Here is a 57,671-nt window from a genome sequence, read left to right on the forward strand (position 1 = left end):
TTTCTGCTATGAAGATAAGAAAACTTGCAGATTTAGCAAAGATATTCGCAAACTAATTTGCTGAATATCAGAGATTAAAAAGAATTTTAAGGGACGACTCATTAGTATTTTTACGGGACTGCAAACTCTTTTGCTCTCCCCAGATGGATAGGAATGCAGGCCTCTGTTTGAGTGCTAGAGCCAACTTTAGGGTCTTCTTTCGCGAGTGTTTTTGGATATATGCAGGGATAGCTAAAAACTTCATCCGAATTGTTTTGAGCATCTGTTGCTTGGGTGAATTGATAACCACCAGACGCAATAAACTCATCAGATTATAGGCCATAATGGCCATATTGATCATCGCCTCTGTAGCCCAAAAGTCTTGCTGCACAATGCTGTCCATCGCAAAATCATACTTGAGCTCTTTGATCCTGTTTTCAGCTTCTGCTCGGCCTCGATAGCTACTCCAGACAATGGATGCAGGCAAATCTAAATCTGTGATATAGCAACTGTAACGATATTGGTCTGCATCATATTATTCGGGGAAGAGTACGCCACGTTGAATTAACTTACCAACCGCCTTTTTACGCTTGCTAGAATCCTGACGAACGATAATCAGACGCTCGGCCTTAGCCCAACTATCAGCTTGGTAAGTCGTCTCTGCGACCTCAATCCCATCTGTAACGACCAGCCAGGTCTTGTGACGAATGATGTTGTACTTGACTGTTGAGGTTAAGCGGGCTGCAATGATATAATGAATCTTTTGCTTTTGCAGCACTTCAATAACTGGCTTGTAACAAAAGCCACTGTCGGCACGAACTAGTCCAACTTTTTTACCCTCAAGCTTATGGAGTGTATCTTCAAGAAACGCTAAAAAGTTGTTGCAGGCAGAGGTATTACCAGGCCGCAACCAACAATTGGCAACCATCTTGTGATCTGAAAGAAAGGACATCAGCGGATGGTGGATGACACGACTTGGCTTAGTCGAATTATACCCCTTAGCTGTCCCCTCTTGATCTCCATATATAGTCATGACTGTGGAATCAAAGTCTAGAGTTAAGTTATCGAAGTTAAACCGCTTAAAGAACCATTGATACAAGGCTGAAAAGCAGTCTTGATTCTCTCTCTGACTGAACTTCTTAAAGTAGCGACTGTAAGCCTTGTGGCCGGGCATCTGATTGAAGTTAAAGATTTCAGCCAGTGTTCGATCCTGACGCAGTAGTTCTGTATGACATATGGCAGACGCTCCACACCACAGCGAAATCCAATACCCCAAAATGAGCTGCTCGGGAGGGTACCCTCGATTGGAACCCTGCTCAGGCAAGCCAATGCTCTGTAATACTTGACGCATATTCATTCGATCAAGCATTTCCGCTAAGAGCTTGAGTCCTCCCCAAGGACTCATATGTTTATCGACAAACTCTATTTCCATCGCATAACCAAAATGGTGATCCTAAAAGAAGGTTCGTTAATCAAGTGTATAAGAACCTAAATTAATGAAATAAAGCAAATTCCAAGTCGAAATATCTAATGACCGCCATTAGAAACTCATCCTAATGACAATTCTGGGTTGAATGTACTAGAGTCCCAAATTATAGAAGAAAAAGGCCAAGGATACAGTATAAACTTTCAAATGCGATAGCCCTGCCTATACAGAACACCAGGGATAATTATGTCTCCTCATTAGGATAAGGCATAATCCCCCTTGCGGAGCTCGTTCATGTAGCTCCGCAAGGGGGATTGACAAGCCCTTTTACTCCTTCTTCCACCCAAATTCTTCGCTCCTTGTAGCCGAAGAATGCCTCTTTCCTACATCTCCTTATTTTTCAATGGTCTCATCAGATATATTACGGTTCGAGAACGATGGAGGCTGCCCGCTCTACCGGGTAGCCTCTTCTTTTTTATTACAGCAAAGAAAACCTTGCCTTATGGAGATTGGACATACAGCATTGCCATACAGTATACATTAATAACCCAAAGAATACCGACTCCTCTGTCCGTGCTTTCTGAATCGTCATTTCCATCAAAAATCGGAGAATCAGCCCAATTTTTTCGTCTGATATTTGGTTAATCCAAACAAGTAAGCTATGTTTGCGGTGCACTATCAGACTAATACACATCATCAATTATTAATAAAACGCTGATTATTAGTCAATAAAAGATAGAATCAGACGAAAGGAGACATAGAAAAAAAGAAGACAAACGACAAAAAAAGTATCGCAAAACAAGGAAATACGGGCAAAAAAGTCTCGCCAATATGCACTTGATCTGTAGCATACACGGAAAGAGATAGAATGATATAAAGAGTAAAAAACAGAATACAAACAAAAAAACAGAATAAAACAATGATCAACGCTAGCAACATCAGATTCAGCTATCCGCGACAAAGGTCGCTCTTCGAAGGCTTAAACCTCGAACTACCTAAAGGCAGTATTACGGGACTGCTCGGACGAAACGGCGAGGGAAAAACCACTCTGCTCAAACTCCTATGCGGCCAATTACTCCGAAAGGATGGCAATCTGACAGTATTGACAGAAGATCCGCGACACCGCTCGGTGAAGTTTTTGTCAAAAGTGTTCCTGCTGCAAGAGGAAGTGACCTGCCCGAATGTTACGATCAGAGACTACTTCCGGATGATCACTCCTTTCTATCCCTCCTACTCTCCCGAAGTAGCTCAGGAGATCATCCTCGCGTTCGACCTGAACTGGGATATGAAGCTCGGCAAGGTATCGCAAGGACAGAAGAAAAAGGCTGTCATCGCATTGGCTCTCTCTCTTCGCACACCACTCTTACTGATGGACGAACCGACCAACGGGCTGGATATTCCGAGCAAAAGTGCTTTCCGCCGCTTGATGGCACGATATATAACGGAGGAGCAAACGGTCATTATCAGTACACATCAGGTACGCGATCTGGAGCAGATCATCGATCGCATCGTGATGATGGACAAGAATGCCATCGTCTGCAACAGGTCCGTAGCCGAACTGAGCGAGCGATTTGCTTTCCGCCAAGTGGCACCAAGCGACAAGCCTATATATAAGGAAGGATCCACAATGGGCGAAGTAGGTGTGTATGAGAATACCACCGGAGAAGAAACACCCTTCTCCATGGAGCTGTTCTTCAATGGCATGATAGCCGAAAGAGAGGTATTTAATCGCGTGTTGAACCGCTAAAGCCACCATCACTATGACAGCATTAGTAAACAGCCGGCCGACAAACGTCTGGCAGCGTATCGGCCTCCTCTTCGCCATGGAATGGGGTACTCAGAAGAGAAACATTCTGTACGTAACCGGCACGCTCTCTGTAGTAGCCCTTGCTATTGCCATCCTTATGTCAGTCACCGTCAATGGCCCTATGTCTAAGGAAGGATTGTCTGGGTACATGTTCGGTTTCTTTTCATTGTTTTTAATGACTACAATCGTCTACACCTATATCGCCATTCAAAGACAAGTCAATCACTCCAAGACCATAGCCTATACGATCATACCGGCTTCTGTGGGAGAGAAATATGCGGTTCTCCTGCTTTCTTTTTTGCTTCCGTTTATATGGACTATCGTTCTTTTGGCCATAGCCATCTTGTTTCTGGGTGTCTTTATGCCAAGTACTTGGACAGCCCTGTACGACCTTTGGATGAACCTATTCTTCATAGAACACATTGTATCGGTCGAAGAAGCAGAGTGGGCAGCGGAAATGCTTCGCAATCTGAGATTCTATTTCATCTTGTACAACATCGTGGGCACCTTCTGTAGCATAGCCATGGCTCTTTGGTGCTGCATCAACGTACGAGGTACCACTCAGTCCATTCTAGCCTATATCGGACTCAATGCCGTGCTGGGTATTTTCTCCTCGATAGTCGTATTGCCCGCGATGGTAGCTCGCCTATCCTATATCCAATACAGCAATTCCGCAAACGAGGGAGAAGCTGTGATAAATGCTGTTTTCTCTCCCGAAGTATGGAGCTATCAGCTGATCATATTAGGATTGGTAGGGATACTATTTTATATCCTATCTTATTTCTCACTGAAAAAAAGACAACTACGATGACGACTACACACAATCAACATAAAACCGCTCCCTCCTGTCTCGAACGTATAGGACTGCTCTTTCGCATGGAGTGGTGTACACAGGGACGCAACACCTTATTTTTCCTGTTGGCTCTGCTGGGAGTACTCGTAGGTCTGACTATGCTGCTGCACATAGGAGACGAGCTGAATCCTCTCTCCGTAAAGGACAGAACGCATTTTGACCTTTGGCCTTTGACTCTCGTATGCGTAGCTTTCTACGTATTCCGCATCGTACAAGGCCGGGTCAATAAGTCCGACACCATCACCTACACCTTGATACCGGCTTCTGCCACAGCAAAGTTCGTCGTAATACTGATAGAGGGGATATTGGCATTGTTTTCAGCCGCTGTGGTAAACCAAATAGCCTATACGATAGAGGTACTCCTCTACCCCGCCGTCTTGGAAGCATCGTACTATGCGCCTTATATCTGGCAGACGTCATCAGGCTATGGGTGGTTTTCATCCGGATTCTTGGATCTCTACTGGCCGGGTGTAGTCGTTCTGTTCAATGTACTGTCAGCAGGTATTTACTTCGCCATCAGTGTCCGAAAGCTCACCATGGCTACCGTGGCTTTCCTCCTGACTATGGGAGGAGAGACGATTTTGTTCGGCGTACTGACATCCAATCTGAACCTGTACGGAGAAGATCTTTTCATGGCTCTTTTCTTCGGCAGTATCGGTTTGTGCCTATTCGTTTTATCCTTTATCAACCTCCAAAGACGACAACTGAAATGACCGCTATACTTCAAGCACAATCCATATTCCTCCAAATATCGGACACGATCAAGGACAGGATCCTCTCCGGCGAATATTCAGCCGACGAGCGAGTACCATCTGTCCGCGAATTGGCCGAGCAGATGGAAGTCAATCCCAACACAGCGATGCGAGCTGTCGAACGCCTGCAAATGGAAGGAATGATCTACAACAAGCGCGGACTCGGCTACTTTGTCAGCCCCAACGCTCGCGAAGAGATCCTTGCCTCCCGGCGCAAGAAATTCGTAGAAGAGGTGGTACCGGCCCTATTTAGCGAGATGAAACTCCTCGGGATAGGCCTGGACACCCTCCGATCCGAATGGAACAAGCAAACAGAGAATAATTCATAGACTATATGCGTTTCCTTCTTATCCGCTCCCGTTGCGGCATTGCGAGTCGCCGCTAATGGGGCGGAGCGGAAGAGATCTTCCCTCCTACTACTTCTTTTCGAGCATTCTGATAAGAAATAATAGGAGTTCAACTAGAGACTAAATAAGCAATAGACTCAAAGTATTTGCGATACGTACACAATAAACTACCAATCATCCAAACAATGAAACGAATCGTTTTATCATCTTTCCTGTTCGTTCTGTCCATACTTTCTTTGATGGCACAGAGCAATACCCTCGATGTACACATATCCGGTACAATCAAGGATGCTTCCACCGGCGAATCGATCCCCTATGCCACCGTAAGCATCCGGCCGGCAGGAGCAGATACCACACAGGTGTTCCGACAAGTGACTGACGGCAATGGCTATTTCATCATAGGCCTACCGGCTGCGCCTTCTTACCGCCTCAAAGCCTCCTTCGTGGGTATGAAAACCCATACCATGGAGATTCGGAGAGAGAACGGACAGCAGGATATCAAGGCTGTCGATATTTCGCTCGAATCCGAAGACAAACAGCTCTCCACTATCACCGTATCAGCTGCACGACCGCTGGTGAAGATGGAGATAGACCGCCTGTCCTATAATATGAAAGACGACCCAGCAGCCAAGACGAACAACCTACTCGAAATGCTACGTAGCGTTCCTTTGGTAACGGTAGACGGTCAGGGTAATATTCAGGTAAAAGGATCGTCCAACTTCAAAATCCACCTCAACGGCAGGCCCTCGACCATGGTGAGCAGCAACCCGAAAGAGGTCTTTCGCTCCATTCCGGCCCATACGATCAAACGGGTAGAGGTCATCACCGATCCGGGTGTAAAATACGATGCGGAAGGCACAAGTGCCATCCTGAACATCGTCACAGAAGAAGGCAAGAAGCTGGAAGGATATTCAGGCTCCATCACGGCCAGAGCGAGCACAGACCCCTCTGCGAATGGCAGTGTATTCGCAACTGCCAAATCCGGCAAGGTGGGACTGACTGCCAACTATAATTACTATAGAGGCAAAAGTAGCGACTCACGTTACCTTACTGAACGCACGACCCCAACACTCCAAACGATAGAAGAGGGGACAGGAGAAGAAACCTTTCACGGACACTTCGGTAATGCCCTCCTTTCCTTCGAGATAGATTCGCTCAATCTCTTTACGGTAGGCGGCAACGTACGCCTTTGGGAGATGACCACTGACCGGAACAACGTAGAAAAAAGCTATGACGGCGGCAACCTCATGTCCTACATAGACAGAAAACTCAAGACACAGATGGATGCCGGATCATACGAGCTCAATGCCGACTATCAGCACAGCACACGCCTGCCGGGCGAATTGTTTACCGTCTCGTACCGTTTCACTCACAGCCCGAACAATAGCGAGACCTTCATAGATCAATGGAAACGCGATCCGCTCAATACGGCCAATACGATCCAGTATGCCGGCCAGCACTCCAAATCCGATGCAGGTATGGACGAACATACGGCACAGGTGGACTATACACGTCCCATCGGACAAGCACATTCTTTGGAGGCAGGGTTGAAGTACATCTATCGTCATGCCACGAGCGATCCGCTCTATGAGATACGGCCGTCCGAAGATGCTCCGTGGCAGCCCGGCTCCTTATATCCCCAAAATCTGTCTGCAAGAAAATTCCGTCACGATCAATATATAGGAGCAGCCTATGCCGGTTATAACTATCGTAAGGCACAGTATTCGTTGCAGACAGGCCTGCGTGTGGAAAGTAGCAGGCTGAAAGCACTCTTCCCCGAAAATGCAGCAGCAGACTTCTCTCACAACTCGTTCGACTGGGTACCACAGCTCACGCTCGGCTATACCCCCTCACCCATGAAGCAACTCAAGCTGGCCTATAACTTCCGGATCCAACGTCCTGCCATTAGCCAGCTGAATCCCTACAAGCTGCAGTCCAACGATTATCAGGTACAGTACGGTAATCCCGACCTAAAGTCGGAGAAGCGTCACCATGTCGGTCTCTCCTATAACCAATATGGAGCCAAGGTTATGTTTACGACATCGCTCGACTATGACTTCTGCAACAACGCCATCCAGAATTACACCTTCTCCGATCCGGCCAATCCCAATCTGTTCCACCAGACTTATGGCAATATCGGACGAGAGCATTCTTTCAGCTTGAATACCTATGCCATGTACACGCCGGCCGTATGGGTTAGGATTATGCTCAACGGAAATATCGATCGCAAATACCAAAAGAGCGATGCACTCGACATCGATGTCAGCTCATGGTCGGGGATGGTATATTCAGGTCTGATGTTCACCCTACCGAAGGATTGGACTGTGAACATCTTCGGAGGTTATTATCATGGAGGAAGAAGCTACCAGACGAAGTATGATGGCAATGTATTCAACAATATCGGTATAGCCAAACAGCTTTTCGACAAAAGATTGAGAGTCTCGCTGAGTGCAAACAACATTCATGCGAAATATTCAACATGGAAAAGCCAAACCATCGGCAATGGATTTACTATTGATTCGGAAAATGCCCGTACGCAAAGGAGTGTTTCCCTCAGCCTCACCTACAGCTTCGGTAAGATGAATACACAAGTGCGCAAGGTACAGCGTACGATCGTCAATGACGACCTCAAGCAGACCTCATCCCAAGGGCAGCAAGGCGGCGGACAAGGAGATCCTACCGGCAACTGATCAATGAAACTCTGCAAAAAACACCATACAATGAGAAAAAAGATTTTCGCAGGCCTTGTCGGCCTCATAGGCACAGCACTGATAGCCGGTGCATGCAATATCAAATTCGACAACAAAGGCAAAACAATCACCCCCGAGGGCGATGCCATCACGGAGACTCGCGACATTGGCACATTCGACAGGATCGATGTCGAGGATGCATTTGCCATCCACTACAAGGCCGGCATTCCGACCGATGGGCTGACCATCGAAGCAGCACCCAATCTGATGGAATACATCGTCACGGAAGTAGCGAATGGCGAACTTTCCATCCGACTCAAAGACCGCTATTCGATCCACGACGGGAAGATCGTCGTTAGGGTCGGTTCGCCTACCCTCAAGGCAGTGGAGATGTCCGGTGCCTGTTCCCTGAATGTGGAGGGAGAGCTTGCCGGTGACCGGCTCGATCTGGACATGTCCGGAGCTTCTTCGGTGAACCTCACCGGTCGCCTCAGAGCCTTGGATATAGACGCTTCGGGAGCCTCCGGCATCACTCTGAAAGGTTCCTGCGAGGAGCTCACGCTCTCATGTAGTGGGGCTATTGGTTGCGATGCATCCGAATTCATTACCCAACGCACCGAAGTGTCCATCAGCGGCACGGCATCGGTGAAGATCAATGCCTCGGAGTCTGTACGGGGAAATCTCTCCGGCATATCCTCTCTCGAAAACTACGGAGCCTCTTCGAATGATGAGGTAGTGACCTCCGGCATGTCTTCCTACAAGCACAAATAACCCTATAGAGCAGAAGGGGACGACCCTCACATCAGAATAGGACGACCTAACCAAATTGTTAGGACGACCTAACCGAGTCATTAGGACGACCTAACAGAATCATTAGGACGACCTAGCCGATCGGGTCACTGCTTTTGGATAGAATATGTCGGCATATTTTTCTAATCTTGTGGTCGCTATCGGCAGAATCCAATGGTTTTCTCCTTTCTGCACGACACAACCGAAGAAACAAGCAATTCATCATAATCACTCAACAAAATACCAAGTATGAAACTAAAAATCCTATTACTAACAATCCTGACATTAGGAGGAATGACTGTGCATGCACAAAAGATCACAGGCGACTGGAAAGGAACACTCTCCATTCCGCAAGCCAACATGGAGCTGGAACTCATATTCCACATTACCGGAGAGGGTGCCGACCTCTCCACAACGATGGATGTACCTGCTCAGGGAGCGACGGGCATCCCCGTAGACAAGACCACCTTCGCCGATGGCAAACTGACACTCTCCGCAGCTGCCCTTCAGTTCACATTCAAGGGCACCCTGTCCGGCAACACGATAGAAGGCAATGTAGAGCAGATGGGCTTCAGCCTGCCGCTTACGCTACAACGATTCGAATCCAAATTGCTCGGCAATACAGCCCTCCCTTCGACCGAAGAAGAGCTTAAGGCACTGGCAGCTTTGGACAAGGGCGACTACAAATACAAGGTCGAAGACTACTTTGCCAAACCCAAGGCTTCCGCCTTTCAGCTAAGCCCCAACGGCAAGTACCTCTCATACATGGAAAAGGACGATGCAGGCAAACGCCACGTCTATGTCAAGGAAATAGCCACCGGCACCGTCAAGCGTGCCATCGAAGAAAAGGACGAGCTGATCAAAGGCTATGGATGGATCAATGACGAACGCCTCTTCTTCGTCATGGACAAAGGAGGGAATGAGAACTATCACCTCTTTGCTTCGAATATCGACGGCAGCAATACCCGCGACCTCACTCCCTTCGATGGAGTGAAAGCTTCGATCCTCAACATGCTCAAAGAGCAGAAGGACTACATGATCATCTCCATGAACAAAAACAATCCGCAGATCTTCGAACCCTATAAGCTCAATGTAGTGACGGGCGAGCTGACCCGGCTCTACGAGAATAAGGATGCGGCCAACCCCATTCAGGGTTATGAGTTCGACAAAGACGGCGAACTGCGTGGATACAGCCGTCTCGTAAACGGGATAGAATCCGAGTTGTACTACAAGGATTTGGATACGGGCGAGTTCCGTCTGCTGAAGAAAACACACTGGGACGACACCTTCGGAGTCATCGCATTCAACTATGCCTCCAAGAACAGAGACGAAGCCTACGTACTGACCAATCTGGACAGCGACAAGACTCGTATCGTTCTTTACGACCTGAAGCAGAACAAGATCATCCGTGAGATCTTCGCCAACGAAGACTACGACGTCAGTGGCCTGCACCTCTCTCGTAAGAGAAACTACGAAATAGACCTCATGGCCTACGAAGGCGAGAAGTCCGTAGTCGTACCCGTAAGTGCCACCTACAAGGAGCTGCACAAGCTGATGGAAAAGGAATTCAAGGGCAAAGAATTTTCCGTGGTGGATTACGACGATGACGAGACCATCATGCTGATCGCCGTACAGAGCGACAAGCTATACGGCACCTACTATCAGTTCGATGCTCGCACCAAGAAGTTCACCCTCCTCTACGACCTGATGCCTCAGCTCAAGGAGGAAGACATGGCCGAGATGCGCCCCATCAAATTCAAGAGCCGCGACGGACTCACCATCCACGGCTATATCACTCTGCCAAAAGCAGCCCTCGAAGGGAAGAAAGTACCCCTGATCGTCAATCCTCACGGAGGCCCCCAAGGCATACGCGACTCATGGGGCTTCAATCCTGAGACCCAGCTCTTTGCCAGCCGCGGATATGCTACCCTGCAAGTCAATTTCCGCATTTCAGGCGGATACGGCAAGGAATTCCTCCGTGCCGGATTCAAGCAGATCGGTCGCAAAGCCATGGACGATGTGGAAGACGGTGTACGCTATGCCATCAGCCAAGGTTGGGTAGATCCCGACAGGATCGCCATCTACGGTGCCAGCCACGGAGGTTATGCCACGCTGATGGGTCTGGTGAAAACACCCGATCTCTATGCCTGTGGTGTGGACTACGTAGGTGTATCGAACATTTACACCTTCTTCGACTCCTTCCCCGAATACTGGAAGCCGTTTAAGGAAATGGTCAAGGAGATTTGGTACGACCTCGACAATCCCGAAGAAGCAGCTATCGCCAAGGAAGTGTCCCCCTTCTTCCAAATCGACAAGATCAACAAGCCGCTCTTCGTCGTACAGGGAGCTAATGACCCACGTGTGAATATCAACGAGTCCGATCAGATCGTAACGGCACTGCGTGCTCGTGGATTCGAAGTACCCTATATGGTTAAGTACAACGAAGGCCACGGATTCCATCGTGAAGAAAACTCCATGGAGCTATACCGCGCCATGCTCGGTTTCTTCGCCAAACACCTGAAGAAATAAGCCGGAGAATAAAAGGCTGAAAGCTCAAGAGGGTGCTGCAAGCGTTTCGTCTTTGCAGCACCCTCTTCCTTTTCATCGGCCATACCCAAACATCCTGTCCGACCCCAAAGAAATTTCCGATGGGATCACCTTTGAGGCTCGTACCCTCTCATTCTTTCAAGTGAAGGAATTGGGGATAATGCAGGATTGGGCACTTCTTCTCAACGAATACGGCATCTTACTCCCATATCCCAATCGTATCAGAACCGTAGGATATTCGCCTGCAATGCCAAGTGTTTCTGCCATTTTTCTCGAAAGGCCCTGTTCCTCATTGGGCTGGTTCATATAAGCATGCGAAATACCCATGCCTGTAGCCTTGAGCAGAAGACGCTCCAATACTCTCCCCAATTTTATCCACTGCTCCACCGTGTTGTTCAAAGAGGTAAACAGAACAAAATGAGAAGAAGAGGCTATCTTTCTTCTATCATTTCTATTCTGTGACTTCTCGTTAATGAGTCGGGTGATAATGGTCTTTACAATGAAGCGAGGTAGATTGGGGGCACCGAATACGGCATAGCTGAGTCCGTCTCTCGTTGCATCTTGATGCTTCTTGTTATAGCGCATCCATTGCTGCAATTCTTCTTTGAACTTTTTGTCTCGCATTTGTATGCTGTTGCCCTTGCAAACCATTTCCGAAATAGCGTCGAACTCCTGTGTGCCACTCTTGAAGAAATGAATCCCGACAAAAGGTTCCATATCGTTCTTTTCTGCCAAAGCGGTAATGTCGTTCACAGGAATAATACTTCCATTATAGACACTTCTGTTTGTCTGCCTTACGGATATATAAGGAAACAGAGGAGATGGAGTATCGGAATCCTGCTTAGTAAATCCGATGTGGATCGTGCCGTTTTCTGCGATAGAGACCATCGTCTCGTATCCTCTATGGGCTGCAGCTATACAAAGATTCTCCGTAGCGCATCCAAGGGAGACAAATAGCTCTCGATTATCAGGATCAACTACGGGCAGCGTTTTTGTGAAATCGGGCAGGATGTCGATTCCCGTCTCTTTAATCCTGAATGTCCATGGTTGCGTATTATGCCCTGAAGGAGCTTTGACAGCCTGCTCAATCAGGAACAAATAGTCTGTATCTTGTGCAAATATCTTGCTCATTTCCTCAACAAATTAAATGGTTAAAGAGTGTCTTCTTGTCGAATATGTTTCATCCACAGGTCGATCATCAGATCTATCCCCTGTACGATCTGCTCCCATCCTCTCTCGCTCTGCAGATCGATTCCGTTATATACGGGACTCCGCTCTTCCATCAATACGAGATAGCTGATAGATGCGGAAATGATACTTGCCAGCGAGGCAACTTCCACACTTGGCGATTGCGTCAGTCGGCTGACGATTTCTACCAGCTTACAGCCATTTTGCTCACGTTTTTCCCTCAAGGTACGAACGGTCTGATTTTCTGCAGTGAACTCCCATCTGTGCAGCCGTTTTAGCGTAATGTCGTTTCGCAGCGTCCTGATCTGTTCGCGAAACAAATGTTTCAGCCCCACACCGATTTCGGGCAGCTCTCCTATACCTATATCCGTATTCGCCCAATAATCCTTTTGGAGGATATACTTCGCAATCAGTTCGTCCAATCCTCCAAAATATCTGTATATCAGCATTTTCGAAATTCCGGCTCTTTGAGCCACTGCATTGACGCCGATTCCCTCGAAGCCTTCACTCTCGATAATGCTTCCGACAGCATCCAGTATCTTTTTTTCTGTGAGTTCCCTATCCTTCATACGTTATTCTCAACCATGATGTTACCGATAAGTAACCACAAACTTAAGTTACTTATCGGTAACAAACAAGAAAAGAGGAGGAAAATTCATCCTTGTACAGGATATTGAGCTTCTACACTAAGTGTCAGAATGTAATATGACTTGGAGATTTCTCATCCGAGAAGCTCCATTGTCTTCACCGGTGAAAAGCCTATTACAAGAGCTAAGAATACCCTCTTTAGGAGAGATCTCGACTGCTGCTTTTTGCCGATCAGAAAACACTGTAAGAAGAAAGACCATTTGACACACAGATAACTTCGCATCCGTTCACTTGCCGGTCTTGATATGCAGCTTTATTTTCTTCATCGCCCAATCGTAATGACTGGAAGTAGCTGATACGCAGTATGCACCGAGAGTCGAAGTACCCGTCCAGTCGAATGCTCCCTTGGCAAATAATTCATCGTTCGAAAATGTCTCAATCAATGCCATTACTTGTCGATGGCTTTCTTTCAATTTGTCCTTTGCTTCCGCTAATGGTGTCTGTTGGTGTTTCTTCCAAAACTCCACATTCATCACCGAATAAGTCTTCCAATTATAGGGTTCAGGCAGAAAAGGCTTGCGTTCACCCTTGCTGTTGGAGTTGATCCAATTCAACAACAGTTGGTGCCACTCATACAGATGCACGAGTACATCGCGGAGGTTTTTGTCCCGACCCCAATGTGCTTCCTTGCCGGCTGTAGCCATTTTGTCGGCAAATGTCGCATGCTGCAGATCATCGCTCATTCTGTCAATAAGTACCCACAGCTTCTCGAATTGCCCATTGGAAGCCATGATCAAATCCTGTTTCGTCGTTGCTCTTGCCATATTTCACTGTCTTTTAATGTCTTTACCCGAATGCTTGGAAGCATGTTTGTAAGTGAACAAGACCAAAGGATCGGACAAATCCCATTTCTTTAGCTCTTCTGCTACCGATTCTTTGTGCTTCTTGCCGATGTCTTTCAGTGCGTTGCCGACAGACTTGCGCACGTATTCGCTTTCGTGCCCCCTATGCCGGCTAAGCCATTCGATAGCGATGTGTGGATTCTCTTTGAAAAATGAGCGACTCGTCCAAATCCTCAATCCCTCCGTTACGGCCCTGACCACATTCGCATTGTCACTATCGAGCCATTCCCTGATGACAGGCAGGGACTTTTCGTACCCCTGCTCCTTACAAAACGTATCGAAAGCCTTGGCAAGCATCTCTTGTACACGCCAATTCTTATCCAAGCTCACCTGGTCTTTCAGAAAAAGGAGTGCTTCACCATTCGTACCGGCCAAATGTCCTAAGATCGCAGTCGCCAACATTCGTGCCTGATAGGCTTCATGATCGAAAAGCTCGAAAGCGATGGCGAAGGATCTTTCTTCCGAAGAAGAAGATAGAATCTCTTTCGCAGCCTCGAGTATATGCACGAAGCCATGCTCGATAGACAGGATTCTTTCCAATACCTCTTTCATATTCATAACGGAACTTCCTTATTCGGCTATAGACTGCGCTGCTTTCCTGCGCCTCCGGTTGCTTTTGCCACAATATGCTGCATCTGATCGAAAATACCCTCTGCCTCTTTGGTGTTTAGACCAACCTTCTCCGCAACAGCCAGTAAATCCGCCCTTGCAGGCTCTATACTATTATTGATGGAGGTAGTACGATAGCCTCTTATACCATCGCTTGGCAAGAGGTCATAGGCCGGTGCGAAATGCCAATCCCCTTGCCGATAGATGAAAGCAAAGTTTTTGGCATGGTCATCCTTATTATCTATCAGATAGTTGAACACCATCAAGCGATACACCTTCCACATCTCTGCAATACTATGCGTGATTGTGGCACAAATCTGAAAAATATGCATGTAGTCGATACTCGGCAAGCGATAGTCTGCGCCGATCAATCCGGCAACACTCACAACATGGTATTTGCCTTTTGCATGCCGATCGAAACGCTCCACACCGAAATACTTGTCCTCAAAAAGTCGCGTTTCCGGCATCTCAACACCGCATTTCTTAGCCAATAAAGAATAGCGATACTCTTCTCTGCCGATATTTACGCTATCTCCCGTAGCGCGAAACTTCACAAGCCACTCCCGGCCATCATATCGGGCAAAAATCTTAGGTCTGGCACCTCCCGGCGAGCCCCCCCTATACTGAAACTCTTCGATTCCAGCTCCTTCATACTGCTCATTGCCGAGAATCCGCTCTGCCTCCTTTGCAAGCTCTTCAAAGTCCAAATAGTCTTGTCGATGAACGGTACTATAGTCCGGATGGAACTCCAAGGCTCCACGTCCCACCGAACCCACCAATGCAAGACGATCGAGCAATGTAAGCGAACGAGGATCTATCTTTTTCTTTTGCAAATACCTATCCATGACCAGCAAACCCCAACCGTCGGGCAAGCAATCGTCAAAGACTCCGAAGCCGCCATCGAACGGGCGTGGCTTAGCCACTGCCACACCGCTACGCAACGGCAGTTCGAAAGGCGATATCGATACTCCCCTTGCTATCTGCTCCGCAGAATATTCGAAAGCGCACAATCCCTCTTTCGTAAGGGCCAGACGACCTACAACGGAGCCGTCCCACAAGACTTCTACCTGCTGTACCTTATTCATTTTTTGCTACCTCTCTTGCGCTTGGGCTGCTGTTCTGCCAGAACTTCATCGAGTGTCTGATACTGCCTTTGGGCAAAGAGGAGCGCAAAATCCTGTAAAGCATTCAGCGCGAATCCGATTTGCAATAAGCCTCTAAAAGAAATATCGCCCGTACGCTCGAACCTACGATAGGTAGGCAACTTCATTCCTGCCCGTAAAGCCATTCCCTCTTGCGTCAGATTCATCTCCAGCCGTCGGGCCTTTACTCGGGAAGCAACCTGCATAGCTACGGACTGTGGATCAGAAGCCATAAGTACCAATATATTATCCATATGAGCAGAAAAAACCTCTTTATTGATATTATCTTATCACTTCCAAAGATAATAAAACCGCCTAAAAAACAATCAAACGGACTGATCCACCGAACTACTAAAATCCGTTTTTTTGAATTTTATCGCAAAAGATTGTCCATTGCTTTTTGGAGGGTGGCATACTTGAAACGATAGCCCGAGGAGATGATTTTTTCGGCCGATACCCTACTTCCTTCCAGCAGAATGGAAGCCCGCTCACCAAATACGCGACGAATAACCCATTTGGGTATGGAGGGAAAGAAGACAGGCCGTCCGATGGCACGCCCAATAGCGCGCATGAACTCTACATTACGCACATGCTCCGGTGCCACCACATTATAAACACCGGATACAGTCGGATTTCGGAGGGCATGCAGGATAATTCCGCATACATCGCTGATATGGATCCATGGTATATACTGCTTCCCACTTCCTAACGGAGCACCGAGAAACCATCTGACGGGACGCACCATCTTAGCCAAAGCACCGCCCCGAGGAGCCAGTACAATACCGTTTCGCATAATGACAATTCGCTCCGACACCCCCTCTTGTGAGAAAGCGTGAGCTGCCTGTTCCCACTCCATACAGACATCGCTCAGAAAGTCGTCGCCCTTTTTGTCGTTTTCGTCGAAAATGCTTTTGCCGGTTAGCGTCCCGTAGAACCCCACGGCCGATGCCGAAATGAAAGTAGCTATGCGAATGTCATTGGCTTTCACGGTCTCTAACAGGAGCCTTGCCGAATCGACCCTGCTCGAACGAATGACCTCTTTGCGCTCACTCGTCCACGGCTTATCGGCAACTCCGGCTCCTGCCAGATGGATGATATGCCTCACTCCTCGCAGTGCTTCGACCTCGATTCGCCGCTCGGCAACGTCCCATTCATATTCGTTTTCGTTCCGTTTATGGCGCGTCAAAAAGCATACGGAGTAACCGTTTCGCACAAGTTCTTCCGACAATGCCCGTGCAACCATCCCGTTTGCACCGGTAATCAAAACAACGTCTTTCTGCATAAAGAAACTCACAAAATTCAATCCGCTAAGACACTGAAACAAATATATAAAATGGGATGTACAGGAAAGTGTACCTCAATGGAAAAATACGCGCCAAAAAAGTTTTCAACAACGAAGCGGAATTTGGAATGATTCCAAATAAGCATCCAAAAGAGAGAGGTGATCGAAGTAAAAAAGACAAGGAAACGGATTTTTGCAAGTCAAAATACGCTTTTCGGAAGATTGGGAAACGATTTATATATAAAGCATTTTCAATTTATATATAGATCGTTTTCGATTTGTATATAAAACGTTTTCAATAAATATATAGATCGTAAATGATTTGTATATAAATCGCAGGACGAAAAAGGCCGATTCGGGAGGTGATAAAACAAAGGCACCCACCGAGTTTTACTGCAAACTCAGTGGGTGCCCGGTCTCTTGGGAGAATTACCGAAAGGGTATTCCGCCCTTATACATCATAGGTCTACACGCTTTTTTTCTCTAATGCAGTGAAAGGATGTGAATAAAAGGGATGCGACTGTAGCGGTCGTATCAGCAAATGGTCGAGTGGTCATTGTATCGGAGTGCATATCAATTTAGCAGTTTAGAATCTATTTATATTGATCCGAAGAGCGTATTCTATTTTCAAAAAGAGCTTGATCGGCCACAAATATAAGAAGATCGGCCAATTCGAGGGAATCGAAACATTCGCATAAATTCTACACTCACAAACCATGAAATGATCTTCGAGAGAATATCGCCGAAGTTTACAGGTTGGCTCCAAGCCAATGACCGATCAGACGAGGGGCTTCGGCGGGCAACAGCTGATCGGGAGGCAACTCCTTGAAGTACCGATCCGTGACAGTCGGCTGAGAAGATTCCATCTCGCCGCGTTTAAGAGCATTGTCCAATAGGATTTTTCGGTTTTGCTTCATCCAAAGCAATTGATCCGAGGTAAAACCGAAGAGCCATTCGTCCGTGGCTTGGGGGAAAACCTGCTTCATCAACCGATATATATCGCCCCAATACTCCAATTGGAATCGCAGGGTCAGTACCGTCTCCCGAGGCAATGGACGTTCGGAGCATATCCAGCCCAATACGGCATCGCGCACTACATATTCGGGCGACATGGTTTGGCGCGCATACTCGCTGAAAAACTGCAGATACACGGGATAATCGGGACGGATATACTTGTCTATCGAAACAGATACCAGATCCGGGACGGCGACGACGCTCTGCTGTAAGCCACTGACATGAAAGGCCACATAGCGTGGTATGGTCATCTGCGGATCCAATGTGCGCAACCGCTCGAATGCTGCCCTCACCTCTCCGGCTATGGAGTCGGCTAAAGGAGTTGTATAGCAGGCTTCCGTATCGGCATACAAACGCCGAAGCTGCGGATGGCTATACATGCGGACGAGTACTTCGGTGGGATTTTCCTCCTGTGCGTTGGGATCCAGTACCCTGTATGCCAACCAGTCGGCATTGGCAGGATCGCAGCGGACTATCTCCTCCGTGGCCGCCTTAGGATCGGAGGAGAGGGATGCAGCGTAGTAGAGGCTATCGAAGCGGACAAAGCGAATGGAGTCCTTCGTCTCTTGTGCCGAAAGGGCAAGAGCACAGAAAAACGGCAAAAATGCAAGCAGCATTTTCTTTACTAAATACGTATTTCGTTTCATTGATATTCGGTATTGCAGTTAGCCAAATAAAGGTAGTTGCTTTTTTTACATTTCGATAATTTATACATATATTTGACGATCATAGCACGAATTTCCCATCGGGAAAAAGAGTGCCGTGGCGTTTAATTAGAGAAACTAACTCATGTATGGGAACTCTCTGTAGATATGCGATTTGAGTTCGCAAGATCAAAGCAGACAGATCTCATCAAAAACAAAGCGTATTATGAAGAAATTTATTCAGGACTTCAAAACGTTTGCTCTTAGGGGTAACGTAGTGGACATGGCTGTCGGTGTGATCATCGGTGGCGCATTCGGAAAGATCGTCACCTCGTTGGTGAACGACATTATGATGCCTCCCATCAGTTTGCTAACGGGTGGTGTCAACTTCTCAGATTTGAGAGTTGTATTGAGCAAGGCAGTTATCGAAGGCGGAGAGGTCGTTAAGCCGGAAGTCTCCTGGAACTATGGCAATTTTATCCAGACTACAATAGACTTCCTGATTCTGGCATTCGTGATCTTCCTGATGATCAAAGCTATCATGGCTGCCAAGAGGAAAGAAGAGGAAACACCTGCAGCTCCCGCTCCTACGCCACCTGAAATCGAACTGCTTACAGAGATTCGCAATTTGCTCAAGAAGCAATAAGCACAGAGTCTCCCCTACTCTCGGCCACAAATGGCGAGGATATATCCGCTGCCTACCGGTCGGGAATGGGTGAGGAATAAAGAGAGACCGCTACTCACAACTATCGGAGACAGGGCTTGCACGCTCTGCCGATAGTTCGGGTAGCGGTCTCTTTGTTTTTCCATTTATTCTTTTGGCAATACTCGTTACGATTAAAGAAAAGTGCGCTTAATAAGTGCATTATATACATTTCTTTTCTACTTTTGTGATCGCTCAGCGGCTTACATCCCGATGACCTTTGGACGCCTACCACTCATGCACCGGCAGACGTTCGGAGCAGCCGATGTTAACCTCCGGCAGTTTAGTTTAGAAAATCACATTCAAAAAGAATCTAAGCAATGATTATTGGCATTCCAAAAGAGATTATGCACGGCGAAAACCGTGTGTCGGCTACCCCTGAAACAGTGGCCAAATTTGTAGCAGACGGGTTCAAAGTCCTGTTTGAAAAAGGAGCAGGAGAAGGTGCTCAGTATCATGACGAAGAATATGCCCAAGCCGGCGCTACGCTGGTAGACGGTGCTAAGGCCGTTTATGACGGTGCCGAAGTGATCCTGAAGGTAAAAGAGCCTTTGTTCAACGAACAGCTCAATACGCACGAAGTAGAACTGATGCGCAAAGGTCAGTACCTGATCACATTCATCCATCCGGCTTCACCGGTGAACCACGAAATGGTACGCAATCTGGCCAAGCAGGGCGTTATCTCCCTGACTCTCGATGGTATCCCCCGTATCTCACGTGCACAAAACCTCGACGCACTGACTTCGATGAGTACTTGTGCCGGCTACAAAGGTATCCTGATGGCTGCCGAGGACCTCGCCAGTTTCATCCCGATGATGGGTACGGCTGTCGGTATGATTCCGCCCGCCAAAGTAATGGTGATCGGTGTGGGTGTGGCCGGTTTGCAGGCTTTGGCTACGGCTAAGCGTCTGGGTGCCATCACTTATGCTGCCGATATTCGCCCCGCGGCTGCCGAACAGGCTCAGAGCTTGGGTGCCAAGATCGTGGACACGACCGTTCCTGCCGAATTGGCTATCGCCGAAGGCGGATATGCCAACAAGCTGCCCGATGATGTATTGGCCAAAGAACGCGAGGCTCTGAAGGCTACTATTCAAGACATGGATATCGTATTCTGTAGTGCATTGATCCCGGGCAAGGTGGCTCCGATCATCATCACGGAAGAAATGGTAAAGGGTATGAAACGCGGCTCTGTAATCGTGGACATCTCCATCGACCAGGGCGGTAACTGCGAAATCACACCGAAGGGAACCAAGGAAGTGAAGCACGGCGTAATGATCCAAGGTATCAAGAACATCCCCGGTATGCTCCCGAAGAGCTCTACATGGATGTTCGCACAGAACATGTACAATCTGGTGAAGTACCTCACAAAGGACGGCCGGATCGAATTGGATATGAACGACGAAGTTTGCAGCAAGATCCTTGTTACTCGCGACGGCGAAATCAAACACGCCGGTACTCGTGAAGCAATGGGTCTGTAATCGAACTGTTCCTACATCTTAATATCAAGAGCCAAGGAACGACCCCTCTCAAGTGGCCGTCCCTTGGCTCTTACTCTTTTGAGCTAATACACCAATCACTCTCATAGAATAATGAATCCGATCATTCTTATCATCGTGCTGATAGCTTCCACGCTTATCGGCTACAAGCTGATCAGCAATGTGCCGAGCTTGCTGCATACTCCGCTGATGTCGGGTATGAACGCTCTCTCCGGAGTAACCGTAATAGGGGCTATTGCAGCTGCCGGACTATCCTTCAAGTTCGGACACGACGGCCAACTCATCCTCGGCCAAATCTTCGGAGGACTGGCCATCATCCTCGCTACCATCAATGTGGTGGGTGGCTTCGGCGTCACGCACCGCATGCTCCGTATGTTTAGCAAGAAAAAGAAAGGAGGCGACCAATGAGTCCCACCATCTATTATATACTCTGCGTCCTCCTCTCTCTGATGGTATTGGGGGGAATTTCGATGATGAGCCGCGTGAAGACTGCCGTCATGGGCAATACCCTCAGTGCTGTAGCCATGTTGGGCGGTATCATCCTCACCCTTGTCTACAATGAGATCTTACCGGCCTGGTCGGTTTACATCTTCCTGATTATCGGTGCCGGTATCGGTTGGACGATGGCACAGCGTGTCAAGATGATACAGATGCCTCAGATGGTGGCCTTGCTCAACGGTGTCGGAGGTGCTGCTTCCGCTCTGGTGGGGATTTTGTCACTGGCAGCCGTAGGTATCAATCCCAACAACAACACGGCATCCGACTATCCTGTCTTCACACAAGCCACAGGTATGCTGGCACTGACTGTCGGTATGATTACCCTCGTAGGTAGCCTTATTGCCGCCGGCAAACTGCACAAAGTCTTGCCTCAGAGACCGGTGGTATGGCCTAACCATTCGATGCTCACTTCGTTACTGCTGATCCTGACCGTAGGATTCGTGGTACTCGGTTCTGTTTCTATCGAAGGATTTCCCCTCTTCTGGGCTATCATCGGAGGGCTCTTTTTCTCGTCTCTCTTCGGTTTGTTCTTCTCCATCCGCGTCGGTGGAGCGGATATGCCTATTACCATCTCGCTGCTGAACTCTCTTAGCGGTGTGGCCGGAGCCATTGCCGGTATGGCTGTAGGCGATATTCTGCTCGTAGCCGTAGGTGGTATTGTGGGTGCCAGCGGTCTGTTGCTGACGCAGATTATGTGCCGCGCCATGAACCGCAAGCTCATGTCTATTCTGATGGCTTCGGGAGCAAAGGCAACACCTGCCACTACAACACCGACAGTTGCTCCAAAACAAGAAAAAGAAGAGGTTGCCGCTCCTGCTCCTGCCAAAGCGGAGAAGACAGCCGGCAGCGTACTGCGCGATGCCAAGCGCGTCATCATCGTACCCGGTTACGGTATGGCATTGGCGCAAGCGCAGCACCAAGTCAGACAGCTGGCCGATAAACTTGCTTCAAACGGTACGGAAGTTCGCTACGCCATCCATCCGGTGGCAGGTCGTATGCCCGGACATATGAATGTACTTCTGTGCGAAGCCGATGTACCCTATGACCAACTCTTCGAGATGGATGCCATCAACGGAGACTTCGCTCAGACGGATGCCGTGGTGGTAATCGGTGCCAACGACGTAATGAACCCTGCCGCTCGCCATGCAGAGGGCACGCCTATCTATGGTATGCCGGTGCTGAACGTAGACGATGCTCCCGAAGTAATCATTTGCAACTTCGACCTCAAGCCCGGTTACGCCGGTGTGGACAATCCCCTCTATACACGATCAACAGGGGTATTCCTCAAGCTCGGAGATGCCAAGGAGTCGCTGGCAGAGATCATGAAGGAAATGGATGCTACAGGCGATACAGCAGCTCCTGCTGCTCCTGCCAAAGCGGAGAAGACAGCCGGCAGCGTACTGCGCGGAGCCAAGCGTGTCATTATCGTACCCGGCTACGGTATGGCATTGGCTCAGGCACAGCATCAAGTCAGACAGCTGGCCGATAAACTTGCTTCAAACGGTACGGAAGTTCGCTACGCCATCCATCCGGTGGCAGGTCGTATGCCCGGACATATGAATGTACTTCTGTGCGAAGCCGATGTACCCTATGACCAACTCTTCGAGATGGATGCCATCAATGGAGACTTCGCTCAGACGGATGCGGTGGTAGTAATCGGTGCCAACGACGTAATGAACCCTGCCGCTCGCAATGCAGAGGGTACGCCTATCTATGGTATGCCCGTGCTGAACGTGGACGACGCTCCAGAAGTAATCATTTGCAACTTCGACCTCAAACCCGGTTACGCCGGTGTGGAAAATCCCCTCTATACACGAGCAACGGGGGTATTCCTCAAACTCGGAGATGCCAAGGAATCACTGGCTGAGATCATGAAAGAAATGGACATCGCATAGCTGTAAGCGACATCCATTCCAATACAAACGGAAAGGACTGTCAAGGAGACCGGAAACTCCTTTGACAGTCCTTTTCCTTTTGGCATTTGCCCGACCTCACGGGACTAAACGATCACCGAGGAATCTACTCGCAGGTATCGAAAACTGTCAATGATTGCCTTTCAGAAAAGCTATCGGGAAATTGGGATCGATACGCATCGTCAGCTCCAAGGCGTGGCTCATCGCAAAACGATCCGAAGGCTGGAACCATACCCGAGCAACAGCTGCCAACGAAATGCTTCGTGCCATCCGCCACGAATAGTCGGCATAGAGACGAATATAATCGCCCCGGCCGCTCGGAAGAGGCTGTTTGTCATACATCAGCGAATTGGCGAAAGGCGCAGCAAAGGGAGAAACGTAATGCCTGCCGTACCAATAATCCGCACGAAAAACGAGGTGTTCCAAGTCCATTCCGAGAGAAAGATAACCGCCCCACCCTCTTTCGTAAGGGAAGTATCCTCCACTTGATAAGGCCGCTACAGCATAGGCAGAACCCCAAATCCGCATGGGTTTGTCGGTACGAGGACGAAGGGAAAGCTTAAGTCCGATAGCTCCGTTCACCCATGTATGTACGGTATCCTGCTGTGCCCAGTTGTATTCTCCACCGCGATGCGTGGCAATAGCCTGCAAGGGCAGTTCGAGCTGCCATTTGCTTTCGTTTGACAGCAATTTGGAAGTAGTGGACAAGCCGAAGACAAAAGACTCCTGATGATTGTCATTCTTGAAAATCATGCTCAACCAATTGATCCAAACATCCATGCGGAAGCGTGTCCAATCTCCCCGAAATTGCAGACCGGCTTCAGGATCAGCCGTCAAATCCAACTCAGGATTGTAGATCGGTTCGATCAGTCCGTGAGCTGTACCGCCGGCTATATTGCCCAACGTCAGAGCAGTCGTGGCAGTAGGCTTCAGCGTGGCCTGTACATAAGGCAGAATACGCAAGCGTACATAGTCGTTATAGTCCGTCCAATAAGGTAAATCGGAATAAACGATACCGGCCGGATAACGGCTTGCCCCCCAGTAGTTCAAGGTGGATACTCCGAGCGAAAGCTTCACGCCATGTGCTGCCGGCAGCGAGTAAGAGGCAAAAGCGGAGACACGTGCACCCGGCAACGTATAACCTTTGACCGAGCGTGCATTGTACTCATTGTTACGAAAGAAAAGAGCACTTCGGATCGAAGCAGAGAGTTCATTGGGGTGAATGGTATCCGTCTCCGGTCGCTCTCCCCCCATGGAATAATAATGCTGCCCGCTAAGCACAGCAGGCAGCATCATAATCAACACGATAAGAAAGGCAGAGAGTCTCATCCTTTCACCAAATCCTTCATGCCGCCCAAGGCACCGAGCATACCTGTAGCCTCGAACGGGAGGTAAACGGTCTTGGCCTGATCGCCCTTGTTGATGTCCTTGAGCGTTTCGATGTACTGCATGGCGATGAGGTATTGGGTCGGATTGGCACCGCTACCGGCCACTGCTTCGCTGATCTGACGGATAGCTTCAGCCTCGGCCTTGGCCACCAATATCTTAGCCTCTGCCTCCGCTTTGGCTCTGAGGATCTTGGCCTGCTTCTCACCTTCGGCATGATTGATGGACTCCTGCATCTTACCCTCGGATTCGCGTATCAAAGCTTCTCGCTGTCCTTCGGCTTGGAGGATTTGAGCACGCTTGTCACGCTCGGCACGCATCTGCTTCTCCATGGCATCGCGAATATCGCGCGGAGGATTGATGTCCTGTAGCTCCACGCGGTTTACCTTCACACCCCATTTGTTGGTGGCTTCGTCGAGGATTTCGCGTAGCTTGCTGTTGATGGTATCGCGGCTGGTCAGCGTCTGATCCAAATCCATCTCACCGATCACGTTACGCAGACTCGTCTGAGTCAGCTTCTCGATGGCATCCGGCAGATTGGAAATCTCATACATGGCACGCATGGGATCCACGATCTGGAAATAGAGAATGGCATTGATCTCCGTCACCACGTTGTCACGCGTGATCACACTCTGGCGAGCAAAGTCGTACACCGTCTCACGCAGGTCGATACGGGTATCGTCCTTGAACTGCACCACATTCTGTCCGGAGGGCAGTGTATAAGCGATGCGCTTGCGTATGGGACGGGGTTTGTCGATAAAGGGGATGATGATACTAACACCCGAACTGAGCGTACGATAGTACTTGCCAAGTCGCTCGATGATCATGGTCTCGGACTGCTGCACGATCTTCAAGCCATTGGCGATGATGGCTATCACGAGAATGATCAGAGCTGCAAGGATAAATCCTGTTGCTGTCATAATGAATTAGGTTTTTATTGTTGAATTATTATTGTTTGTCGTTACCAAGGACTACTACATTTAGGACGATGCTTTCGTAGGATACGATCTCCACACGCACACCCTTTTCTATCACCTCTCCGGTCAGCGAGCGAGCCGTCCAAATATCTCCATCCACAGCCACGCGCCCTTTGTCCGTCGTCGGATCTATCGTCTCCGTCACCAGCACCTTCCGCCCAACGAGGGCATCCGCTCCGGTGGACACATGCGGCAAGGCTTTCTCTGCCCTCTTCTGCATAAAAGGCCTGAGCAGGAAGAGCGAGAACAACGAAGCCACAATGAAGAAAACGGTCTGCCACACGATGGACAAGCCCAAGGCCGCCGGTATAATGGCAGCAAAAGCCCCCACACCGAAGCAAGCCAGGAAGAAACCCGGGGTAAAAATCTCAAAAACGAAGAGCAGAATACCTGCTACCAGCCACCACTGCACCGGAGTAATCGATTCGAATAACATAGTTCTTTGAAATGTTTCTTAGAAGTATTTTGATTTCAAAAGCCGGTTTCGACAATCGAAACCATGCCCTACAAAGATAAAGGAAAAGGTGATGCATACTGAAAAAAAGGGGAAAACTCCTATAGTCATTCTTTTTTTCACTTTAATGTCATATAACACTGATAATCACTGCGTTGCAATGACGACCGTAGGCCTACGCTGGTCTCCTGCACCGTGCAGGAAGGCATCGTACGCCTACGATTGTTTTCCAATCGCTGCACAGGCTGTCGCCACAGCGGAGACGGCCCGGAGTTTATGGCCTTCAATAAGATTGAAAAGACGCCCAAAGTGTCGATATACTTTGCAAGGCGATACACCTCTACGGATAAACCGCACATCGAACATCTCAACGCACTCACTCGGCAATACCTCCCTAAAGGCGTTTCTTTCATCGAAGATGGAATGTGCAAACTATTTTCAATCTTAGATTAAAAAGTAGCTTCATATTCAATTTTTCTGGTATCTTGAGAGCGTTCGGATATGCATTAAACAAATACATCAAGCTATCGAAACAGAAAAGTTTTCTTCAAATTGGGACCGGATACAGAGATACAACAGTTATTAACTAAATAAAAACAGAACCAAGATGAAAAGGAAAATTTCAGTTGTTTTAGTAAGTATGCTACTCGGTTTTGTAGCAAACAGTCAGGAGATCAGATTTTTTCAGGACCTTCCCGTGAGTAACCCTCAGGAGTTGTTCAAAGAACTGGAAGCCAGAAATTTCCCCAAAGAAGAAAAAGGCAAGTTCAAAGGAGAATACATCACCGAATTCCAAGGACATCGGTTCTATTTAAGTCAAGTGGAAGACATGGTAATTGCCAAGTATTGCTGTGAAGGCGATACACGGGAGACCATAGAAATCTGCAGCGAACTCACCAACCAGCTGGAGCGACAGGCCACCAATGCAGGGCACGAAGTACCGATTTTTTATCACGAAGGAAAAGAAATCCTGGAACTAAGGAATCATGTCGATATTCGCCGGCAAATGGAAAATAGGAAATACGACAGACAACGGGAAGTGGACTACTCCATCATAACGCTGGAGAACGGAGATACGATAACAGTTCGCCTCAAGCCGGTAATTGGTCTGGGAACATTCCACAAACACAGCGCAGTGTCTTGGGAAATCAGCGTATTGTTTATGTACAAGGGTTCCGCTTCCTAAAGGGAAAAGGTGTGCAGAATGAAAGAAAACCTTTCTGCATCTGGAAAAAGGAGGACATAGCCCCATAAACGATACGGATGGAATATTCCATTCAGTAATCCCACCAAAACGAAGTGACCCACCGAAAAATTCGGTGGGTCACTTCGTTTTTACAACTGTCCAAATGGACGACGTTTAGGACACTACGGTATCGTCCTTACGAATCTTAAAGGATGAAGATGGAGGTAAAAGCTGACTCGGAGCTGATTTTACGCATCCTCATACTCAGTCATGTGGTTGAGATTCGGATAGTCTTTGTTCGACAAGCTCTTCGGCTAAACGGACACAGTTGTTACAGGGGTATTTTAGTTCCCCCTTCAGCTCGCGGCAGGTAATACCGCCGGCATGGGCTTGAAACTCCTGACTGACCGGTTGCAGCCCTTTAGCCTCGAGGATTCTATTGGCTGAATAGAGTGCACCGCAGAGTCCCCCTTCGGCTCTTCCGCCTCCCTTGGGGCGGTATTCTTCTTCGATCGCTTCGTCGGTCATGCCGGTCAAATCTTGAAATCCTTTTTGAACAGCTTGTGCGCAGTTCCAATTGTTCGGTTTGTTGTGGAAAAATGTTTCCGATCTGGATTCTTTCGTCATATCGGGTTGTGTTTGGATATTGATACGCAGTTCTTGTAGGCCGGATTGAATATAGGGCCTCGAATAATCAACATGCTTCAGTATTGTATTGTTCCATGCAATCAGGTCGATGTCGATGGCTACGCGGCCATCGAAGGGTTTGGTATACGTTCTGCCCAACTGCAATTCTATTCCTTTCAGCTTTCGCCCGACTTCTTCCCTGTCCTCCGTCGAATAAAAATGGGCGGTCAGGTTGGTAAAGCGACCGGACGGGTATGGAAAGTCAATGGGATCATTCTCGATGGGCTCGGAGAAGCAGATCGTCGGATATGACCCCCGCAGCAGACGCATAGCCGCAGGAATATTGATCTCTGCGGCATAGTTGCTGCCTATGCTGATAACGATGTGGTGAGTATTCATGATGTGCAGTCGTCGGTGTGCGGCTTTTGGGGGGCAAGGGTCTGCAGACGGACAGATTCCTCATGGATACGGCTGAATAGCTCCGATATGAATGCTTCGTCCAAACCCAAGAGGGCGGCAGTGCGTGCGCAATTGCGTTGGAGCTGTTCGTAACGCAGGTTCTGAACGACAGCCAGATTGTGCTCTTTTTTGAACATACCTATCTCGTATGCTACTTGCATCCGCCGAGCAAGCAATTCCACTATACTCTCATCTATCTGATCGATCTGCATGCGCCAAGAGATCAGCTCTTCGTCCTGTTTCTCGGATTGGCGGCATGGGATACGTAGCCGCCGGAGTATTTGAGCAAGAACGGCGGGCGTTATCTGCTGGCCTGCATCGCTTAGAGCCTTGTCAGGAGAGCAATGCGATTCGATGATCAGTCCATCGAAATTCATTTCCATAGCTTGCTGGCTGACGGATTCGATCCGCTCCCTCTGTCCCGTAATATGGCTGGGATCGCAAAGGATGGTAAGCGAAGGGAAACGTCTTTTCAGATCGAAAGGGATCTGCCAATGGGGAGGATTGCGAAATGCCTTAGTCGCATAGGTGCTGAATCCTCTGTGGATGGCACCTATCCGTTGTACTCCGGACTGCCGAAGCCGCTCCAGAGCTCCGGTCCACAGATCCAAATCGGGACTGATCGGATTCTTGACAAGGACAATCACCGATTCGTCCTTTCCTATCGTATCGGCAATTTCCTGTACGGCAAAGGGATTGGATGTAGTTCGTGCGCCCAACCAAAGTATTCGGATACCGGCTTGCATGGCTTGCTCTACATGCTCGCGAGTAGCTACTTCCGTGGCCACAAGCATACCCAATTCGTCCTGTACACGCACCAACCAAGGCAGCCCGACTTCTCCCACTCCTTCGAAGCAACCGGGAAGAGTACGAGGTTTCCACAGACCGGCACGAAAGATACGAATGCCGGCCTCGTTCCTAAGTGCACGAGCTATAGTCATTATCTGTTCCTCGCTCTCGGCACTGCAAGGGCCGGCAATAACTGTCGTATTAGGCTCCAAGGGAAGAAGCAACGGTGCAAAATCACGGTACTTCATGATGCAATGCTGAATTAGTTAGCGACAATAGTTTCGAGCAGACGAGCATATTGTCCTGCCTGCTCCTTTCGTGAAAAAGTGGAAATGAAATCTCTGTTCGAATTAGGAAGGGATGTATCCCCTTCTGCCTTCCAGCGCGTATATTGATCGTTCAGGAACGTAGCTACCTCTTCTGTCGTCCGAGCAGCCAATCCGGCCTCGGCCTTCGATATAATATCAGCCACGATAGCTTCATCGCTCCTTACCATCAGGATGGGTTTTTCCATGGCCAACGATTCGAATAACTTGGTCGATACTATGCCATGAGGACCTCCGGGCTTCTCTGTATTACCCAACTGGAGCAGGATACTGCTGCGACGCAATATTTCAGGTACCTGAAGGGCCGGAACCATCGGGAAAAAGCGACTCATATCGGCCAGGCCATACTGCCGAATCAGCGGTTGCAGGATAGAACGGGAGTGTTCGTCCACATACCAGTGAAGTTCTATTCGTCTCTCTTTGCGCACCTCCTGAAGGGCTTCAGAAGCCAAAGCCTCGAACAAAAGGGTAGGGTCGTGCATTTCCGAAGTCAGCAATCGTCCTGTATAGGAGAGGATGAATTTGTCACAGGGAAGCGATCCTCGAGAAAAAAGTTCGGGATCATAGCCGTTGTAGATCAATTCTGTACGAGGATTAACTTCTGCTAGCAGATTGCAGTGCCAGGGAGATACCGAAACTATATGATCGGCTTCGCGGAGATAACGGTTTCGGAGGGAAATATAGCGGCTTCGAAGCCACCTCATCAGCAGACTTGGCAGCCGCTTGCCACGAGGAAGAAAATCGTAGTTGCTGTACTGTTCGACCACATCACGGCAATCCGCCACCCAAGGCAATCGATGTGCTCGTGCATAACGACAAGCCGCAGCAAGAGGAAACTTACGATACGTAAGACACAGTACGGCATCGAATCTGACGTCGGGAAAAGCTTTCACCGCTTCTTCGTAGAACCGCTTTTCTTTCTGCTCCCAAAGCAATTCGCCGAACAGACGAGCTGAACGGATCGCATAAGAAGGTGAAGAGAGATCGATTGCCGTTATCGGAATATCGGTGCAGAATCCGCCGAATACATCGCCATGTGACTGGGATGCCGGAGCAGGCATCTTTTCCGTTATTACGTAAGGTTCCCAACCGAAGCGAAGCAGGTATTTGGTCAGATAGGCTGCTCTCGGAGCGAAAGCCGGTGGGAAGATGTCAGCGAAGATGAGTACCCGTTTCATTGATCGGTGGCCGTTTCGTAGTCAGGAGATTCGTTCTCCTGTTTTTCCTCCATGGTTTCTATCAGTCGCAACACCTCGCGATACAAACGGGCATGCCAAGGATGGATGTCACGAGAGAGGTATTCGTTGTGCCAGAGAAGTGTGGCTTCTCCTCCGTGGGTGAAAGTATGCTTCAGCAGCACCTCGCACAACTTCGTGGCTGCAGCTTCATCCAAGCCCATATATTCCCGCCTGTCCAGCGTACAGTCCATCAGCGTAAATGGGTGCAGGATCAGTTCGCTCAGCCGTCTTGTGGAAGGCATGATGAAGCGAACGGGACGAGATGTGCCGAGGCGGAAACCTGCAACATCGGCATATCCCATGGAATAATCGTGTCTGATACCTGCCGATATCAGAGCTTGCATATCTTCCGGCTCACGAGCTGCAAGGTAATGATGCCTGTTGCAGTCCACCGCGGCACCCGTATCACTGATGAGTCGCTTGCGCTGCTTTCCGATCAGCTCGGGGTTCAGTCCGGCGGAGTAGTTGCTGTGGAGTCCTATCACTATTCCATTGTTTTCGACCAAAGATCGGAGCGGTTGATAGAGCGGTTTTCTCAGCGAATAGTTCGGCGCATCTTGTGGGGCTTTTCCGGGTGTTTTGAAGAAAAAGATAATCCGACAGCGATCCTGCATTTTGCTGCGCAATGTTTTGTCCCAATCCACAAAACGGGGAAAAGTGAAGAAACGATCACTTGCCGGATTGGCATAAGCCAGACGGAAAGCCTTGAAGGGAGATTTGCGTTCCTTGATCAATGCTCGGGCAAAGCTTCTCCATCCTCTGTACTCGAACGGTTCGTCTACGTCATGCGTCAGATTCACCATGGAAAAATGGGGGACAGGGTCTTTTATCGGCCAGCCCATCTGACGAATTTTAGTACGCAGGATGGCCCCGTATTCATCTACGACAGGACGCTGCAGGAATCCTGCCTTGAAAGGCAAGGACTCTCTTCCCGGAAATCGTCCGTGTATATCTCGAAGTTTACGCCGGTACATCTCCTCGTAGCGAGAGATCAGAAAATATGTAGAGGCGACAATGTCGGCATTCAGCACCAGCGTGTCGCTCTCTTCCAACAGCTCTTCGGTCGGCTCTCCGAATAGGAGCGGTACGCCCTCCCATTCTTTCAGTGGTAACGAGGGAAAAGCCTTATCGGTACCGTAAATATCCGAATCGAAGAAGTTTGAAGCACGGATGACAATGCTGTATCGGGACATCTCGCTCTGCTTCGAGGTATAACCGATGCGGCTGAGGAGCTGATCGCTTCCGCTTTCATCTCCGATCAGAAAGCGAATGATGTAGTGGATTACTTCAGTATTCATACCTGTTTTTGCTGACCGGCATCATGAAAGGCCCGCCATTTACGTCTTAGTCGGCCACATAAGCCAATCCGACCTTTGGACAGTCGGAAATAGGGCGTTTGCACGCCTCCGAACGAGCGGAAGAATCCTTCTACCCCCTCCAGCATGGAACCTTCGAAGTCAAATGTATGAATGCCTTCCATCTCACAAGCCCTCCGAATGGCCTCATACAGGACAAAAGCTCCGGCATTGCGCCCCTGTCCTTCACGAATCTGGCCGGAAGCAATCGTATAAGCTGTGTCATGATCATGGACGAGGAAGACGGCAGCCAGCAGATGCCCTTCGCTATCTTCACAGCCGACTATTTCACCTGCTTGTCTTTCGATGGTGACTTCCGCCACCCGTTGCAATGTCTGCGATGCAAATCCTTTTGCTTCCTGTCGGGACATGGATATACGACAGAGGCGCAGCAGGTCGTCCACCGTGGCCGACGTGTAGCGGAGTCCGTCTCTTTCCCCCTTACGTATCTTCTTCATGGCGTCGGGGCGAATAGCTGTCCGTACAACATCGATCCGCGGGCTTAGATCTAGTCTGTATGTATATCGCGTAGTCTGAGAGTAACCCTGCCAGTAATAGGGGAGCCAATCGGTAAAATCCTTGGAGTATTGTACCATAAAGGACTTATGAGGCGGAAGCATGGAGCGCAGCATATCGTGTACCCTGCGCTGGGTACGAAAGGAGGTTGTGCCGTCTTCATTTTTGCCTATGAGACTGTAAGATCCCAAAAACTGGGTGAAGGGCGGCATGCTGATATGACCGGGCACCGGTATATAACAGGGCATCACGCCTGAAGCCGTCCCTTCCTCCTCAAGGACGAAAGCCATCCATTCGCCGACACCGCATACAGCGTCCAGCCACCAATCCTGCAGGTATAGAGGAATGGGCACTCCTTGCCGGCATAGCTCCCGATAGCGTTGCTTCATCACTATCCAAGGGAAGAGACCGAAAAGCCTCCGATCTGCTCAAACGCCTTCGGCCTCCTCATCCAAGATTGCTTTATGAATGTTTGTTGCGAATGGCTTCGCGTATTTTTTCAGTCAGTTCTTCGGCCAATTCCTCATTGTCCCGAATCATTTCCTTGGCAGCCTCACGGCCCTGTCCCAGCTTCGTATCGCCATAGCTGAACCACGATCCGCTCTTCTTGATAATATCCAGCTCTACACCCAAATCGATGATCTCGCCGGAACGCGAAATGCCTTCTCCGAATACGATATCGAACTCTGCTTTGCGGAACGGAGGAGCCACCTTGTTTTTCAACACTTTCACCTTGGTCAGGTGTCCCATGATCTCTTCCCCATCCTTGATCGGTGTGCTCTTGCGAATGTCGATGCGGATGGATGCATAGAATTTCAGTGCATTCCCCCCTGTGGTGGTCTCCGGATTGCCGAACAAAACACCGATCTTCTCACGTAGCTGGTTGATGAAGATACAGGTCGTATTGGATTTGCTGATGGCTCCGGTCATCTTACGCAGTGCTTGCGACATCAGACGGGCATGCAGACCGACCTTGTTGTCCCCCATTTCACCCTCTATCTCCGCTTTGGGCGTCAGGGCTGCGACGGAGTCGATGACTATGATATCGACAGCAGAAGAGCGAATCAGTTGTTCGGCGATTTCCAAAGCCTGTTCGCCGTTGTCCGGCTGTGCTATCCAGAGATTATCCACATTGACGCCCAGCTTTTCGGCATAGGTGCGGTCGAAAGCATGCTCGGCATCGATGATGGCCGCCAAGCCACCGGCTTTCTGCGCTTCGGCAATGGCATGGATGGCCAGAGTGGTCTTACCCGAAGATTCCGGTCCGTATATCTCGATAATACGTCCGCGAGGGTAACCTCCTACACCGAGAGCCAAATCCAAACCGATGGAGCCGGAGGGGATAACACTTACATCCTCCACCGTATTGGCTCCCATATTCATGATAGCACCTTTTCCGAATGTCTTCTCTATCTTTTCCGTGGCCATTCGCAGGGCTTGCAGTTTCTTCTCGTCTTGCACCGTGGGTATCTTTTCTTCTGCCATATGTCTTTTCTTGTTCTGTATTATCCGTTTAGTATCTGGTCGGCGTGGTCTTTGGTCTTCACCTCTTTGCCTCTGATGATGCGTGTGACTACGCCCTCCTCATCCGTGAGAAAAGTCGTTCGTTCGGTCCCCATGTATTTGCGTCCGTACATACTTTTTTCCACCCAAACACCGAAAAGTTCGTTGAGACGCACTTCCTCATCCACGATCAGCGGAAAAGGGAGCTCGTATTTCTCACGGAAATTGCGATGGCTCTTGGCCGAATCACGACTCACTCCGATGATTTCGTAGCCGGCAGCACGAAGTGCGCTATGACTGTCGCGCAGGCTGCATGCCTGTGCCGTACATCCCGAAGTATTGTCTTTGGGGTAGAAATATAGTGCGATCTTTCGTCCGCGATAATCGTCTCTTTTGACTTCGTTCCCGTCTTGGTCTATCCCAAGAATCTCAGGGATACGGTCTCCTATTTGTATCATTGTTCTGTCTGTCTGAATTATATCGAACAAAGGTAACAAAAAGGTCACACCCTACAGGTTATCTCTTGTGTCAAGAAAAGAAATGCGTTGTAAGAGCCAACTTACTGTGCTTTAACGACAGCGAAAAACATACCACAACTCGAATGTGAGCTATAGACCGCTTTTGAGAGAGTCTATGTTTAGAGCAGCTTTAAATAATCTCTTCGTAAGGATCATTTGTCTTTTGCATTGCGATACAATGGCTAAAGCAAACTTTCTCAGGGTATTTAGGTTAGTTGCTGAAAATCCTTCCGTTCTCGACAAGCGTCTTCCCTAAAACTTACATCAAGATGCCAATGCGCTCAAAATATATCGCCCAATCCGTTCCCAGTATTCAGAAGCTAAACTGCTGATATAATACTGCTTTTCTACACGATTCTTACCCTGTCCGGATTACTAACCATACGCTCTACATGAATTAGACTTCTTAAGCCTTGCCGCTAACTATATTCGTCCTCATTAAAGACCTCTATGGCTTGCAAAGCTGTGTAGATACGTTCTCAATATGACCGCGATCTTTCACCAAGGTTTCGTAGGTATGACGCTTATATTTACCTGTAAAATTAGATTGGACATCCTCATACAAATGTTTCTGGTTGCCCTTGAAACTTGAAACATAGTCTGCATTTAATCGAATAATCTGCTCTGCAATTGCAGTTTTTGCTCCCATAGCATCAATGCTGATAACTGTACCTGATAAATCGAAGTTATCCAAAACTTCCGGAATAGCGTGTAGTTCATTATATATCCGCAACGTTTTTTGTGCCAGGCTTCAGCCTACTTCGTCATCCCTTAAAAAGCATTTGCAAGTGAGAAGTCATTCATCGATGGTCTCTCGCTTAGCTTTTCGGTTATTATTTTGAGCAGGTGCAAAAGAGCCTTCATGGCTCTTTTGAAGTTGTAAGCAGCAGCTGCCAATAGTATGTTCACAGCATCCCCTGCCACTCCCTTNGGTGCAAAAGAGCCTTCATGGCTCTTTTGAAGTTGTAAGCAGCAGCTGCCAATAGTATGTTCACAGCATCCCCTGCCACTCCCTTGTAAAAGTTGCGGCCTAAACGATGATCTGATTTCAAGTGTCCAATGGTAGGTTCTATGCCTGCTCGCTTGCGGAATAGTTTGTGTTTCTTGCGCTTCTGATACCTGCTATCTGAGGGCTTGGGAACATCCGGTATTAAAATCTGAGTGCCATTAACCTCTTTCTTACCCCGATAGCCCCTGTCGCCTGCCAGTATCTTGATCTTTCTCCGTGTGAGACGTTCTACTTGTGCCAACGAGGCTTCTATCGTGTGTCCATCATACTCATTACCAAATGATTGGGCACCAAGAATAAGCCCCGTAGCCGAGCGGATGATGGAGACCTTATTGCCGAATTCGTTCTTCTTATGCTCTTTGCCCTTGCTGATGCNGTTCGTGAATAGAATAAATCTTTTGCCGGCTATGACGTCGTTGAGCAAGAATCGCCTCAAATCTCTCTATCAACTCCTTATGGACAGAATGCTCTCCCAGATTACGCTTGAGCTCTCGGACTAATCGGCCGGCTATGGTTCGCAATTTCCTATCCGCTCTGAGTGCCTTTTGGCGATTCTTGGGATGATTGCGAAAACGTTGGTCGCGATAAATGCGCTTGAGAACAAAGGTATAGCTTTGCCGAAGTGGCAACTCTAATTTGTGGACGATGTTCAGAACCTTACGGACAATCTTTTTATGCAAGTTGGCATCTGTAGGGTAGGTGATATTCTTCTCTTGAACGGTCGAATCAATAAAAGCAGTGTCATGATGCTCGTCATCATCATCTTCGTTATTGACACGNTTTCTGCTATGAAGATAAGAAAACTTGCAGATTTAGCAAAGATATTCGCAAACTAATTTGCTGAATATCAGAGATTAAAAAGAATTTTAAGGGACGACTACTTCATCCACCCTAGACCAGAGAATATGCGTAGTCCCACTTCTCTTCTTGGATCCAAGCAGGCATTTACCATCTACATCGATATGCCTACTTTCAGATCAATAATCAAATCTTCACCATAAATATCAAGACAAGCATATTATAGAGAGACCCAGGCTCAATATGTGCTGTAGAACCTTCTCGAAGGTGTCTACACCAAGACAATAGGAAGTTCAACTAGAGGGCAAAACGAAGCTCCTCACACAAACAAAGCTCATGGATAGACTCATAGTCCCCTCCACCACACACAGATAAGTAAGCAAAGCGATCACCAATATATCGCTTAACTTATGCTTACAACTACCCACGACGCGATGATCTTTTAATTCAGAAAAATAATCTTTTACATGTAAAACCAAAAATATTTCTATTTTGATGTAGCTGCCATGATTGACTTATCGGCTTATCCTTGTTTTTCAAATGGTTGTGAGATATTCAGATGTAGGAATATAGCAAAAAAGAAAGAGTACTTCTCCTTTACATACCAGCCTCTGCACTTTCTTCAATCAACTTCACATATGCCATTATTTTAAATGAAATTTATCAGATTTAAATCAGATATATAAATAATAATTTATAGCAACCAAAACTCGTAAAAAAAAATCTTTCTTTCAGTCGTAAAAGCAACTTCTGAATAACAATTGTTGTAGTGAATATTTTCCATATGTTTTATCACCTTTCTAATGCTATGAATCAATAAACTTTCCTGGTTACAATCAATTTTGCTCATAAAACGATCTGTAACTCTATCATATATAAAGACAAAATCTGGCAATTTGCTATAAGCAGAAATGGTCTTTTGCGATTTATAAACTCCTTCAATGATATATCTATTCATTTCTTTTATTATATTAAATGAAAACAAGAAAGACCAAGAAGGATATATAATATAAAATTCGTTCGAGTTTTTTTGCAACTTGATTTTTAGCAACTTAACAAGTTTATCATAGGAAAGTCGATTCTTATAAAATAAAAGGAACTCATTTTCTCCACTATTCTTGCATGTTCTTATAGTCCAACCCAATGGGGCATAAAATGTAGAATAAGTTCGCAAATAATAATCAAGATCATTAGTCGAGCTGATCTTCAAAAAATTTGGAACTGGGAAGCCATTTTCTCGCAGATAAACGAGACCTTTATACCTATTTGTTTTCACCTAAAATTATTTTAGTTGCCAATTCTATTCGATTTTCAAGAGAGCCAGATACAACAATCGGTTCGATATTATATAACTGAAATAAATATACAAGAGTTTTGTCAATTTTTTTTTGATAAGATATTTCGAATGGTCTAACATTATCATAAGAAATTGGAAACTCAATTGGAAGATAAAAATAATAATCAAACCTTTTTGATTCCTCAAAAACTATTTCCTCTACCAAATAGATATATTTATTTCTTATCTTACTGGACTTATTGACTATTAAATAGGATAATAAATCAATTAGAGATCGGTCTGAAATAGTAGTTCCCAAATTGCACAATCTCTCATGACATAAATAATGATGAAGATAATTAACAATTCCCCATTCTGTAATATGTTGATTCATGAAAAAGTGCTTTTTAATCAGTATTCGCGCTGCTTCTGGAATCAAGGATATACGCATTGAGCTATTAAGATCTTCTACTAACCTTTCTGCCAAAGTGGTCTTTCCAACCGAATGAGAACCTGAAATCGATATAAGCATTATTACATGATTTTCTTATTGTAATACTCCTTCATAGCAATAGCACCTATTTCTTGGCTATTATGTGTTTCTGAAATAATTGTACAATTAGCATTTATACTTATCAAGTTATCCAAAATTGGTTCAAATCTTGGGTGGTACAAGCCTTTGGGCTGATCATCAAATAAAGTAGGGAAAGGATTGGTGGGATAGGTATCAGAAATAGATTTATGAGAGATTTCTCCATGGCTACCATAGTCAATAGGTGTATAATGCAAATGATACCGATCTGAAAAGGCATCTAAAGCAATTAATCTGGAAAATAGACTATGAATAGACTCAGTATCTGCTAATGTTCCAAGGGTTCGCGCATGAATATGACCAAAGTCAAAACATGGAAACATTCCTTTAATTTGCTTTGTTAAATAGACTATTTCTTCAACTGACCCTAATTGTCCTCTTTTTCCTGCAGTTTCTAAAAAAAGCCCAATATGACTATTACCAATATCTGAAAAGAAAATATTTATATTATCCAAAAAGCGCTCCATTACAAATTTCGGATCCTCTTTATACAAAGAGCCAGGATGTAATACAACGACATCAGCACCTAATAGATCTGCCAATTCATATGTTCTCTTCAAGGTTTCGCAAGAACGTTCTACAGCTTTTTTATCATGGGATGTAAAAACAATAAAATACGATGCATGAACTGAAATTTTTATATCAAAATCCAAGGAAATAGAACTCATTTCCTTACATGTATCAGGACTTGTTCTCGGTCCATATGTCATTTGAAGCTCAAAAGCATCAATCCCTAGAGATGAGAGCCACTGGAAAATATTGAGTCTTTTTTTTCTAAATTCTGTCTTTTCAAAGGCAATGGGAAAACCAGCTACACCGAACTTAAGCATATTTTTTTAGTTTTTTGAGAAAACTCTTTTTCAAATAAACCATTAGCACATAAAACACCGGAAAAAAGAGCCTGAATAAAGCCCCTGGATCTACCAACGGCATCTCCTATAACATATATATTATTGTCTTTGTTTAAAGAAAAATCAAGATTAACCTCTGGCTGTAACCATTGACGATCAATTGCTGGTGCGAAAATCCTAACAACACTTCCTCTTTTTAGAAGTGGAGTCTTACCCATCAATAAGTGTTCTATTGTTAACTCAAACAACCTAGCATGAACTGCCGAAGGAAAAGACGGTATCATCGTTCTTAAATTATGAATAAAGTCGCTGTTTAAAATCAAATCTCCTAAACATAAACTATTCCTTGCCAGATCATTTATTGATTTACACCAATGCTCTAACGCTATATTTGGCAGTCTATCATTTGATCTTACCATTATTGCAATATTATTCCTACTTGTAGGAGTATTAGAGAATGCGCCGTCTGCAAAAAAAGAATTATTAAACCGTACAGGGACTACTATTCCATTATTATGCGCACAGAAAGTTCTTCCTTGTCCTAAATTCGGGAAATTAAGCTTGATCTTGGGATCACTCTGATAGAAATATTCATTTGTGAAAGAGTCAGCATCGGATTCAATTCTTATTCCAATATCTTGTTTTTGTTCTTGATAACTTAAATTGAAAGAATCAAATAGGTTCTTCATGAAATTAGATGAACTTCGACCTGTCCCTAAAACGACACTTTTGGCCTTATATGTCTTTCCGGTACTTGTTTCAAGAAAAAAAATGCTTTTCTCCTTTCTTATTGAAAGAACTTCACATTCTGAAACCAAAAAATCAGAGATAGGATTTAAAAGCATTGATACGATCATTTGAAATTCACCCTTGTAAAAAGCATCCGAAAAGTATTTTTTCTTGAAGTAATCCTGTTCTTTTTTATGTCGATTATCAATGAAATTAAGAGTCTTTTCAAAATAGGGATATAATTTATTCTGCAGATAAACATTTACACTTTCAATTCGATTTAAATCAAATCTTTCTACTATTTTTTGACTGGCAGGGAAATAACAAAACTTATTTCCATTTAAAGCATTTGCACCACCTACACCCTCAACTGTATGACATACTTTACAGAAAGAGCAAGAGTAGTTACATGAGCCTGGACAGAACCTTTTTTTTAAAGGATGACCTTTTTCTAAAACAAGAAAGTTCTTAAGCCCCAAATCCTTCAATTTATTTGCTGCTGATAAGCAAGCAAATCCAGCTCCTATAAATATAATATCTTTTTCTGTTGAAACCATTAAATTAGTCTTTATTTTTTAGAATGAAATGAAATGTAGAGTCAGTAATATTTTTGTCATTATGATTCTCTTTTTTATTGATTCGCTGATCTTGAATCATTTTAATCATATTGTTAGTCACCTTATTATTTTCAATAAGTTGATTAACCTCAGATTTTATATCGAAGTAATCTTTTCGAACATCTATATAAGCGACAGAAATAGGTATAATTACAGTAAGAGCCAAAGATAATGCTGCAATTGAAAGCGCATAAAACTGGCTTTTTTCTTTTTTATTTTTCAGCTCATATTCACCCATAAGCATTTTTAGGGATTTAGCATCGTCCTCTATTTGCTTTCTGCTTTTTTTTATGAATTTTAAAACGGATTCTATAGAACCTTGAACTATAGGCCGTGGAGAAAGGCCATCACCTATTTTGCAAAAATCGCTAAGTGTTCTGCAAATCTTTGTATTTAAACCCCTTATGTCCGAAGAAGTGTATGAAAACTCAGCCGTCAAAATTCGACTACCTTTATGTATACAAATTTGCTCTGAAGAAAAATTAATCAAAAGGCCAAAAAGACGACCCTCGTACCCTGGTTCAATTTGCGTTCCAACTTGCAAAACAAGCCCCTGGATCGCAAGGTGGATACGCAAGTCAAAGCGACCTATTACATTTGATGGCATTTTTAAAACTTCATCTGTAGAAAAACCTACAGTTGAAAATTCTCCAATTTTAAGAACATCATTATGCTGTGAACATTTTTCCATGACTGCCCCTTCACTGCGAGTTTCCGGCGGGACAAAATAATCATCACCTAAGCTCAAATCATAGCTAGCAGGTCTGAGATTTTTCTCATTGAAATTTTCAGAAATAATGCCCAGGGATTTTATTTGATCACATGTCAAAACACCGGAACAATTATTTTTACTTCTTCTTTTCAAAGCGAATCCAATATTAAGTTATTTTTTCAAAACAGAGTAAGGAGAGAACAAGCTTGCCGAAAACAAAAAAGTTTGTTAGTCATTAAGATAGGACACTCCAAGATGGATCAAAAACTTTCTCAAATATACGAAAAAAGATCCAAATGACATCTCTATCAGAAAATTCTTCTTCAATCTCATGCCATATAATGGTACAACAAACGGTTAATCGAACGGTTAATATGGACTAAAATCCTATCGAAAACTCCAAACCAATATATTGATCATTCTACTATATGAGCGATATAAAAAATTTTAGGAATATTTATTTCAATAATTGTTCAACAACGAAGCGGAGTTTGGAATGATTCTAAATAAGCACCCGAAAAAGAAAGGCAAGCGAGGCAAAAAAGATGAGAAAACGGATTTTCACAGGTCGATTTTCGATTTTGAAGTGTTCGTATAACGATTTATATATAAAGCATTTTCAATTTATATACAGATCGTTTTCTATTTATATATAAAACGATTTCAATAAATATATAGATCGTAAATGATTTATATATAAATCGCAGGCTGAAAAAGGCTGATTCGGGAGGTGATAAAACAAAGGCACCCACCGAGTTTAACAGCAAACTCAGTAGGTGCCCGGTCCCTTAGGAGGAGTATCAAAAGGGTATTTCGTCCTTATACAGGATGAGCCATATAGTCTTTATTCCCCAAGGTGTTCATCGAATACGGAGGAAATGGATGCGACCGTAGCATCCATATCGGCAGATGGAGGAGATGTGAGAAGTCGGTGTACATGTCGGGTAGCAATTAGCAGTTTATCTAATGTATTGGTATTGAGCGGGTAAAGAGTGTAGGATAGAGCAATCTGCTTGCTATCCTTAGCTTTACCGGCGGCAAATATAACAAGATCGATCATTCTCAGGGAATCGAAATAGCCCCATCTATATCAGATAAGGAAGTCCGATAAAACTTCTTTTTTATCTACTTTTGTATTGCACGACAACCAAATTTAACAACGATGAAAACTGAAAAGGATTCGGAACTTTATCATACAGAAAGTAGCGGAACATCTTCTCTATATATACGAGCCTTAAGAAACAGACTCTTGAGTTACTCTTCGGTCTCTTTACTCTGTTATTTATTATTGTTGCAGGTCGTTAATGCAGCCTTTTTCTACCATCAAACGACGATCAAGACCGATTGGCTCCTGCCTTTTCTTACCGGAGCTTTGCCCCTGACAGCGTTCATCTGGATCTTGCCCTCTCTTGCAGTTAACAAATGGTTGAGGCATATACTCACCGCCTTGATCGTTGTCCCGTTTTCCGTCCTGTTTATATACGAATACCATTTATTGACGCTCTGGGACACACCTATCACGGATAGCGTTCTGATACATTTCCACACGAACAATCCATCCGAAGCCAATCCGGGCTATTTCCTGGGTGGTATCACCTTTGCTTCGTGGGCGAAAGGAGCAGCCATCCTTCTCTTGCTAGCTGCAATATCCATTGGCAGAAGACTGATTTTCCCTCTACTGTGTCGCATCCGATATTTATTTGGACGTGGTGCATATGTTGTTTTGTTTTCGGTCGTTTTTATCATTTCCGTTGTCGCTTCGCGCAAAGAGTTTTACAAGCTGGATGAATCCACACCATACAATCGATTGGCTCTGAGCGAACGCTTCGTACTGGGCACGATGCATGCCATACAGGATAATGCTTCGATGAGCAGTATGGTGGAATCGCTCACTTCTCATTCCTTCGGGGATGTTTCCATCTCTCCGCAACGCAAGCCGCATACCGTCGTATTGGTCATGGGCGAATCTCTTCGTAGGCTGGATATGCATTGCTATGGCTATCCTTTGCCTAATACGCCGGTTATAGACTCTCTCTGCGCTATGGGCCATATGGTTCTTTACGACGATGTGGTCACCTGTGCCGCAAATACCAACTCATCTCTCAAGTCGGTGCTTACATACCACCAAACGAACACCGAGCAGGAGACCGACTGGCTGGACTATCCTACCCTTTCGCGGGCTTTCAGCTCGGCCGGGTACCGCACACATTGGAGCAGCAATCAGGAAAAGAGCGGCTTCTTTGTCGAAATGGTAGCAGCCATCGCCCAAACTTGCGATAGCACTTTCTACACCACACACTATTCTACTACGACATGGATGTGGGGAAAGCAAAACAACTCCTACGACGAAGCCATACTACCACTGCTTCAGAGCCATGAACAATGTGGCACAAATCTGCTGCAGATCATTCATCTCATGGGGAGCCATGCCTTATTCGAGGATCGGTATCCCGCCGATTATGCCAAATTCTCGGGAAAAGATATCCCCGAATCGCATGCCTTGGAAGAAAACGAGCTTTCTGCTCAGTATATGAACTCCGTCTACTATAGCGATTATGTGCTCGGTGAGATCATCAAACGGTATGAGAACTCTTCTGCCATCGTTATCTATCTCTCCGATCACGGTTTGGTGCGCTACGATGATCCCAAACATTCGCAGGCCATTGTGCATGCCAATGCTCCCACTGCTCTACAAATCCCCTTTATGGTATATATGAGTCCTCGCTTTATGGCCGAAAACCCCGATATAAGCGATAAGGTGAAAACAGCGCACAGGAAACCGTTCATGACAGACCTCCTGCCCAATTCCCTTGCTGCCCTTATGGGCATCAAGAACAGCTACAGCAATCCTCTGCTGGAGCTCTGGAGCGACGAGTATGACTATTCTCGAAAAAGAATTATCACAGGCTGGGATGCCTTAACGGAGTTTACACCCAAGCATCCTGAATATCAAAGCAAATAAGACGAAAATGGAACGAAAACAAATGGGCGCATTCTTTTTAGGATTGGACAGGCGTCTCTATCAACTGATCTGGCTGCTGATTTTTCTTTTCCTTGTCCAATTTTTCAACCTCCTTGAGCTACAAGCTATGGGAGTCGATAGCCAGGGGCAGATGAGAATGCTGAGGGCATTGCTGGCATGGTCTCTGGTGGGCTACCTTGTACCGGCTTTCATCCCTAATAGAATCATACGTAATATTGTAATCGGTATAGAACTGGTCTATATCTGTGTTTCTTTCCTCACGGATTTCTACCTGATCAACATTTACCGCCTTCCTTTTTCCGGAGCCATGGCGCAGCCTATACTGGCAACCAATCCATCCGAGGCTATCGGGTTCTTCCGGTCCGGTGGAAACGCGATGCTTTTTGGTCGTGGACTACTTTTGCTCTTAGTCGCTTTTGTCATAGCCCGATTGCTGCCTTGGTCTGTCAGAAAGGGATTCTCTTTGCTATTGATATTGATGGGCAAGATGCCGACTTCCGTCAGGGGTTTCCATCGAGGACGTTGGGGGCTGATCGTTCTTGTTTTACTGATGATTTTTCTCGGAGTATGGCATGCCAAATATATATATGCAGCCTACCGGAGCAATTGGATTCGTTACAATGCGATGTCATTACCCGAACGACTTTGGCTAAGCAATAGGATGGCCCAAAAGGAGATCTCCCTGTCCAATATTTACTACCATCCCCAAGCCCCTCATGAGAATCACTTGCACAGAGAGCGAACGATCGACACTCCTCACAATGTGATCGTAGTCTATGACCGGCTTATTTATCCGCACCTGATGCACTGCTATGGACATTATATAAAGAATACGCCGACTATCGATTCTCTGATAGCTTCTCAGGAGTTGTTCATTTTAGACAAGGCTTACACCGCGGACAATACGCCCCACTTTGCCATGGCGCAAGCACTGTCCTATTACGACCCCGGAGACGAAAGCAGCTGGGATGTCTATCCCACTTTGCCCGGAGTCATGCGACTGGCCGGTTATCGAACTTTTTGGCTCGACAATACGCCCAAAGCAACTCCCTGGCTGGATGTAGTACCCCAGCTTGCTGCCGATTGCGACTCTTCCTATCATGTCAATCTGCGTGCCTCGGAGGAATGCTGGAACGGCAATTCGCCTCTCGACGAGGCTGTGCTCGAACATTTGACCGATTATCGGCAGGGGAGCCAATCCGTGTTCAGTGTTATTCATTTACAAGGTGGAGAAGGGAGTATTTGGTCTCGTGTCAACAGGGACTTTTGGACTTTTGATCGTCGTCATTTCACAGTCTTCGACAACATACAGCCTGATGATAGAGACGTTTTAGCCCAATACCACAATCTCTTGCTGTATCACGACCATATACTTGGAAAAATCATCGATTTCTATAGCAGTACACCTTCCATTGTCATCTATATGGGCAATCTTGGAGTACAGGGCGATACGCATCCGTATGACGGGACACCGATCGATGAGGCGGATCGTAGCCGTGTTCCTTTCATGATTTACTTAAGCCCTGAAATGAAGCGGTTGCGACCCGATTGGAGCGAACAAATACAGGCCCTTATCGGTAAAACATATTCGACTGCCGACTTTCCCGAATGGCTAACCCGATTATTGGGTTTCGAGTATTTCAAGAACAAGTCGATAGTTGTACAGGAAGAATAATTCGGATACTGCCCCTCTTCGTCTGTACGGGTTTGACAGTGGGCTTAGTCCAGCAGCGTCATATCGAGGATTACGACGTCTTTCAGGGGACGATTGCGCTCGTCCGTATGCTGGCGTTCGATCTTGGAGAGGGTCTTCTCGCCTTCGATCAGTTGGCCGAAGACGGTGTAGTCGCCATCGAGGTGAGGTGTACCGCCTTGGAGCATATAAGCTTTCTTCTGCTCTTCCGAAAAGGTGCATTTCTTCTCCTCTGCCATGCGTTCGAGGTCGAAGTCGGTGAAGAATCGCCCCGTAACGATGTAGAATTGGGTGGCCGATGAGCGTTTTTCGGGATTGACGTCATCGCCCTGTCGCGCTGCGCAGAGTGCACCTCGTCGGTGGAAGTGTTTGGACGGATCGATCTCCGCAGGCAGGGTACGCGTCGTGGTATCGTTGCCGAGGTCTTCGAGTGGCTTGGCGTTTTTGCTCAGGAGGTTGCCCGACTGTACCATGAACTGGTTGATGACACGGTGAAAGAGCACGCCGCGGTAAGCTCCACTGCGGACGAGGGAGATGAAGTTGTCGCGATGGATCGGCGTCTCGTTGAAAAGCTCTACCGTCATTTTGCCCCGCGATGTTTCGATCAGGACGCGGCGGCGTACTTCGCCGGTTTGTGCCGCAGCCGCACAGCAGACCACGAATACAAGCAGGATAAATAAGGTTCGTTTCATATCGTTATCGTTGATGTTTATTACTGTATGCCGTCTCTGTTCAGATGTCGCTCAGCTCCAGCCAGCGCATCCCCTTGCTGTCGATCTCTTCGATCAGGGCAGCGATGCGGTCGCCGGCGGTGAGGAGTTCGTCCGTGGACATCGTGCCGCTGCTCATGCGGGATTCCAGTTCGGCTTTCTCCTTTTCCAGTTTTGGCAGTTCGGCTTCGAGCTGTTCCAGCTCTTGCTTCTCCTTGAAAGTCAGCTTCCGCGGACGCTCGGCAGTGTCGGTTCGGGGCTTTTCATTTTCCGCCTTGCGTGTCGTGGAGGAAGATTCGACGGCCTGTCTTTCGGCCTCTTCCTGCTGCTTGTATTCGCGATACTGCGTGTAGTTGCCGGGGAAATCCTTCACGATGCCGTTCCCTTCGAACGTAAAGAGGTGATTCACCACCTTGTCCATGAAGAAGCGGTCGTGCGAGACGACGAGCACGCATCCTTTGAATTCGCTCAGGTAGTTCTCCAGTACGTTCAGCGTGAGGATGTCGAGGTCGTTCGTAGGTTCGTCGAGAATCAGGAAATTGGGGTTCTTCATCAGTACGGTACAGAGGTAGAGCCTGCGTTGTTCGCCACCGCTCAACTTGTGAATCGGCGTATATTGCTTTTCGGGCGGAAAAAGAAACTGCGTCAGCAAGGCCGATGCCGACAGGATGGTACCGTCCTTTTCGTTCCGAATCACTTCGGCGATGTCCTGCACGGCTTCGATGACGCGTTTATTTTCGTCGAACTGCATACCCTTCTGGCTGTAGTAGCCGAAGCGAACCGTCTCCCCTACATCGAAATACCCTGAGTCCGGCTCTTCTTCGCCGAGCAGCAGCCGGAGGAAAGTGGTCTTGCCCACGCCGTTGGGCCCTACGATGCCCACCTTGTCGTATCGGCTGAAAGTGTAGTCGAAATCGCTCAGGATAATGCGTTCGCCGAAAGCTTTACAGACTTTGTGAGCTTCGAATATCTTATTGCCTATGTATCTGCCCTGCTCCGAGAGGTGGAGCGTTTCGTCCCGGTGGCGAGGTTGGGCTTTTTCCTTGAGTTCGTAGTAGGCATCGATGCGGCTCTTCGCTTTCGTACCCCGTGCCTGCGGTCTGCGATGCATCCATTCCGCTTCGCGGCGCAGGAGGTTGGCAGCGCGGCTCGTTTCGCGTTCGGCAGCTTCCAGCCGCTCTTCCCGTTTGTTCAGGTAGTATTCGTAGTTGCCCCTGTAGGCATACAGCTGTTTGTTGTCCAGCTCCAGTATGCGGTTGCATACGCGATCCAGAAAGTAGCGATCGTGGGTGACCAGAAGCAGTCCGATCTGCTGATGCGAGAGGTAGCCCTCCAGCCATTCGATCACGTCCAGATCGAGATGATTGGTCGGTTCGTCCAGAAACAGCAGTTCCGGATTGCCGATGAGCGTGCCCGCCAGAGCGATACGCTTAAGCTCCCCACCGGAGAGATTGTCCGTGGTGCGGTGCAGATCGTCCAGATGCAGACGGGTGAGAATCTCCCGTGCGCGCTGCTCGTACTCCCACGCGCCGAGGGCATCCATTTCGGGGAGCAACTCCTCCATGCGTTTGCCGTCGCCCCGAGCCGAAGCCTCCTCCCATCGCGCTATCAGGGAGGTCATCTCATCGTTGTGTCCGAAGCAGGTCTCCAGTACGGTACTGCCCGGAAGTACTTGGGGGAGTTGCGGCAGGTATGCGCGGCGGATACCGTTTTGGTAGATCACTTCTCCGGAGTCGGGCGAGTCGATCCCCGTAAGGATATTCATCAGAGTCGTTTTCCCGTTACCGTTGCGTGCGATAAGTCCGACCTTTTCACCCCGTTCTATACTGAAAGAGAGGTCTTCGAAAAGAACCAAATCGCCGAAGCTTTTGGTCAAGTGCTGTGCCTGAAACATGCTGTTTTTAGATGCAGTAGTGGTATCAATCCTTCTGTTTGTATGCCTGATAACGAGCCATTACGTTGCGCACGTAATTGATCGTTTCCGTACCTCGCAGATAGCCGGAGCGACAGACAGGATCGTTATAGTAGTTAGGATCCTTCTTGAGGCGGATGTATGCTTCCACGTTATTGTCCCATACGTTGGGGTTGCCCCCGTACTTCGCTGCCAAACGCCTTGCATCCGCCACGTGACCCGAACCGGCATTGTAGGCAGCGAGCGTAAACTTGAGCCTTTCTTCCGGATCCGTCACATCGGGAAATTCGTTCTTGAACACCAACAGGCATCGGATGGAGACGCGCACCGAAACTTCCGGATCCAAAAGCTCCTGTTTGTCGGCCCCGAAGCGCCGGCCTGTCCTCGGCATGATACCCATCAGTCCTCTGGCACCGGACCAACCTACGATACCGGCATTGAAGCGCGATTCGTGGTAGGCGATGGATGCGAGCAGATGCCAGGACCAGCCAAGCCGGAGTTCCTCGGCATAGTGCTTGAAAATGGTATCGTACTGCGATATACTCCCTTTTGTCAGTTTGATGCGAGGTCGGGGCGCAGACTGCTCCTCTTCGATCTCATCGTTGCTCTTGCTCATCTCGAAGTATCGCTTCTGTATGGCTCGGTACGATTCCTTGTCGGGGATGGACTCTCCCCACCGATTCACCCACCGTGCCAGACAATGATTGTCCTTGCGGACGATCCATTGCAACCTCTGGCCGAAGCCTACTCTCATGCTGATGTCTATATTGCGGTAGTAGGTTCGTGCCAGTCGTGCCAACTGTTCATCGGCAAAGGTGTAGTCTATTTCCCCTTTGGCTACCTGCGTGATCAGATCCTCCGTCGTGAGTGTATCTCCACTGAGGATCAGCGAATCGATACCTCCCCCCACTTCTTCATTCAGATGCCGGAGCCGATCGGCATAGCGAGTATGAGCCATGACCGTGACGGGCTTGCCAATAAGGTCTGTTACGTTCGTTATGCGCGGATTGCCATCGGTGCGCTGTACCAATACTTGTCCTGATATTTCTTCGGGGCCGACAAAGAGATACTTCTGCTTACCCTTGAAGGTCGCGGCCTGAGGCGTAATTGCCATATCGACCAGACCGGTATCGACTGCAGCATAAAGAGCCTCATCATTGGGCACTACCTCTACGACCAAAGTCAAGCCCAGAGAGTCGGCGAGCAGCTTGGCCAGTTCGTACTCGTAGCCCATTTCTTCGTCTTTGTACACGAAGTAGGTGGTCGATGACGAGAGTGTAGCCACGCGCAGCGTATCCGCAGAGCGCAGCCCCGATACGACAGAGGAGTCGCATGGGATACTGTCGGCTCTCCCCCCTCCGGATGCACAACCTCGGCAACTCTGCGACAAGGCTCCCACAAGGATGGAAGCGGCAAGACCGAGCAGACATAGGAGCTGTCTGCCAAGATAACTTTTCGATATGGGCATAACGATGATAAATACCGTATTGAAGAGATACACAGGCATCTCTTTGACGAACGAAGATAATGACTTTCCGATAAAACAGTTGCCGAAGCACATGGATGCACAGGGTACACATTCCACAGATAAGCAATACAAGTTCCAGGCAAAGGCGACATCTGCATCTAGAGAGGAACGGAAGAGCACCATATCAGTGGAGTTCGATGCAGGAAAGAACTGTTTTCCCGATCGAGTTCTTTAGCAAAGAAGGCCATGCTTCGATGCCAATTTGTACTTTTACCGTGCAATGGAAAAACTGATCGATATTTTGGTCGTGGACGATGATGTGGCTGTCTGTGCCGCACTGCGTCTGGTGCTCAAGCGAGCCGGCTATAATCCCGTCTTAGCCAACAGTCCCGACGAAGCTTTGTCCATCGTGCGAAATCCCGATAGCGACTGCAAGCCGGCCGTAATCCTGATGGACATGAATTTCTCCCTTTCGACCTCCGGCAGGGAGGGATTGGAGCTGCTGGAGAAGATGCGGATATTCACTTCCTGCCCGGTCATACTGATGACGGCTTGGGCTTCGATTCCGCTGGCAGTGGAGGGAATGAGGCTCGGAGCCTTCGACTTCATCGGCAAGCCATGGGACAATGATCGACTCCTTCGTGCCATAGATACGGCCTTGCATCTGGCTGCTCCCTCAGCTATGGCGGATCCATCGAAACAGTCTAACAGAGATACAGCCCATCAGCCGAAAACGGTGATCAAGGGGAATGACCCCTGTGCTCATATCATAGGCCGGAGCGATGCCATCTGTAGGATCAAAGAACAGATACGCCGCATAGCTCCCACGCATGCCTCTGTGCTGATCACGGGCGAGAGTGGTACGGGCAAAGAATTGATAGCCGAGGCCTTGCACCGTGGGAGCAAACGCGCTTCAGCTCCATTTGTCAAGGTCAATTTGGGCGGGATTCCCGAGAGTCTGTTCGAGAGCGAACTGTTCGGACATAAGAAAGGAGCTTTTACCAATGCTTTTTCCGACAGAAAAGGACGGTTCGAGCTGGCCGATGGCGGCACTATCTTTCTGGACGAAATAGGCGAACTGCCTGTCGGCAACCAAGTGAAGCTGCTGAGAGTGTTACAGGAACAAACATTCGAGCCGCTGGGCGAGAGCGTCTCCCACCGAGTGGACGTCCGTGTGGTATCGGCTACGAATGCTTCCTTGGAGCAGATGGTAGCCGAGGGACGTTTCCGAGAGGATCTCTATTATCGAATCAACCTGATACATCTGCATCTGCCTCCGCTGCGCGAGCGTCAGGAGGATATACCGCTGCTGGTGGAAGCCTTCAGCAATGCTTTTGCCCAATCGGGCGGATTGTCCCCTGTCAGTTGGAGTGCAGAAGCTATACGACGTATCTGCGCCATGCCCCTGCCGGGCAATGTGCGCGAATTGAAAAACGTAGTGGAGCGTACACTATTGCTCTCGGGAGCGAGAGAAATCAGTGCCCAGGATGTGGCTGACTTCGGTCTGCAGGTAACAGCAGCAGACTGCTCCGACGAACGGGCTTTGACCGACATGGAAGAGGCTGCCATCCGAGAGACGCTGACTAAATACAACGGCAACGTCAGTCGTGCTGCACGAGCCCTGGGTTTGAGTCGGGCAGCTCTCTACCGGCGAATGGAGAAATACGGACTATGATGGCGTGTAAAACAGAATCGGCACGATGAAACGATTGGGCAGAATATCCCTACGCGTTTTGCTCCTGACAGGAGTATCGCTCACCTTGATGCTCATAGCGATGACTCTCCTATACCCTCCGGTGGAGAGGAGTGGGCTCTTCATCATACTGGCCATAGAGGTCGCTCTCCTCTTCTTTCTCGGTTTTCTATATAATAAGGTGGTATTGCCGATACGAGCCGTAGGCGATGGAATGGATATGCTCCGTTCGCAGGACTATGCCACTACCCTTGCTCCTGTCGGTCAGCCGGATGCAGACCGGGTGGTAGAGCTTTACAATGCGCTGATGCACAGCCTCAAGAGGGAAAGACTTAGACTGGAGGAACGAGACAATTTCCTTTCGCTCGTGATGGATGTTTCGCCCGTGGGTTTCGTCGTTTTGGATTTCGACATGCGAGTTGTGTCCGTCAATCCTGCCGCTCGCAGACTGTTGGACTTGCCCGATGATTATATCCCTATCAAAAGACCATTGGAGGAAGTATGTGCAAAGATCCCTTTCCGTCCGGACGAGCTGGGCGAAGGAGAGTCCCGTACATGGCGATTGCCTACGGCCGAGGTGAGGCGGATTACGCGGATGAGATTCTACGATCGATCGTTCAGCCGTCTCTTTTTCAGTATCGAAACTCTGACCGAGGAGTTGCGTTCGGCCGAGAAAGAAGCCTATGAAAAACTGATCAGGCTGATAGCCCATGAGGTCAATAACAGCACTGCCGGTATAATCGGTGTGCTGAATGCCGTGGGGGATGCTTTCGACGACACGCCTCATACACCCGAAGGGGAAGTATCAGAGGCCATTGCACTCTGCCGCGATCGGTGTATGGCCATGAGTCGCTTTATCACACGATTTGCCGAAGTGGTCAAGCTACCCGATCCTACCCTATCTTCCGTAGACTTGGTATCTCTATGCGAGCGGTGCATGCTGCTGATGCAGCCTTTAGCTGCCGAAATGGGTGTGGAAATGAAGATGTGCAAAGAGCAAAATTCCTGCTTTGTCCATTGCGATTCCGAGCAGATAGAGCAAGTAGTGATCAATCTGCTACGCAATGCGGTAGAGAGCTTTGCAGGGTATGAAAATATGGCAGCCTCGGAGGCAAAGACGGTTCTGCTCTGTCTAGATGGTCACAATCTGCTCGTAGAGGATAACGGACAGCCTATCAGCGATGACGTCGCCGCCCGTCTCTTTACACCATTCTTCAGCACCAAGCCGAATGGTCAGGGGATAGGCTTGGTCGTTATTCGCGAAGTACTGACCCGCCACGGCTGGTCCTTCTCCTTGACCACCGATGCCGACGGCCGCACTCGTTTCCGTATGGCGTGGCCATGATGCGATTTACCTCTTTTGTTCGCTGATAGCCCTTTCCAACAGGGCTATTATTTGGGAGGATGGAATGTTTTTGTCACCTTAGCAGGTCCGTTTTCCTGATTTCTTCTTCTTTCAGGGACGATTCGGACAAGTATTCAATATGATTTTTAGGCATGGACAATCAAAAAAAACCTTTTACAACGCGTTTCGATCATTATAACTACAACGTCCTCGACCTCGAGCGCAGTCTGGCCTTCTACGACCGCGCTTTCGGTTTTCGTGAGGTGAAGCGCAAAGAAGCGGCCGATGGGTCGTTTATCCTCGTTTATCTGAGTGATGAGAGCGGCCATTTTCTTTTGGAACTGACTTGGCTCAGGGACAGGAAAGAGCCTTACAATCTGGGAGAGAATGAGGTGCATCTCTGTGTCCGGACTACGGGCGACTACGATGCCGTACGCGAATATCACCGCGCCATGGGCTGTATCTGCTATGAGAATGAGCAGATGGGGCTCTACTTCGTGAACGATCCGGATGGCTATTGGATCGAGGTGCTGCCGGAGGATCGGGATTGAAGTTTCTCAGCTGTCGGATGTCTCGATGCTGCCCACTTCGAACAGCTTTTCATGTGCCGATTCTTGAGGATTAGATGAATTTCATCATGCTTTCTACCAATCAGATAAAATTCTTGCGAAGCCTGCGCGAACGAAAATACCGTTTGCGAGAGCAGGCTTTCGCAGTGGAAGGGCCTAAGCTCGTCGGCGAGATGCTGCCTTTCTATCGCTGTCGTATGCTGGTCGGCACGGCTGCCATGCTAAGAGCCGTAGGCGTACCGCATGATGTCGAAGCAGTGGAGCTACCCGAATCCTTCGACTTCAAGCGCATCAGTACGCAGACCACTCCACAGCCACTAATGGCCGTATTCGATCTGCCTGCAGAGCCGGAGCCGGTAGTGGAAGGGCTGACGCTGCTCTTGGATGGGGTGCAAGATCCGGGCAATGTGGGGACTATCCTACGAACAGCCGACTGGTTCGGTATCCGTCATGTGTGGCTGGGGGCAGGTTCTGCCGACGTCTTTTCTCCGAAGGTCGTACAGGCCTCTATGGGAGCATTGGCACGAGTACAGCCGACACCCCTAAAGAATACGGTCGATACACTGGCTTCTTTTCGTCGGCAGAGAGTACCCGTTTACGGAGCTTTTCTGGATGGACAAAGCCTGTACGAAGCCTCCTTGCCGAACTTCACCGAGCCTGCCATACTCGTCTTGGGCAGTGAGGGGCGCGGTATCAGTCCCGAAGTTGCGACAGAGATCACCGACAGACTTACGATACCGGCTTTCGGTTCATCGGTCGAGGGGCATATCGAATCGCTCAATGTGGCTATTGCCGCAGCTGTTTTGTGCTCTGAATGGAGACGTCGCAACTGAGAAAAACAGCACCCTTTTCGATAGTTTCCCAAAAGTTTTTGCAAATGGTAAAAGGAGGAATTGTTTTCGGGTATCCAATACCTATCTACGATTCATCCGAGTTCGGCTTTTTTCTTACATTTGTCGGCGAAGAAAATCCTTCTTCAGGCTGTAAATACCTATCAATAAACGACTAAATGATAATAGACATGTACTCCGACTTCATCCACTCCATACCCTCTGTGGCCTATTGTACCACTCCTATACAGCTTATCTCACTCCGAAGTCGGATAAAAAACATCTACGTCTATGGCTAATCAGCAGGAATAGCTCCCTTTGCTCATCCTCCGAACTAATAAGGCACCCGTCGAATTCTTCTGCGAATTTGACGGGTGCCTTTGTTTTATTATCTCGACAAACAGCCTTTTCTGCCCTACGATTTATATATAAACTGCTTACAATCTATATATAAACTAAAAACGATTTATATACAAATTGAAAACGATCTATATATAAATCAAAAATGGTTTATATACAAATCGTTTTCCAATCTCACAGAAAGCAGGTTTTCAAGTAAAATTGTCTACTTTCTTATCTTTTTCTCCTTGATTCCTACCTCCCAAAAGCTGCTTATTTAGAATGGTTCCAAACTCGCCTTCGTTGTTGAAAAGTTTTTTGGCGCGTATTTTTCATTAGCAAATTTTCTTCAAATTTATAAGCTACAGAATATTTATTACATTCATTTCATTTGTTATTTATAGGTATTTTATCAAATTTCACCCCAAAATATTTTTCGTATTCAGAAATGGCAAAAGTATCCATCATGCCTGCAAGGTAATCAATGGTATTTCGTGCCCATATTTTGTCATCGTCCTTATCATCAGGGCGATAGTCAGGAGGAAATAGCATTCCATTTTTGTTTACACTTTTATCAGAATACAGTTCATATAGAGATTGTAAAACTATTTCTCCTCGCCTTTCATACAAAGCAATATCAGAGTCTCTGGTTACACACTCAAAAATTAGAGTCCTCAACTTTTCAGACAAATTCTTATATTTATCTAAAGACAATTCACAGTCCCCTTTTTTTGTTCCATGCTTTTTAGCGTCTTCTTCGGAAATCTCAGAAAGAGTAATATCTTTAATGAATTCATGAGTTAAGAGAGAGGTCATTCTCTTTCTGAAAACCTGTGAGTATTCTTGTATAGTTTTATAGGATTCTGACTTGATTGCATACTCACGCGCTTTTGATACAAAATCTTCATTGAAAATATTATATATTTGGGGATCATCAATATTCAACTTGTAAAGTAATTCATCAATATTAAAGTATCTCAACGACAATGCGTCTTCTAAATCGTGAACAGCATAGGCTATTTCATCAGCCAGATCTATTATCTGAACATCTAAAGTTCTTATATTTTTTAATCCATTTTGATTTCTGATATTTCCTAAAAACTCAAAATCCTCTCTATACATGAACTTCTTAGTATGTAAATCTTCCTCAATTATATATTTATTAATTGCCAAAAGAGTTCTGTATGTTAAGTTCAAGCCTTTAAAGTCCGGACCTTTTTTCTCCAAAAGTCGCAATACCCTAAAATTTTGAGCATTGCCTTCAAATCTGAGATTGAGATCAGACTCTTTTGCTATGGTATCCAACACTCGCTCCCCTTTATGTCCAAATGCAGGATGCCCAATATCATGAGCTAAAGCAGCAGCCTGCAACAGATACATATCTGAATTATCATATATGACCTGATTATTTAGAGACTTATTTATTTCATTAGCAATCGAACATGCGATCTGACTTACTTCAAGGCTATGAGTCAATCTGTTTCTAAAAAAAGCAGTAGATTCAACTCCAAGTATTTGCATCTTCCCTTGTAGCCTTCTAAATGAAGATGAATAAAGAATTCTCGCGTAATCACGTTGAAAATCATCCCTCTCAGGAAGATCTCTTTCCTCCTTTTCTCTTGTTGTTAAATCTTCTTTTTTTTGGATCGAAACCTGTTCTTTAATTTTCTCAATTTGACACTCTTTAAATCTCATAAATCCAAGTTGCTTTAATTCTACAAAACATTATATTTTCAAAAAACTCAATAGACATTTTCCTGATCTAACAAAGATCATTATATGTTATCAAAACATCTTCAGTCGAAAATTCGATTAGAAATGATGTTTTATCTAATTATCCAATCGTAAAATTCGGCTTTCTTATCATTACAAAAATGATGAATAATCAGTATACACGTCAAAAAAACTTCACATTTCACGAATTTGAGTCCTCAAATATCGAACACATTTGCAAAAACATCCGTTTCGCTCTTTCTGTTATCCTTCTGTGAGGAAAGAAATTCGTATTTTTGTCCTCATTATCAAAGAATAACAACCTACTACGTGCAATCGAACTATGCTCACGTCAAAAGAAATCAGAGAGTCGTTCAAGACTTTTTTTGCCTCAAAAGGTCATAAAATCGTTCCCTCTGCCCCCATGGTGATCAAAGGCGACCCTACGCTCATGTTCACCAATGCCGGCATGAATCAGTTCAAAGACATCATACTCGGAAATACCGAGGCTAAATACACTCGTGTAGCAGACTCGCAGAAGTGTCTGCGTGTAAGCGGCAAGCACAACGACCTCGAAGAGGTAGGCCATGACACCTATCATCATACCATGTTCGAGATGCTCGGCAACTGGTCGTTCGGCGATTACTTCAAGAAAGAAGCCATCGAATGGGCTTGGGAATACTTGGTGACGGTATTGGGTCTGGATCCTCAGCGTCTCTATGCTACCGTATTCGAAGGCAGCCCCGAAGAAGGCCTTGACCGCGATGATGAGGCAGCATCTTACTGGGCACAATTTCTGCCCGAAGAGCGAATCATCAACGGTAATAAGCACGACAACTTCTGGGAAATGGGCGATACCGGCCCCTGCGGTCCCTGCTCGGAAATACATATCGACCTGCGTTCGGACGAAGAGCGTGCCCAAATAAACGGTTTGGAGCTGATCAATAAGAGCCATCCACAGGTCATCGAGATATGGAACCTCGTCTTCATGCAATACAATCGGAAAGCCGATTCTTCCCTGACGCCTCTGCCACACAAGGTGATCGATACGGGCATGGGATTCGAGCGTCTGTGTATGGCCTTGCAAGGCAAGACTTCCAATTACGATACGGATGTCTTCCAACCCCTTATCCATGCTTTGGCTACGATGACGGGGATCGGATACGGAGAGGATTCCGCCTCGGATATAGCCATGCGCGTAGTGGCCGACCACATCCGGACTATCGCCTTTGCCATCACGGACGGCCAATTGCCCTCCAATGCCAAAGCCGGCTATGTCATTCGCCGTATCCTGCGCCGTGCGGTTCGCTACGGCTACACCTTCCTGCA

Annotated in this window: 48 protein-coding genes and 4 pseudogenes (1 of these 52 running past the window's edge); 19 read left to right on the top strand and 33 right to left on the bottom strand. The window is 47.2% G+C overall.

Features of this window, described 5'->3' with window-relative positions; all coding sequences use genetic code 11:
* Positions 1–67 precede the first annotated feature (67 nt).
* Positions 68–1,411: pseudogene (locus HQ49_RS12200) on the bottom strand (IS1380 family transposase).
* 913 nt (positions 1,412–2,324) lie between these two features.
* On the opposite strand from HQ49_RS12200, the gene HQ49_RS07210 reads away from it, so the two are divergent.
* The 7 genes from HQ49_RS07210 (at position 2,325) to HQ49_RS07240 (ending at position 11,172) form a co-directional block, all read left to right on the top strand.
* Positions 2,325–3,152, top strand: a complete 828-nt coding sequence (locus tag HQ49_RS07210) for an ATP-binding cassette domain-containing protein (protein ID WP_039419264.1) — start codon at positions 2,325–2,327, stop codon at positions 3,150–3,152.
* 13 nt (positions 3,153–3,165) lie between these two features.
* Positions 3,166–4,023, top strand: a complete 858-nt coding sequence (locus HQ49_RS07215) for a hypothetical protein (protein WP_039419266.1) — start codon at positions 3,166–3,168, stop codon at positions 4,021–4,023.
* Positions 4,020–4,778: a hypothetical protein gene (locus HQ49_RS07220; protein WP_039419267.1), complete on the top strand. Its 759-nt coding sequence runs from the start codon at positions 4,020–4,022 to the stop codon at positions 4,776–4,778. The genes HQ49_RS07215 and HQ49_RS07220 overlap by 4 nt, the downstream gene beginning before the upstream one ends.
* Positions 4,775–5,146 carry a GntR family transcriptional regulator gene (locus tag HQ49_RS07225; protein ID WP_018965985.1) on the top strand — a complete coding sequence of 124 codons (372 nt, stop codon included), beginning with the start codon at positions 4,775–4,777 and terminating at the stop codon, positions 5,144–5,146. Before HQ49_RS07220 ends, HQ49_RS07225 begins: the two co-directional genes overlap by 4 nt.
* Before the next feature lie 203 nt (positions 5,147–5,349).
* On the top strand, positions 5,350–7,854 hold the full coding sequence (locus HQ49_RS07230; protein ID WP_235290090.1) for an outer membrane beta-barrel family protein: 2,505 nt from the start codon (positions 5,350–5,352) through the stop codon (positions 7,852–7,854).
* Positions 7,855–7,884: 30 nt separating this feature from the next.
* Positions 7,885–8,625 (top strand): head GIN domain-containing protein, encoded by a 741-nt coding sequence (locus tag HQ49_RS07235; RefSeq protein ID WP_039419270.1) that lies wholly within the window; start codon positions 7,885–7,887, stop codon positions 8,623–8,625.
* A gap of 267 nt (positions 8,626–8,892) precedes the next feature.
* The gene (locus HQ49_RS07240; RefSeq protein WP_050563593.1) at positions 8,893–11,172 is read left to right on the top strand and encodes a S9 family peptidase; all 2,280 of its coding nucleotides are present in this window, start codon (positions 8,893–8,895) and stop codon (positions 11,170–11,172) included.
* A gap of 156 nt (positions 11,173–11,328) precedes the next feature.
* On the opposite strand, the gene HQ49_RS07245 is transcribed toward HQ49_RS07240, so the two are convergent.
* The 8 genes from HQ49_RS07245 to HQ49_RS07285 form a co-directional block, all read right to left on the bottom strand.
* The gene (locus HQ49_RS07245) at positions 11,329–12,321 is read right to left on the bottom strand and encodes an Acg family FMN-binding oxidoreductase (RefSeq protein WP_018965981.1); all 993 of its coding nucleotides are present in this window, start codon (positions 12,319–12,321) and stop codon (positions 11,329–11,331) included.
* Between the two features lie 20 nt (positions 12,322–12,341).
* Positions 12,342–12,947, bottom strand: a complete 606-nt coding sequence (locus HQ49_RS07250; RefSeq protein ID WP_018965980.1) for a TetR/AcrR family transcriptional regulator — start codon at positions 12,945–12,947, stop codon at positions 12,342–12,344.
* Positions 12,948–13,253: 306 nt separating this feature from the next.
* The gene (locus HQ49_RS07255; RefSeq protein ID WP_018965979.1) at positions 13,254–13,790 is read right to left on the bottom strand and encodes a ClbS/DfsB family four-helix bundle protein; all 537 of its coding nucleotides are present in this window, start codon (positions 13,788–13,790) and stop codon (positions 13,254–13,256) included.
* Between the two features lie 3 nt (positions 13,791–13,793).
* Complete coding sequence (locus HQ49_RS07260; RefSeq protein WP_018965978.1) at positions 13,794–14,426, bottom strand: DNA alkylation repair protein; 633 nt, start codon at positions 14,424–14,426, stop codon at positions 13,794–13,796.
* Between the two features lie 20 nt (positions 14,427–14,446).
* Positions 14,447–15,562 (bottom strand): type II toxin-antitoxin system HipA family toxin, encoded by a 1,116-nt coding sequence (locus HQ49_RS07265; RefSeq protein WP_039419272.1) that lies wholly within the window; start codon positions 15,560–15,562, stop codon positions 14,447–14,449.
* Positions 15,559–15,873, bottom strand: coding sequence for a helix-turn-helix domain-containing protein (locus tag HQ49_RS07270; RefSeq protein WP_018965976.1), 315 nt, complete (start codon positions 15,871–15,873; stop codon positions 15,559–15,561). The genes HQ49_RS07265 and HQ49_RS07270 overlap by 4 nt, the downstream gene beginning before the upstream one ends.
* Before the next feature lie 119 nt (positions 15,874–15,992).
* A complete protein-coding gene (locus HQ49_RS07275) occupies positions 15,993–16,901 on the bottom strand; it encodes a TIGR01777 family oxidoreductase (protein ID WP_018965975.1) in 909 nt (302 codons plus the stop codon).
* Between the two features lie 749 nt (positions 16,902–17,650).
* Positions 17,651–18,562: a gliding motility protein GldB-related protein gene (locus HQ49_RS07285; RefSeq protein ID WP_018965973.1), complete on the bottom strand. Its 912-nt coding sequence runs from the start codon at positions 18,560–18,562 to the stop codon at positions 17,651–17,653.
* A 223-nt stretch (positions 18,563–18,785) separates the two neighbouring features.
* Between HQ49_RS07285 and mscL the strand changes: the two genes are divergently transcribed.
* Complete coding sequence (gene mscL, locus HQ49_RS07290; RefSeq protein ID WP_039419273.1) at positions 18,786–19,205, top strand: large-conductance mechanosensitive channel protein MscL; 420 nt, start codon at positions 18,786–18,788, stop codon at positions 19,203–19,205.
* 14 nt (positions 19,206–19,219) lie between these two features.
* Here the strand turns inward: mscL and HQ49_RS11690 are convergent, their stop codons facing one another.
* Positions 19,220–19,369 carry a hypothetical protein gene (locus HQ49_RS11690; RefSeq protein WP_155259047.1) on the bottom strand — a complete coding sequence of 50 codons (150 nt, stop codon included), beginning with the start codon at positions 19,367–19,369 and terminating at the stop codon, positions 19,220–19,222.
* A 213-nt stretch (positions 19,370–19,582) separates the two neighbouring features.
* Here HQ49_RS11690 and HQ49_RS07295 point away from each other — a divergent pair, with 213 nt between their 5' ends.
* From HQ49_RS07295 to HQ49_RS07305, 3 genes are all read left to right on the top strand, one after another.
* Positions 19,583–20,740, top strand: coding sequence for an NAD(P) transhydrogenase subunit alpha (locus tag HQ49_RS07295; protein WP_026292360.1), 1,158 nt, complete (start codon positions 19,583–19,585; stop codon positions 20,738–20,740).
* A 111-nt stretch (positions 20,741–20,851) separates the two neighbouring features.
* Complete coding sequence (locus tag HQ49_RS07300) at positions 20,852–21,166, top strand: NAD(P) transhydrogenase subunit alpha (protein ID WP_018965970.1); 315 nt, start codon at positions 20,852–20,854, stop codon at positions 21,164–21,166.
* The gene (locus tag HQ49_RS07305) at positions 21,163–23,151 is read left to right on the top strand and encodes an NAD(P)(+) transhydrogenase (Re/Si-specific) subunit beta (protein ID WP_039419275.1); all 1,989 of its coding nucleotides are present in this window, start codon (positions 21,163–21,165) and stop codon (positions 23,149–23,151) included. Before HQ49_RS07300 ends, HQ49_RS07305 begins: the two co-directional genes overlap by 4 nt.
* A 147-nt stretch (positions 23,152–23,298) precedes the next feature.
* Here the strand turns inward: HQ49_RS07305 and lpxZ are convergent, their stop codons facing one another.
* From lpxZ to HQ49_RS07320, 3 genes are read right to left on the bottom strand one after another with little or no spacing between them, the layout of a single operon-like run.
* Positions 23,299–24,498, bottom strand: coding sequence for a lipid A deacylase (lpxZ, locus tag HQ49_RS07310; RefSeq protein WP_039419277.1), 1,200 nt, complete (start codon positions 24,496–24,498; stop codon positions 23,299–23,301).
* Entirely contained in the window at positions 24,495–25,475 is a 981-nt protein-coding gene (locus tag HQ49_RS07315) for an SPFH domain-containing protein (RefSeq protein ID WP_018965643.1), read from the bottom strand. Before HQ49_RS07315 ends, lpxZ begins: the two co-directional genes overlap by 4 nt.
* A 28-nt stretch (positions 25,476–25,503) precedes the next feature.
* The gene (locus HQ49_RS07320) at positions 25,504–25,968 is read right to left on the bottom strand and encodes an NfeD family protein (RefSeq protein WP_039419278.1); all 465 of its coding nucleotides are present in this window, start codon (positions 25,966–25,968) and stop codon (positions 25,504–25,506) included.
* A 625-nt stretch (positions 25,969–26,593) separates the two neighbouring features.
* On the opposite strand from HQ49_RS07320, the gene HQ49_RS12205 reads away from it, so the two are divergent.
* Entirely contained in the window at positions 26,594–27,172 is a 579-nt protein-coding gene (locus HQ49_RS12205) for a hypothetical protein (protein ID WP_235290092.1), read from the top strand.
* Between the two features lie 264 nt (positions 27,173–27,436).
* Here the strand turns inward: HQ49_RS12205 and HQ49_RS07330 are convergent, their stop codons facing one another.
* The 16 genes and pseudogenes from HQ49_RS07330 to HQ49_RS07405 all read right to left on the bottom strand — a co-directional run bounded on the left by HQ49_RS07330 (position 27,437) and on the right by HQ49_RS07405 (position 42,147).
* Positions 27,437–28,198 carry a C-GCAxxG-C-C family (seleno)protein gene (locus tag HQ49_RS07330; protein WP_039419280.1) on the bottom strand — a complete coding sequence of 254 codons (762 nt, stop codon included), beginning with the start codon at positions 28,196–28,198 and terminating at the stop codon, positions 27,437–27,439.
* Positions 28,195–29,295: a chorismate mutase gene (locus HQ49_RS07335; protein ID WP_039419281.1), complete on the bottom strand. Its 1,101-nt coding sequence runs from the start codon at positions 29,293–29,295 to the stop codon at positions 28,195–28,197. Before HQ49_RS07335 ends, HQ49_RS07330 begins: the two co-directional genes overlap by 4 nt.
* A 14-nt stretch (positions 29,296–29,309) precedes the next feature.
* The gene (locus HQ49_RS07340; protein ID WP_039419283.1) at positions 29,310–30,551 is read right to left on the bottom strand and encodes a glycosyltransferase; all 1,242 of its coding nucleotides are present in this window, start codon (positions 30,549–30,551) and stop codon (positions 29,310–29,312) included.
* Entirely contained in the window at positions 30,548–31,909 is a 1,362-nt protein-coding gene (locus HQ49_RS07345) for a polysaccharide deacetylase family protein (protein WP_039419285.1), read from the bottom strand. The genes HQ49_RS07340 and HQ49_RS07345 overlap by 4 nt, the downstream gene beginning before the upstream one ends.
* Positions 31,906–32,871, bottom strand: a complete 966-nt coding sequence (locus HQ49_RS07350) for a GNAT family N-acetyltransferase (protein ID WP_039419287.1) — start codon at positions 32,869–32,871, stop codon at positions 31,906–31,908. The genes HQ49_RS07345 and HQ49_RS07350 overlap by 4 nt, the downstream gene beginning before the upstream one ends.
* Before the next feature lie 73 nt (positions 32,872–32,944).
* Positions 32,945–33,967 carry a recombinase RecA gene (gene recA / locus HQ49_RS07355; protein ID WP_004584116.1) on the bottom strand — a complete coding sequence of 341 codons (1,023 nt, stop codon included), beginning with the start codon at positions 33,965–33,967 and terminating at the stop codon, positions 32,945–32,947.
* A 20-nt stretch (positions 33,968–33,987) separates the two neighbouring features.
* Positions 33,988–34,443 (bottom strand): thioredoxin-dependent thiol peroxidase, encoded by a 456-nt coding sequence (bcp, locus tag HQ49_RS07360; RefSeq protein WP_039419289.1) that lies wholly within the window; start codon positions 34,441–34,443, stop codon positions 33,988–33,990.
* A gap of 150 nt (positions 34,444–34,593) precedes the next feature.
* Positions 34,594–35,254: pseudogene (locus HQ49_RS12210) on the bottom strand (ISAs1 family transposase); the annotation flags it as partial.
* 187 nt (positions 35,255–35,441) lie between these two features.
* Positions 35,442–36,291 (bottom strand): annotated as a pseudogene (locus HQ49_RS07375) (IS5 family transposase); the annotation flags it as partial.
* A 99-nt stretch (positions 36,292–36,390) separates the two neighbouring features.
* Positions 36,391–36,789 (bottom strand): annotated as a pseudogene (locus HQ49_RS12215) (transposase family protein); the annotation flags it as partial.
* Positions 36,790–37,004: 215 nt separating this feature from the next.
* Complete coding sequence (locus HQ49_RS11695; protein WP_160224187.1) at positions 37,005–37,268, bottom strand: hypothetical protein; 264 nt, start codon at positions 37,266–37,268, stop codon at positions 37,005–37,007.
* 304 nt (positions 37,269–37,572) lie between these two features.
* On the bottom strand, positions 37,573–38,118 hold the full coding sequence (locus HQ49_RS07385; protein ID WP_039431470.1) for an ATP/GTP-binding protein: 546 nt from the start codon (positions 38,116–38,118) through the stop codon (positions 37,573–37,575).
* 2 nt (positions 38,119–38,120) lie between these two features.
* A complete protein-coding gene (locus HQ49_RS07390; RefSeq protein ID WP_039419293.1) occupies positions 38,121–39,008 on the bottom strand; it encodes a TIM barrel protein in 888 nt (295 codons plus the stop codon).
* Complete coding sequence (locus HQ49_RS07395) at positions 38,990–40,315, bottom strand: Rossmann-fold NAD(P)-binding domain-containing protein (protein ID WP_039419294.1); 1,326 nt, start codon at positions 40,313–40,315, stop codon at positions 38,990–38,992. Before HQ49_RS07395 ends, HQ49_RS07390 begins: the two co-directional genes overlap by 19 nt.
* 4 nt (positions 40,316–40,319) lie before the next feature.
* Positions 40,320–41,240 carry a dCTP deaminase domain-containing protein gene (locus HQ49_RS07400; RefSeq protein WP_152569157.1) on the bottom strand — a complete coding sequence of 307 codons (921 nt, stop codon included), beginning with the start codon at positions 41,238–41,240 and terminating at the stop codon, positions 40,320–40,322.
* Between the two features lie 691 nt (positions 41,241–41,931).
* Positions 41,932–42,147 carry a hypothetical protein gene (locus HQ49_RS07405; RefSeq protein WP_039419298.1) on the bottom strand — a complete coding sequence of 72 codons (216 nt, stop codon included), beginning with the start codon at positions 42,145–42,147 and terminating at the stop codon, positions 41,932–41,934.
* Positions 42,148–42,336: 189 nt separating this feature from the next.
* On the opposite strand from HQ49_RS07405, the gene HQ49_RS07410 reads away from it, so the two are divergent.
* Both HQ49_RS07410 and HQ49_RS07415 read left to right on the top strand, forming a co-directional pair.
* Entirely contained in the window at positions 42,337–44,049 is a 1,713-nt protein-coding gene (locus tag HQ49_RS07410) for a phosphoethanolamine transferase (RefSeq protein WP_160224188.1), read from the top strand.
* Positions 44,050–44,056: 7 nt separating this feature from the next.
* Complete coding sequence (locus tag HQ49_RS07415) at positions 44,057–45,745, top strand: sulfatase-like hydrolase/transferase (RefSeq protein WP_018965621.1); 1,689 nt, start codon at positions 44,057–44,059, stop codon at positions 45,743–45,745.
* Positions 45,746–45,789: 44 nt separating this feature from the next.
* Here the strand turns inward: HQ49_RS07415 and HQ49_RS07420 are convergent, their stop codons facing one another.
* The 3 genes from HQ49_RS07420 to HQ49_RS07430 are packed head-to-tail and all read right to left on the bottom strand — an operon-like array spanning position 45,790 to position 49,892.
* Positions 45,790–46,455 carry a peptidylprolyl isomerase gene (locus HQ49_RS07420; protein WP_039419302.1) on the bottom strand — a complete coding sequence of 222 codons (666 nt, stop codon included), beginning with the start codon at positions 46,453–46,455 and terminating at the stop codon, positions 45,790–45,792.
* 40 nt (positions 46,456–46,495) lie between these two features.
* Entirely contained in the window at positions 46,496–48,367 is a 1,872-nt protein-coding gene (locus HQ49_RS07425) for an ABC-F family ATP-binding cassette domain-containing protein (protein WP_039419303.1), read from the bottom strand.
* Between the two features lie 25 nt (positions 48,368–48,392).
* The gene (locus tag HQ49_RS07430; RefSeq protein ID WP_235290093.1) at positions 48,393–49,892 is read right to left on the bottom strand and encodes an MltF family protein; all 1,500 of its coding nucleotides are present in this window, start codon (positions 49,890–49,892) and stop codon (positions 48,393–48,395) included.
* Between the two features lie 241 nt (positions 49,893–50,133).
* Here HQ49_RS07430 and HQ49_RS07435 point away from each other — a divergent pair, with 241 nt between their 5' ends.
* The 4 genes from HQ49_RS07435 to HQ49_RS07450 all read left to right on the top strand — a co-directional run bounded on the left by HQ49_RS07435 (position 50,134) and on the right by HQ49_RS07450 (position 54,293).
* Complete coding sequence (locus HQ49_RS07435) at positions 50,134–51,528, top strand: sigma-54-dependent transcriptional regulator (RefSeq protein ID WP_039419307.1); 1,395 nt, start codon at positions 50,134–50,136, stop codon at positions 51,526–51,528.
* A gap of 25 nt (positions 51,529–51,553) precedes the next feature.
* The gene (locus HQ49_RS07440) at positions 51,554–52,891 is read left to right on the top strand and encodes a sensor histidine kinase (protein ID WP_039419309.1); all 1,338 of its coding nucleotides are present in this window, start codon (positions 51,554–51,556) and stop codon (positions 52,889–52,891) included.
* A 152-nt stretch (positions 52,892–53,043) separates the two neighbouring features.
* Positions 53,044–53,442: a VOC family protein gene (locus HQ49_RS07445; RefSeq protein WP_039419311.1), complete on the top strand. Its 399-nt coding sequence runs from the start codon at positions 53,044–53,046 to the stop codon at positions 53,440–53,442.
* Between the two features lie 74 nt (positions 53,443–53,516).
* A complete protein-coding gene (locus tag HQ49_RS07450) occupies positions 53,517–54,293 on the top strand; it encodes an RNA methyltransferase (protein WP_235290094.1) in 777 nt (258 codons plus the stop codon).
* Positions 54,294–55,016: 723 nt separating this feature from the next.
* Here the strand turns inward: HQ49_RS07450 and HQ49_RS07455 are convergent.
* Complete coding sequence (locus tag HQ49_RS07455; RefSeq protein WP_039419312.1) at positions 55,017–56,324, bottom strand: deoxyguanosinetriphosphate triphosphohydrolase family protein; 1,308 nt, start codon at positions 56,322–56,324, stop codon at positions 55,017–55,019.
* 361 nt (positions 56,325–56,685) lie between these two features.
* On the opposite strand from HQ49_RS07455, the gene alaS reads away from it, so the two are divergent.
* Positions 56,686–57,671 carry the beginning of an alanine--tRNA ligase gene (alaS, locus tag HQ49_RS07460; protein WP_039419313.1) on the top strand. The gene runs 1,645 nt beyond the window's last position, so the window shows 986 of its 2,631 coding nt (coding positions 1–986); it begins with the start codon at positions 56,686–56,688; its stop codon lies beyond the right edge, outside the window.

This window comes from Porphyromonas gulae, assembly GCF_000765945.1.
In the GTDB taxonomy this organism is placed as follows: domain Bacteria; phylum Bacteroidota; class Bacteroidia; order Bacteroidales; family Porphyromonadaceae; genus Porphyromonas; species Porphyromonas gulae.

Excerpts from the sequence above, each read along its gene's own strand:
- HQ49_RS07315 (WP_018965643.1), bottom strand. The coding sequence starts at position 25,475 with ATGACAGCAACAGGATTTATCCTTGCAGCTCTGATCATTCTCGTGATA.
- HQ49_RS07430 (WP_235290093.1), bottom strand. The coding sequence starts at position 49,892 with ATGCCTGTGTATCTCTTCAATACGGTATTTATCATCGTTATGCCCATA.
- HQ49_RS07425 (WP_039419303.1), bottom strand. The coding sequence starts at position 48,367 with ATGTTTCAGGCACAGCACTTGACCAAAAGCTTCGGCGATTTGGTTCTT.
- HQ49_RS07225 (WP_018965985.1), top strand. The coding sequence starts at position 4,775 with ATGACCGCTATACTTCAAGCACAATCCATATTCCTCCAAATATCGGAC.
- HQ49_RS07235 (WP_039419270.1), top strand. The coding sequence starts at position 7,885 with ATGAGAAAAAAGATTTTCGCAGGCCTTGTCGGCCTCATAGGCACAGCA.
- HQ49_RS07275 (WP_018965975.1), bottom strand. The coding sequence starts at position 16,901 with ATGCAGAAAGACGTTGTTTTGATTACCGGTGCAAACGGGATGGTTGCA.
- HQ49_RS07220 (WP_039419267.1), top strand. The coding sequence starts at position 4,020 with ATGACGACTACACACAATCAACATAAAACCGCTCCCTCCTGTCTCGAA.
- HQ49_RS07395 (WP_039419294.1), bottom strand. The coding sequence starts at position 40,315 with ATGGTTTCAACAGAAAAAGATATTATATTTATAGGAGCTGGATTTGCT.
- HQ49_RS11695 (WP_160224187.1), bottom strand. The coding sequence starts at position 37,268 with ATGAATAGATATATCATTGAAGGAGTTTATAAATCGCAAAAGACCATT.
- HQ49_RS07350 (WP_039419287.1), bottom strand. The coding sequence starts at position 32,871 with ATGAAGCAACGCTATCGGGAGCTATGCCGGCAAGGAGTGCCCATTCCT.
- HQ49_RS07320 (WP_039419278.1), bottom strand. The coding sequence starts at position 25,968 with ATGTTATTCGAATCGATTACTCCGGTGCAGTGGTGGCTGGTAGCAGGT.
- HQ49_RS07260 (WP_018965978.1), bottom strand. The coding sequence starts at position 14,426 with ATGAATATGAAAGAGGTATTGGAAAGAATCCTGTCTATCGAGCATGGC.
- HQ49_RS07245 (WP_018965981.1), bottom strand. The coding sequence starts at position 12,321 with ATGAGCAAGATATTTGCACAAGATACAGACTATTTGTTCCTGATTGAG.
- HQ49_RS07390 (WP_039419293.1), bottom strand. The coding sequence starts at position 39,008 with ATGCTTAAGTTCGGTGTAGCTGGTTTTCCCATTGCCTTTGAAAAGACA.
- bcp (WP_039419289.1), bottom strand. The coding sequence starts at position 34,443 with ATGATACAAATAGGAGACCGTATCCCTGAGATTCTTGGGATAGACCAA.
- HQ49_RS07250 (WP_018965980.1), bottom strand. The coding sequence starts at position 12,947 with ATGAAGGATAGGGAACTCACAGAAAAAAAGATACTGGATGCTGTCGGA.
- HQ49_RS07340 (WP_039419283.1), bottom strand. The coding sequence starts at position 30,551 with ATGAAACGGGTACTCATCTTCGCTGACATCTTCCCACCGGCTTTCGCT.
- HQ49_RS07455 (WP_039419312.1), bottom strand. The coding sequence starts at position 56,324 with ATGAGATTTAAAGAGTGTCAAATTGAGAAAATTAAAGAACAGGTTTCG.
- HQ49_RS07230 (WP_235290090.1), top strand. The coding sequence starts at position 5,350 with ATGAAACGAATCGTTTTATCATCTTTCCTGTTCGTTCTGTCCATACTT.
- HQ49_RS07440 (WP_039419309.1), top strand. The coding sequence starts at position 51,554 with ATGAAACGATTGGGCAGAATATCCCTACGCGTTTTGCTCCTGACAGGA.
- HQ49_RS07415 (WP_018965621.1), top strand. The coding sequence starts at position 44,057 with ATGGAACGAAAACAAATGGGCGCATTCTTTTTAGGATTGGACAGGCGT.
- HQ49_RS07265 (WP_039419272.1), bottom strand. The coding sequence starts at position 15,562 with ATGAATAAGGTACAGCAGGTAGAAGTCTTGTGGGACGGCTCCGTTGTA.
- HQ49_RS07255 (WP_018965979.1), bottom strand. The coding sequence starts at position 13,790 with ATGGCAAGAGCAACGACGAAACAGGATTTGATCATGGCTTCCAATGGG.
- HQ49_RS11690 (WP_155259047.1), bottom strand. The coding sequence starts at position 19,369 with ATGGAAAAACAAAGAGACCGCTACCCGAACTATCGGCAGAGCGTGCAA.
- HQ49_RS07435 (WP_039419307.1), top strand. The coding sequence starts at position 50,134 with ATGGAAAAACTGATCGATATTTTGGTCGTGGACGATGATGTGGCTGTC.
- HQ49_RS07270 (WP_018965976.1), bottom strand. The coding sequence starts at position 15,873 with ATGGATAATATATTGGTACTTATGGCTTCTGATCCACAGTCCGTAGCT.
- HQ49_RS07345 (WP_039419285.1), bottom strand. The coding sequence starts at position 31,909 with ATGAATACTGAAGTAATCCACTACATCATTCGCTTTCTGATCGGAGAT.
- HQ49_RS07240 (WP_050563593.1), top strand. The coding sequence starts at position 8,893 with ATGAAACTAAAAATCCTATTACTAACAATCCTGACATTAGGAGGAATG.
- mscL (WP_039419273.1), top strand. The coding sequence starts at position 18,786 with ATGAAGAAATTTATTCAGGACTTCAAAACGTTTGCTCTTAGGGGTAAC.
- HQ49_RS07215 (WP_039419266.1), top strand. The coding sequence starts at position 3,166 with ATGACAGCATTAGTAAACAGCCGGCCGACAAACGTCTGGCAGCGTATC.
- HQ49_RS07335 (WP_039419281.1), bottom strand. The coding sequence starts at position 29,295 with ATGAAGTACCGTGATTTTGCACCGTTGCTTCTTCCCTTGGAGCCTAAT.
- lpxZ (WP_039419277.1), bottom strand. The coding sequence starts at position 24,498 with ATGAGACTCTCTGCCTTTCTTATCGTGTTGATTATGATGCTGCCTGCT.
- HQ49_RS12205 (WP_235290092.1), top strand. The coding sequence starts at position 26,594 with ATGAAAAGGAAAATTTCAGTTGTTTTAGTAAGTATGCTACTCGGTTTT.
- HQ49_RS07450 (WP_235290094.1), top strand. The coding sequence starts at position 53,517 with ATGAATTTCATCATGCTTTCTACCAATCAGATAAAATTCTTGCGAAGC.
- recA (WP_004584116.1), bottom strand. The coding sequence starts at position 33,967 with ATGGCAGAAGAAAAGATACCCACGGTGCAAGACGAGAAGAAACTGCAA.
- HQ49_RS07420 (WP_039419302.1), bottom strand. The coding sequence starts at position 46,455 with ATGAAACGAACCTTATTTATCCTGCTTGTATTCGTGGTCTGCTGTGCG.
- HQ49_RS07385 (WP_039431470.1), bottom strand. The coding sequence starts at position 38,118 with ATGCTTATATCGATTTCAGGTTCTCATTCGGTTGGAAAGACCACTTTG.
- HQ49_RS07210 (WP_039419264.1), top strand. The coding sequence starts at position 2,325 with ATGATCAACGCTAGCAACATCAGATTCAGCTATCCGCGACAAAGGTCG.
- HQ49_RS07285 (WP_018965973.1), bottom strand. The coding sequence starts at position 18,562 with ATGAAACGAAATACGTATTTAGTAAAGAAAATGCTGCTTGCATTTTTG.
- HQ49_RS07300 (WP_018965970.1), top strand. The coding sequence starts at position 20,852 with ATGAATCCGATCATTCTTATCATCGTGCTGATAGCTTCCACGCTTATC.
- HQ49_RS07330 (WP_039419280.1), bottom strand. The coding sequence starts at position 28,198 with ATGAATACTCACCACATCGTTATCAGCATAGGCAGCAACTATGCCGCA.
- HQ49_RS07305 (WP_039419275.1), top strand. The coding sequence starts at position 21,163 with ATGAGTCCCACCATCTATTATATACTCTGCGTCCTCCTCTCTCTGATG.
- HQ49_RS07445 (WP_039419311.1), top strand. The coding sequence starts at position 53,044 with ATGGACAATCAAAAAAAACCTTTTACAACGCGTTTCGATCATTATAAC.
- HQ49_RS07295 (WP_026292360.1), top strand. The coding sequence starts at position 19,583 with ATGATTATTGGCATTCCAAAAGAGATTATGCACGGCGAAAACCGTGTG.
- HQ49_RS07405 (WP_039419298.1), bottom strand. The coding sequence starts at position 42,147 with ATGATCGATCTTGTTATATTTGCCGCCGGTAAAGCTAAGGATAGCAAG.